The organism is Xanthobacter luteus (assembly GCF_040049235.1).
In the GTDB taxonomy this organism is placed as follows: Bacteria; Pseudomonadota; Alphaproteobacteria; order Rhizobiales; family Xanthobacteraceae; genus Xanthobacter.
On the sequence record NZ_JBDZDO010000001.1, the window covers coordinates 944,461 to 1,000,207 of the forward strand.

A 55,747-nucleotide genomic window follows, 5' to 3' on the forward strand; every position below is an offset into this window, starting at 1 on the left:
ACCACTTCACCGTGGCCGAACAATATGCCCGCCTGCCCTATGATGCGAAGAGCAAGGCCTGGCAAGCGGAGGTGGCGGCGGGCGCCATCTTCGGCCTCGCCTCCACCGAATCCGGCGACAAGCCGGCCGGCGGCTTCGCGCCCGACACCCGGCTCGATCCCGAGGGCGACGGCTTCCGCCTGAATGGTGTGAAATATTACAGCACGGGCACGCTGTTCGCCGAAACCATGCTGATCCGCGCGGCAACGGCGGACGGGCGGGTGGCGGCGGTCATCATCCCCACACGGCGCGAGGGCATCGAGATCCTGGACGACTGGGACGGCGCCGGCCAGCGCCTCACCGCCTCGGGCACCACGCGCTACCACAATGTGCGGGTGGAGGCGGACGAGGCGGTGTTCGACAGCCCCGATCGCGGCTACGGCCTCGCTTATTCCAACACGCAGGCGCAGCTCTTCCTCACCACAGTGGTGGCCGGCATCACGCGCGGCGCGCTGGAGGATGCCATCGCGCTGGTGAAGCGGCGCAAGCGCAGCTTCTATTATGCGCCGGTGCCCACCCCCGCCGACGACCCCTTCCTGCAGCAGGCCGTGGGCCAGCTCGCGGCCAATGCCTTTGCCGCCGAGGCGGTGATCCTCGCCGCCGCCGAAACCCTCGACCGCGCGAGCGACGCCCGCGATCGCGGCGAGGACGCGCAGGCGCTCGCCGCCGAGGCGGCGAAGGCAGCGGCGCAGGCCAAGCTGGTGGTGGATGATCTCGCGCTGAGGTCCGGCTCGCTGCTGTTCGAGACCGGCGGCGCCTCAGCCACCGAGCGGGCCGTCAACCTCGACCGCCACTGGCGCAACGCCCGCACCATCGCCTCGCACAACCCGTCGAGCTACAAGGCGAAGGCCATCGGCGAACTGCTGGTGAAGGGCACGCCGCTGCCGGCCAAAGGCTTCTTCTGATCGGCTCTTTTGCTGCCAGACGATGGCCCCGCCGCACCGGCGGGGCCATTGCTTTTAAGGGTCATGCCGCCGGGAAGGCGCCCTCGAACACGGTCTCGGCCAGCGGGCGGCGGCCGCTCGGCGTCTCGCCCTTGTGGAAGCTCTCCGGCAGCAGGGACGTGTCGCCGCGACGGCCCAGCGCGACGGCGATCTCCACCTCGTAATCGTCCGGCACCTTCAGCTCCGTGCGGGCCTTCTCCCCGTCGAAGCCGCCCATGCCGTGGGCATGCCAGCCGAGCTTCGTCGCCTGCAAGGCGAGGTTCGCCCAGGCGGCGCCCGCATCGAAGGAATGGCTGCGCGCCGGCACCGGCTCGCTCGTCCCCGGCCGCACGAAGCTGCGGGCCGACACGACGAAGACGAGCACCGCCGCATTCTGAGCCCACTGCTGGTTGAACGGCACGAGCAGGCTCAGGAAGGTATCGAACGCGGGCGTGCCCCGGCGGGCATAGAGGAAGCGCCAGGGCTGGGAATTGAAGCTGGAGGGCGCCCAGCGCGCCGCCTCGAAGATGGAATTGAGTTCGGCCTGCGGAATCTCCTCGCCAGTAAAGGCGCGGGGCGACCAGCGCTCCAGAAACAGCGGCTCCACGGGATGCTCGCTCTGGCGGGGGGCAACGGCAACGGTCATGGGGCAATCCTTAAGTGGACGGAACGGATGTCAGAGCCTCAGGCCGGCCTGCTTCAGCAACGGCAGGATATCCGTGGCGAAATGGTCGAGGTCGGCGGCGAAGTCATAGAAGTTGAGCTGAACGCCGTCGATGCCGGTGCGCTTCAGTGCCGCGAGCTGGTCCACCACTTCTTCCGGCGAGCCGATGATCTCGATGTTGCCGCCGAGATTGAGCCCCTGCTTGTGCGTCGCATCGCGCCGGCCGAGCCAGGCCACCGCATCGCTGTCATAGCCGCGATGGCCGAAGGAGGTGTGGGTCGGCGCCGGCACGCCGGCGGCGATGGCGCGGGCATAATCGTGCGCCTCGGCCGAGGTGGGGCGGCTGACGATGATGGGGTTGATGATGGCCTTCACCTCCCGCCCCTTCGCCCGCGCCCGCCCCTTGATGGCGGCGATGTGGGCGGGCAGCGTCTCCAGCGCGCTGTCGATGTGCGCGCCGCCCGGCGAGGTGATGAACAGCAGGTCCGAATGTCCCGCCGCGAAGTCGATGCCGGCCTCCGAGCCCGTCGCGGTGACGAGGATGGGCCGGCCATGGAGCGGCTTCGGCGTGATGTAGCCGTTGACGATCTTCCACGGGTTCAGCCGGCCTTCGACGGAATAGTTCTCGGTGTCGCTCCACAGGCGGTGGAGCACGTCGAACAGCTCGCCCGTCATGTCGTAGCGGCGGTCATGCTCGATGCGGTTCCAGCCGAACATCTCGTGCTCGATGGCGCGGTGGCCGGTGACGATGTTGATGCCCCAGCGCCCCTTGGAGATGTGGTCGAAGGTGGCGCCGATCTTGGCGATGTGCAGCGGGTGCCACGGGCCGTAGAGCACATGCAAAGTGGAGATGAGGAGGATGTTCTTCGTCGTCGCCGCCATGGCGCCCAAGGCCACGAAGCTGTCCAGCGAGGCCTCCCCGTCATAGCCGCCCTTGGGCAGCCACTGGGTGCGCGAGAAGGCGATGTCGAAGCCCAGCGCGTCGGCCTTCTCCACCAGGGCGGAATTGTAATCGTAGGTCCAGCTGTTGCTGGTGGGATGGTCGGAGAAATGGATGTCCTGAAGGTTCAGGAACAGCCCCAGCATCAGCGGCTGGCGGGCGGAGCGGGAGAGCGGGCTGTCGGGAAAGTCGAGCGGGCCGCGCAGGAGGGGAGCGGCGGCGGGGACAGCGGACACGAGAGCGGACATGGCATACCTCGCGGGAGGACGGAAATAGCCCCGGCCCCTTCCCCGAGCGACCGGGAAAGGGGCCGGATCCGTGTCGCCGCCTGGGGAGCGGCGGCACGAAGGGATGGGGAATGCTCAGGCGGTGGCGCGCGCCGCCTCGGCGAACTGGCTCTGCGGCCGCGGCAGGCCGTAATGCTCGCGCAGCGTCCGGCCGGTATAGTCCTCACGGAAGAGCCCGCGCTTGCGCAGGATCGGCACCACCTGCGAGGCGAACAGGTCGAAGCCGGCGGCATACCAGGGCGGCATCACGTTGAAGCCATCCGCCGCGCCGCTCTCGAACCAATGCTGGATCTCGTCGGCGATCTTCTCCGGCGTGCCCACCACCACGTAATGGCCGCGCGCGCCGGCGAGCCGGTCGATGAGCTGGCGCAGCGTCGGCTTTTCCCGCCGCACGATGTCCACCACCAGCTGGAAGCGGCTGGCCACGAGCTTGGCCGGCCCGGCATCCTTGAAGGCGTCCAGCTCCACCACCGCATTGAGGGGATGGCCGGAGAAGTCCACGCCGGTGATCTGCTTCAATTGCGAGATGGAATATTCCGGCTGGATGAGGTCGCTGAACGCCTCGTGCAGCTGGCGCGCCTCGGCTTCCGTCGAGCCGATATAGGGGCTGATGCCGGGCAGGATCTTCACATGGTCCGGATTGCGCCCGAGGCCCGCCGCCTGCCTCTTGATGTCGGCATAGAAAGCCTTGGCGCTCTCCACCGTCTGGTGGGCGGTGAAGATGGCTTCCGCATAGCGCGCCGCGAACGAGCGCCCGTCGTCGGAGGAGCCCGCCTGCACATAGACCGGACGGCCCTGCGGGATGCGCGGGGTGTTGAGCGCGCCCTTCACCCGATAGTGCCGGCCCACATGCTCGATGGGGTGGATCTTGGTGTCATCCGCGAACAGGCCGGAATCGGGATCGGCGACGAGGGCGTCGTCCTCCCAGCTGTCCCAGAGCTTGGTCACCACGTCCACGAACTCCGCCGCCCGGGCATAGCGCTCGGCATGGCTCGGGGTCTCGGCGAGGCCGAAATTGGCGGACGCCTGGGGCACGGCGGTGGTGACGATGTTCCAGCCCGCGCGCCCGCCGGAGAGATGATCCAGCGAGGCATAGAGCCGGGCGAGGTTGTAGGGCTCGTAATAGGTGGTGGAGGCCGTGCCGATGAGGCCGATATGGGTGGTGGCGGCGGCAATGGCCGAGAGCCAGGTGAGCGGCTCGAGGCGGAAGCGCGAGGCGTAGCGGATGTTGTCCACCTGCGCCGGCCCGTCGGCGAAGAACACCGCATCGAGCTTCGCCGCCTCGGCCGAGCGGGCAAGGTCCTGGTAGAAGGTGATGTCGAGCAGCCGCTCCGGCCGTGCGCCGGGATAGCGCCAGCCGGCCTCGTGATGTCCACCGGGATAGATGAACAGGTTGAGGACGAGCTGCCGCCGGGCCTGGGCGGCTTGGGTCGATGCAAGTGCCATGGGACCTCTCCTTTGATCGCTCAAGGCGTGAAGGGGCAGAACATTCAGTTGTTTCAGGCGACGCGGGCGGCCACACGCGCTTCCGCGCGCTCCTGGACGCGGGCGGCCGCATCGCCGCCGCCGGTGCGGGGCACGCGGCCTTCCACCGGGTGGCTGGGGTCGGTGTAGAATTTCGTGGAGACGTGCCCGTCCGGCACGAGGGAGGCCACCAGCGCCTCGTCGGCGGCCGTGAAGCCGTAGTCGAGGGCGGCGACGTAATCGTCCCACTGGGCCTCCGTGCGCGGCCCGGCGATGGCCGAGGTGACGAGGCGGTTGTTCAGCACCCAGGACAGCGCAAAGGTCGCCGCCGGAATGCCGGCCTCGGCCGCATGGCGGGCGATGGCCTCGGCGATGTCGATGGATTCCGCGCGCCACTCGGTTTCCAGAATGCGCCGGTCGCCGCGCCCGGCCCGGCTGTCCGCCGCTGGGGCCGCACCGGGCACGTATTTGCCGGTGAGCACGCCGCGCGCCAGCGGCGAATAGGAGACGATGCCGAGGCCGTAATGGTGGGCGGCGGGAAGCTGCTCCACCTCCGCCGTGCGGTCCACGATGTTGTAGAGCGGCTGGCTGGCGACGGGCCGGTCGATGCCGAACTCATCGGCGAGATGCGCCACCTCGGCGATGCGCCAGCCGCGGAAGTTGGAGACGCCGAAATAGCGCACCTTCCCCGCCTTCACGAGGTCCGCCACCGCCCGCACCGCCTCGCCGAGCGGCGCGTCGAAGATGGCGCGGTGGAAATAGAGGATGTCGATGTAATCGGTGCCGAGCCGCCTCAGGCTCGCCTCCGCCGCCTCGATGATCCACTTGCGGGAGATGCCCTGCCGGTTCGGTCCCGTTCCGCCGGGATTGGCGAATTTGGTGGCGAGCACATAGGCGTCGCGGTCGCCCTTCACCGCGCGGCCGACGATCTCCTCGGTGCGCCCGTTCTGGTAGGCGTCCGCCGTGTCGAGGAAGAAGAAGCCCTGCTCCTTCGCCTTGTGGATGATGCGGTGGGACGTGGCCTCGTCGGTGGGCCCGCCGAACATCATGGTGCCCAGCGCCAGCTTGGGTACCTTCAGGCCGCTCTTGCCGAGATAGCGATAGTCCGGCGGCGTCACGGGCTTCGCCGGGGGCTGCGGAATGGCGTGGGCGGTCATTGGCGAAATCCTCAGTGAAGCGCCTCTTCGGGCGCGTGATGGCAGGCGACGGCGCGGCCGGCCCCGAGGGGGCGCAGCGCGGGGTCGGATTGGGTGCAGAGGGGCGTCGCCAGCGGGCAGCGCGGATGGAAGCGGCAGCCGGTCGGCACGTTGCGCGCGCTCGGCAGGTCGCCGGAGAGCGGAGCGGCATGGCGCCGCCGCCCGGGCGTCGGCACGGCCTCGATCAGCGCGCGGGTGTAGGGGTGGAGCGGCCGGGCAAAGATGGACTGCCAGGAGCCCGTCTCCACGATGCGACCGAGATACATCACCAGCACCCGGTCGGCGAAATAGCGCACGACAGAAAGATCATGCGAGATGAAGAGATAGGAGAGCCCCAGCTCCGCCTTCAGCCGCGCCAGAAGGTTCAGAATCTGCGCCTGGATGGAGAGGTCGAGGGCCGACACCGGCTCGTCGCAGATGACGAGGCGCGGGGAAAGGATGAGCGCGCGGGCGATGCCGAGACGCTGGCGCTGGCCGCCGGAGAATTCATGCGGATAGCGCGTCAGCGCCTCGCGTGGCAGGCCCACCCGCTCCAGCGCATCCCCCGCCGCCTTGAGCCGCTCGCGGCGCGGCACGAGGCCGTGCACCGCCAAAGGCGCGGTGAGGATGTCGGCGATGGACTGGCGCGGGTTGAGCGAGGCGAACGGGTCCTGGAACACGATCTGCGCCTGCCGGCGATAGGCCTTCAGCGGCGTGCCTTGAAGGCCGCCCACATCCACCCCGTCGAACACCACCCTGCCCGATGCCGGGGAGACGAGGCGCATGATGACCTTGGCGAGGGAGGACTTGCCGCAGCCGCTTTCGCCCACGAGGCCCACCGTCTCCCCCGGCTCCACGGCGAAGGAGACGCCATCCACCGCGCGCAGCAGGCGCCCGCCGGACTCGTAGCCGGCATGCAGGTTCTCAACCGAAAGCAAGGACATGGCGCGCCTCCCTTTGCGCGGCCACCGTGGTGACGGGGCAGGCGACGAGATGGCCCGGCGCTACGGCATCGAGGGCCGGCACGGCGGCGCGGCACAACGCCCGCGCGTTCGGGCAGCGCGGGGCGAAGGCGCAGCCCTCCTCCCCCGCCGCCGAGGCGATGGAGCCCTGGATCTCCGCGAGCGCGCCGGCGGAATAATGCTGGCCGGCATCGAGCCGGGGCGAGGCGGCGAGCAGGCCGCGCGTGTAGGGGTGGAGCGGCGCGCCGAACAGGGTCTCGAAGGGCGCGTCCTCCACCTTGCGGCCGGCATACATCACCGCCACCCGGTCGGCCCATTCGGCGACCACGCCGAGATCGTGGGTGATGAGCAGGAGGCCCATGGAGAGGTCGCGCCGCAGGGCGTCGAGCAGGTCCAGGACCTGTGCCTGGATGGTCACGTCGAGGGCCGTGGTGGGCTCGTCGGCGATGAGCAGGCGCGGAGAACAGGCGACCGCGATGGCGATCATCACCCGCTGGCGCATGCCGCCGGAGAGTTCGTGCGGATAGTCCCCCACCCGCCGTCGGGGCTCGGGGATACGCACGAGGTCGAGCAGTTCCACCGCGCGGGCAAAGGCGGCGCGGCGGGAGAGGCCCTCATGCAGGCGCACCACCTCGGCCACCTGCTGGCCCACGGAGAGCACCGGGTTCAGCGAGGTCATGGGCTCCTGAAACACCATGGCGATGTCCCGCCCGCGGACCTGGCGCAGCGCGCGATCCTCCAGCCGGGCGAGGTCGCTCACCGCGCCGTTCCGGTCCCGGAACAGGATCTCCCCGGAGGCGATGCGGGCAGCGTCGGGCAGGAGGCGCATCAGGGCGAGGGCGGTGAGCGACTTGCCCGACCCGCTCTCCCCCACCAGCGCCACCGTCTCCCCCGCCTCCACCGTGAGGGAGAGGCCGCGCACCGGGGTGGCGCGCGGGAAGGCGATGGAGAGGTCGCGCACGTCGATGAGCGGCGCCATTCACCCCTCCCCGCCGAGGCGCGGATTGAGCGCCTCGTTGAGGCCGTCGCCGATGAGGTTCAGCGACAGCACGGTGAGCACGATGGCGACGCCCGGCACGGCGCTGAGATACCAGGCCGTGCGCAGGAGATCGCGGCCGGTACCGATCATGGAGCCCCAGCTCACCACGTTGGGATCGCCCAGCCCCATGAAGGAGAGCGCGCTTTCCATGAGGATGGCGGTGGCCACCGTGACCGATGCGAGCACGATCACTGGCGGCAGGGCATTGGGCAGGATCTCGCGGAAGATGATGCGCCCATGGCCGAAGCCCAGCGCCCGCGCGGCGGCGACGAAATCCTTCTCCTTGATGGCGCGGAACTGCGCCCGCACGAGGCGCGCCACCTGCGGCCACGACACCGCCGCGATGGCGAGCGCGATGGCCGGCACCGAGGGCTGGGCGATGGCCACCAGCACGATGAGCAGGATGAAGCCCGGCACCGTCTGGAAGATCTCGATGAGCTTGGAGAGCACATCGTCCACCACGCCGCCGAAATAGCCCGCCGTGGCGCCCACCAGAATGCCGGCGAGGAGCCCCGCCAATGTCGCCGAGGCGCCCACCAGCAGGCTCACCCGCGCACCGTGGACAAGCCCGGCCAGCACGTCCCGCCCCAGCGCGTCGGTGCCCAGCGGAAAGCGCGGGTTCTGGCCCGGCCACTGCAAGGGCCGACCGGCCATCTCCAGCGGATCGTCGGGGAAGAGAATGGGGGCAGCCAGCGCCGCCCCCACCACGACGGCGAGGATGAGGAGGCCCGCCACCGCCGTGGGATTGGACAGGAACACGAGCAGCGCATGGCGCCGGCCCACGGGCGCGAGCCGCGCCACGTCCGCCGTCACGGTGCGGGCGGCATCCGGCGCATGGACGTTGGGCCAGAAATCCGGCTCGCTCGGAGGAGCGGGCACGCGCTCGGCGCCCAGCGCCGCGGCCGTCGCGCGGTCCTCGGCGTCGGCTGCCAGGGATTTGGCCGCGAGGGCCCCGGTGGGGAAGGTGTCGGTGCCGTGCATCAGCGCACCTCGATGCGCGGGTCGAGCCACGCCTGGAGGATGTCGATGGCCGCGTTCACCGCCACCACCAGCAGCGACGACAAAAGCAGGATGCCGAGCAGCACATGGAAGTCCCGCCCCATCACCGCCTCATAGGCCAGCCGGCCGAGGCCGGGCCAGCTGAACACCGTCTCCACCACCACCGCCCCGCCCATCAGCCCGGCGAGGTGGATGCCGGCCATGGTGGTGACGGGGATGAGCGCGTTGCGCAGCACGTGATCGCGGGTGACGGCGAAGGGCGAGAGGCCCTTGGCGCGCGCGGTGCGCACATGATCCTGCGTGCGCACCTCGATCATGTCGTCGCGGGTAAGGCGGGCGTAGATGGCCACATAGAAGAGGGCGAGGGAGAGCGCCGGCAGGATCTGGTAGCGGGCCCGGTCCAGCACCGCGTCCCATCCGGTGAGGTTCGCGCCGATGGTCTCCGCCCCGCCGGTGGGCAGCCAGCCGAGCTTCACCGAGAACAGGACGATGAGCATCAGCCCGATCCAGAAGCTCGGGATGGAATAGAACAGCAGCGCGACGACGCTCAGCACCCGGTCCGCGGGCCGCCCGGCGAAGCTGGCCATCAGCGCGCCCAGCGTGATGCCGATGACGAGCGCGAAGACGAGGGCGAGGCCCATCAGGCTCAGCGTATTGGGCAGCCGCGCGGCGATCAGCTCCGCCACCGGCTGGTTGTAGCGCGGCGAGACGCCGAGGCTGAAATGGGCGAGGTTGGAGAGATAGCCGCCGAGCTGTTCCAGCACCGGCAGGTCCAGCCCGAACTTGGATTTCAGCGCGGCGAGCGTCTCCACCGTCGCCGCCCCCGCCTCGCCCGCCAGAGCGTCGGCGGCATCGCCCGGGGTCAGGCGCAGCAGGAAGAAGTTGAGGATGAGGATGCCGATGACGGTCGGCACCGCCTGCAGCGCGGTGCGCCGCAGGGCTTTCAGGATGCGGGGCAGACGGCGCGTGGTCATTTCTCGATCCACACGTCGGCGAAGGAGGCATCGACGCCGGTGACGCCGATGGTGTGGTTCTTCACCTTCTTGTTGAAGATGGTGACGCCGTCGGTGGCGATGAGGCCGAGGGCGGCGACGTCCGCATAGACCACCTTCTGGAAATCGAGCCACAGCTGGCGGCGCTTGGCCGGATCCGGCTCGACGGCCGCCGCCTCCAGCAGCCGGTCCACCTCCGGATTGGCGTAGTGGGAGGCGTTGGAGAAAGGCAGGCCCACGCGGAAATTCTTCGACCAGAGCGTGCGCTGCACGCCGAGGGTGGGGTCGAACAGGTTCTGCAGGGATTCCAGCGTCAGGTCGAAGTCACGGCCGGTATAGGTCTTCTGGATGTAGGTGGAGAAATCGAAGAACTGGAAGTCCACGGCGATGCCGACCTTCGCCAGCGCCTGCTTCACGAAATCGCCCGCCGCCTGGGTGTTGAAGGGGTTGGCGTAGAGCTTCAGCGCAAAGCGCGTGCCGTCCGCATTGCGCGGATAGCCGGCCTCGTCCAGCAGGCGGTTGGCGGCTTTGAGGTCGAAGCCGTAGGGCTCGAGCGCGGGGTCGTAGAAGGCCTTGAGTTTCGGGCTGATGACCGAGGGCGCGGCCTTGCCGTAGCCGTAATAGACCACGTCCAGCAGCTTCTGCTGGTCGATGGCGTGAGCGATGGCGAGCCGCACGCGCTTGTCCTGCAGGATGGGCCGCTCGAAGTTGAAATAGAGCTGGGTCATCCGCCCGGCATATTCATAGCCGCGCGTCTCGGCGCCGATCCCCGGCAGAGCGGAGACGCGGGCGAGGTCCGCATAGGGCACGGGCGGGCCGCCGGCGAGATCGAGCTCGCCCGCCTCGAACGCCGCCGAGCGCGCGCTCTGGTCGGCGATGAAGCGCACCACGATCCGGTCCAGATAGGGCTTGCCCTTGTCCCAGTAATCGGGATTGCGCTCCAGGATGATGTGGCTGCCCCGCACCCATTCCTTGAAGATGAACGGGCCGGTGCCGATGGGCGCCGCACCGTTCTTGTTGGTGAGCGGATCGGTGCCCTCATAGATGTGCTTCGCCACGATGGGGGATTCGTTGGCGTCGAGGGCGGTGAGGAGATAGGGCGCCGGCTTCGACAGGCGGATGATCGCGGTGTGGGGATCGGGCGTCTCCACCGCCGTCACCGAGGCGAAGGTGCCGCGGCCGCGCGGGTGGCCTTCCTTCAGGAGCTGGATGGAATAGGCGACGTCATCGGCGGTGAAATCCCGCCCGTCGTGCCACTTCACGCCCTCGCGCAGCTTGAAGGTGTAGGTCAGCCCGTCCGGGCTCACGCTCCACGCCGTCGCCAGCGCGGGCTTCGGGTTGAAGTCGAGATCGTAGGTGAGCAGGCCCTCCGTCACCTTGGGCGACACGCGCTGGGTCGGCCCCGCCGTGTGGGCGATGGTCACCAGCGTGGATGGCTCGTGCTCCACCAGGAAACGCAGCACGCCGCCGCGCACCGGCATGGGCGCGGGCTGAGGATCCGCCGCCCATGCCGGTGTTCCGCCCGCCGTTCCCAGCACGCATGCCACCGCCAGAAGCCCCTTCAGCACCGCCCGGCGCGGGCGCGAAGCTGGGGAAGGGAATGTGTCAGTGCTCGGCAGGGCCATGCCAGGTCTCCTTCGATGCGGGGGATCGCGAGGCCCAACGATATGGCCCGGCTCCGGAGCGTCAATTGTTTTTTTGATTAAATCTATAAAAAAAGTATTATATCTCGAAGAGAGAGCGCCGGAGGATCATCCAGAGCGCCCGACCGCGCCACGACCCGGCGCCACAACCGCCTGCCACGAAAGGAAAACCGATGTCGAGCGCCGCGCCCGTCCCCTCCAGCGAAAGCGGATTCGCCGACCTGGCGCCGCGCCATATCGCCGTGCATCCGCTCACCGGCCATATCGGCGCGGAGATCGAGGCGCCGGACCTGTCCCGTCCGCTGTCGCCGGTGGTGGTGGACGAGATCCGCGCCGCGCTTCTCAAGTGGAAGGTGGTGTTCTTCCGCGACCAGCCGCTGAGCCATGCGGAGCATGTGGCGCTGGCCTCGGCCTTCGGCGCGCCCACCATCGGCCATCCCGTGTTCGGCTTCGTCGAAGGCTACCCGCAGGTCTATTCCATCGGCCGCGACCGCTTCGCCACGCGCCACACCGGCGAGCCGCTGATCCGCCCCTGGACCGGCTGGCACACGGACGTGACCGCCGCGGTGAACCCGCCCGCCGCCTCCATCCTGCGCGGCGTCACCATCCCGCCTTATGGCGGCGACACGATCTGGACCGACCTCGCCGTCGCCTATGAGGCGCTGTCGCCCACTTTGCGCGGCTTCGTGGATACGCTGCGCGGCATCCACGCCTTCGCCCCGCCCGAGGGGCAGGCCGGCACCGCCGATTTCAAGGAGAAGAACCGCCGCCGCCCGCTGGTGAGCGAGCACCCGCTGGTGCGCGTCATCCCGGAGACGGGCGAGCGGGTGCTGTTCGTCAGCCCCTCCTTCCTGAAGAGCATCACCGGCCTCACTCCGCGCGAGAGCCAGCAGTTGCTGGACCTGCTGTTCGAGCACATCACGCGGCCGGAATTCACCGTGCGGTTCCGCTGGCGGCCGGGCTCCATCGCCTTCTGGGACAACCGCACCACCGCGCACCTCGCCCCGCGCGACATTTATGCGCTCGACTTCGACCGCCAGCTCTACCGCATCACGCTCAAGGGCGACGTGCCGGTGGGCGTGGACGGGCGCCCGTCCAGCATCATCGAGGGCGAGCCGCTGGAGGCCTTCAGCGCCGGCACCGCCTGACGGCGGCGGTCTTGGGGCAGGCGGCAGACGTCCCACCGGCGCCGACGCCCCTACCCGCACGCCCAAGCCTGCTGGTCTGGAGCGTTGGCGCCGCTCCTGGGCTCCGGCCCTGTTCTGCGGCTCACCATCTCACCCACAGAGGATCCGCGGCGTGGAAGGCCCCACAGCGCGAGCGATGTCGGTCATCGATGACGCTTGACTCAATTTCAATTATTTCTATAAAATTACTATACATTGGAAGTTGCGCGTCATCCGGCCCCGGCAGCGACCGATCGGGGCCATCAGAAGCGCCCCTCTTCCGTAGCGACCCAAACGCTGAGGACAGACCGATGACCCATCAGCTCATCGAAACGGCCCATCTCGATGGCGTGCCGCGATCGGACCGCGGGCACGCCCTGCGCAGGCCGCTCTGGCGTTCGGGCCTGACTTCCGGGCTCCTCTGGCTCAGTGCCGGCGCCTATGCCGGCCTCGTGCCCGATGTGGATGACTTCGCCTACACGCGGGAATTTGCCGTCGGCCTCGCCGCCATCGGCGGCCTCCTGGTCCTCGCCGCGCTCGCCGGCCCCGTGGCGGGGCTGCGGCTGAAGGCGCTCCGGCACTGGGGGCCGTGGCTTCTCGTCCTGCCCCTCGGCCTCATCGCCTGGGAGGCGGTGACGGCGAAGCTGGAACTGCTGCCGCGCCCCTTCTTCGTGCCGCCGCAGGCGCTGCTGGAGGTCTATCTCGACGACTGGCCGAAACTCGGCCTCAGCGTGGTCGCCTCGCTGAAGCTGCTCGCCTGGGGCTACGTTATCGGCGCCGCGGTGGGCGTGACGCTCGGCGTGTCCATCGGCTGGTGGCGCGTCGCCGGCTACTGGGCGCATCCGGTTCTGCGCTTCATCGGCCCGCTGCCCGCCACCGCATGGCTGCCGGTGGCCTTCTTCCTGTTTCCCTCCTCCTGGAGCGCCAGCGTGTTCCTCCTCGCGCTGGCCACCGGCTTCCCCGTCACCATCCTCACCTGGTCGGGCATCGCCTCGGTCAACAAGGACTATTACGACATCGCCCGCACGCTGGGCGCCAGCGAGCGGTTCCTGGTGCTGAAGGTGGCCATTCCCGCCGCTTTGCCCCATGTCTTCGTCGGCCTGTTCATGGGCCTCGGCACCTCCTTCGCGGTGCTGGTGGTGGCGGAGATGCTGGGCGTGAAGGCCGGCCTCGGCTGGTACCTGCAGTGGGCGCAGGGCTGGGCGGCTTATGCCAACATGTATGCGGCGCTGCTGGTGATGGCGCTGATGTGCTCCAGCCTCGTCACCCTGCTGTTCCGGCTGCGCGACCGGACCCTCGCCTGGCAGAAGGAGCTGGTGCGGTGGTGAGCGCGGCCCTCTCCCTCCGCCCCAGCGCCCCGGTTCCCGCCGCCGCAGCGGGCCTCAACCTCGACGTGGAACACGTGAGCCACGCCTTCCAGCTGGAGGGCGCGCCCCTCCCGGTGCTGGACGACGTGAGCTTCTCGGCCGAACCCGGCGCGTTCGTCGCGCTGCTCGGGCCGTCCGGCTGCGGCAAGTCCACCCTGCTGCGGCTCGTCGCCGGCCTTGATCCGCCCACCGCCGGGCGCCTCGCGGTGGACGGGGAGCCCATCGCCGCCCCCGATCCCTCGCGCATCCTCGTGTTCCAGGACCCGACGCTCTATCCGTGGCGGACGGTGGAGGCCAACGTCTCGCTGGGGCTGGAGGCGCGCGGCCTGCTGAAGGCCCAGCGGCGGAGGGTGGGCGATGCGCTCTCCCTCGTCGGCCTGTCGGGCTTCGCCAGCGCCTATCCGCGCCAGCTCTCCGGCGGCATGGCCCAGCGCGTGGCGCTGGCGCGCGCGCTGGTGAACGAGCCGCGCCTGCTGCTGCTCGACGAGCCCCTGGGCAAGCTCGACAGCCTGACCCGCATCACCATGCAGGGCGAGATCCTGAAGCTGTGGCAGGACGCCCGCTTCACCGCCCTCCTCGTCACTCACGATGTGGAGGAGGCGCTGTTCCTCGCCCAGCGGGTGATCGTCTTCTCCGAGCGGCCGGCCCGCATCAAGGCCGACGTGACGGTGGACGTGCCCTATCCACGCCATCGCGGCGACCCGCGCCTCGCCGAATTGCGCCACCACCTCCTCGGCCTCCTCGGCCTCGACGCCACCTGGTGAGCCTTTCGCCCGCCCTCGGGCACCCCTCGCATTCATCCAAGTGATTTCAGGAGCCCGCCATGACCCACGACCCGAACACGGACGCCGCAGACGCCCCCCGCTCCACCTCCCGCCGCAGCCTGCTGCGCTATGGCCTTGCCGCCGGCGCGGCGACCCTCGCCGGTGCCGCCGGCGGGCGCGTGCTCGCGGCCAATCTCATGCGCGCGCCGGCGAGCACGGTGCCGGATTTCCCGCTCTGCCTCGCAGCCGCGGAAGGGGCCGCCCCCACCGGCCCGCTGCGGCCGCTCAAGCTCGCCTGGAACGCCAGCGCCATCTGCACCGCCGCCGCGCCCGTGGCCAAGGAAACCGGCATCTTCGCCCGCCACGGCCTCAACGTGGACTTCGTCAATTTCGGCAGCTCCACCGAGCAGCTGCTGGAAGCCATCGCCACCGGCAAGGCCGACGCCGGCATCGGCATGGCGCTGCGCTGGCTGAAGCCGCTGGAGCAGGGCTTCGACGTGAAGATCACCGCCGGCGTGCACGGCGGCTGCATGCGCCTGCTCGGCGATACCAGCGCCGGCGTCACCAAGGTGGCGGACCTCAAGGGCAGGACCATCGCCATCTCCGACCAGGCGTCGCCAGCCAAGAACTTCTTCTCCATCTACCTCGCCGAGCACGGCATCGACCCGTTCAAGGACGTGGAATGGCGCCAGTATCCGCTGGAGGCGCTGCCGCTCGCCATCGACAAGGGCGAGGCGCAGGCGCTGGCCGACGCCGATCCGCGCACCTGGATCTGGATCAAGGAGTCCAAGGGCAAGCTCAGCGAGATCGCCACCAACCTCTCGGAGAAATATGCCGATCGCGCCTGCTGCATCATCGGCGTGCGCGGCAGCCTGATCCGCGACGAGCGGCCGGTGGCCACCGCCCTCACCCGCGCCATCCTCGAAGGCGCGCACAAGGTGGGCGCCGACCCGGAGCTGGCCGCCCGCACTTTCTCCGGCTACGGCGGCAAGGGCTCGATCGATGACCTCGTGGCCATGCTGAACAGCCAGGACCACCACCATGCGCCGGTCGGCGCCGACCTCAAGACCCAGCTCGCAGCCTATACGGACGAGCTGAAGCTGGTTCAGGTCATCAAGCCCTCCACAAACTCCCAGCGCTTCGCGGAGAAGATCTATGCGGACGTGCTCACCGCCTGAGGCAGGTTCCGCACCCACTATTCCGGCCCGACGCTGCGGGAGCATTTTGGACTCCGACACCCTGCCAGGCGCTTCGCCCCCGGCATGGCGGTGGCCGCGCCGCGGGCGGCCGCCGGCCTCTGAGCTGCCCGTTTCATTCTGAGGACCCATCTTTCATGAGCCAGATCGAAAACGCCTGGGGCGCCGGCCCCACCGACCGCTACGAGGAACTCGCCAGCCGGTTCCGCCCCATCTTCCGCGACATCCGCGACAGCGCGGTGGAGCGCGAGCAGACCCACCGCCTGCCCCGCGCCGAGATCGCCGCCCTGAAGGAGGCCGGCTTCACCACCCTGCGCCTGCCCAAGGACGAAGGCGGCTTCGGCGCCACCTTGCCCGAGCTGTTCAACCTGCTGATCGAGTTGTCGGAAGCGGACAGCAACGTCACCAACGCGCTGCGCGCCCATTTCGGCTTCACCGAGGAGGTGCTGAACTCGCCCTTCAAGGACTATCGCGACCGCTGGGTGAAGCGCATCGCGGCCAAGCAGACCTCGGGCAGCGGTTTCACCGAGGGGGCGGACAATGCGGTCGGCCACTTCAACACCCGCATCGTGCGCGACGGCGACCGGCTGCGCCTCGACGGCCAGAAATTCTACACCACCGGCTCCCTCTTCGCCGACTGGATCAATCTCGGCGCCGAGGACGAGGAGGGCAATTTCATCCTCGCCCAGGTGCCCACCGGCGCGCCCGGCGTGAGCATCGTCGACGACTGGGACGGCTTCGGCCAGCAGCTCACCGCCTCCGGCACGGCGAAGTTCGACAATGTCACCCTCTCCGACGACCTCATCAATCCGCAGCGCAAGCGCTTCCGCTATTCGGTCGCCTTCTACCAGTTGGTCCACCTCGCTACCCTCGCCGGCATCGGCCGCGCGGCGGCGGGCGACGTGGCGCGGCTCGTCTCGGTGCGCAAGCGCGTGTTCAGCCACGGCAATGCCGACCGCGCGGGCGCCGATCCCCAGATCCTCCAGATCGTCGGCAAGGTGCGCGCCAGCGCCTACGGGGCCGGCGCGGTGGTGCTCAAGGCGGCCGAGGCGCTGCAGCGCGCCTACGACACCCGCGAGCGGGAAACGTCGGAAGGACAGGACATTTCCGTCGCGGTGGCGGACCTCGAGGTGAACCAGGGCGTCACGGTGGTGACCTCCCTCATCCTCGATGCCACCTCCCACCTGTTCGACGCGCTGGGCGCCTCCTCGGCGCGGCGCGGGGTGGGCCTCGACCGCCACTGGCGCAACGCCCGTACCCTCTCCTCCCACAATCCGCGCGTCTACCGCGAGCGCATCGTCGGCGACTTCGCGGTGAACGGCACCTGGCCGCCCGGCCCCTACCGCGTCGGCGACGGCGTCGCCGCCAAGGCCGGCTGACCGCTCCTCCTCCGTCACGGGACAAGACCATGACCACGCCCGCCACCCCCGACATCAACGCCCTCGCCCGCCTGGCCGCGCAGGCCCAGGCCGATCTCGCCCGCATCGGCGAGACCGGCACGGACTGGGTGCCTCCGGCCGAGGGCATCGACCACAATGTGGTGGTGGTGGGCGCCGGCCAGAGCGGCCTTGCCGCCGCCTTCGGGCTCAAGCGCGCCGGCATCGGCCGCGTGAGCGTTGTCGATGCCGCGCCGGCGGGCCACGAGGGCATCTGGCGCGGCCCCGCGCGCATGACCATCCTGCGCACCCCCAAGGTGCCGCCGGGCCCGGAGCTGGGCCTGCCCAGCCTCTCCTTCCAGGCCTGGTACGAGGCGGCCTACGGGGTCGAGGCCTATGCCGCGCTGCCGACCGTGCCGCGCGAGATCTGGGCGGACTATGTGGCGTGGTTCCGCTCGGCGTCCGCCGTCGAGGTGCGCAATGGCGTCACCTTGGCGCGGGTGGAGCCGCAGGAGGGGCGCCTGCGGCTCCACTTTTCGTCCGGGGGGAAGACCTTCACCGAGACCACCCGCAAGCTGGTGCTCGCCACCGGCATCGCCGGCTCGGGCGGACCGTTCATTCCCGATGTGGTGGCGAACCTGCGCGGCCATCTCTACGCCCACACCCACGCCTTCGACCCCAAGGCCCTCACCGGCCGGCGCGTCGCCATCCTCGGCTCGGCCGCTTCCGCATTCGATGCGGCGGGCGCGCTGCTGGAAGCCGGCGCGGGGGCGGTGGACCTGTTTTCGCGCGGCGCAGACCTTGCCCGCGGCTCGGCCATGAAGCCGTTCGGCTTCTTCGGGGCGTGGGAGCATTTCCATGCGCTGCCCGATGCCGAACGCTGGGCGGTGATGGCCCATTTCCGTCGCCGCGCCTCCTTTCCGCCACCGGCGGCGGTGAAGCGGGCGGTGGCCCATGCCAACTTCCGCATCCACCTCGACGCGGGCTGGCGCGTTGCCGCGCCCCACGGGGACGGCGTGCGCGTCACGCTCAATTCGGGCGCGACCTTCGACGCCGATTTCATCCTGCTCGGCACCGGCTACCAGGCCGATGCACGGCTCTATCCGCCCTTTGCCGATTTTGCCCCCGCCATCGCCCGCTGGTCGGACAAGGTGGCGGTGGACGCGGCCGACGCCGCGCTCGCCAGCGCGCCCTATCTCGGCCCGGCCTTCGAGTTGATGGAGCGCGAGTCGGGCGCCGCGCCCTTCCTCGCCGACATCCACTTCCTCGCCTTCTCGGCCATGACCAGCACCGGGCGCCCGGTGGGCGACATTGCGAGCCTGCGCCACAACATCCCGCGCGCGGTGGCGGCCATCGGCCGCGACCTGTTCGTCGCCGACCGCGCCAAGCACCTCGCCCGCTTCCTCGCCCCGGTGGGCACCGACGACCTGCCGCGCGACCTCTATGCCGTCGCCCTCGCCGCCGGCGACGCTTTGGCCGCCGCCGAATGAGCCGCCACCTGCCCTCACCTTTTCGCTCCGGGCAACCGAGATGACCGTCCAGCCGCCCGCGCCCACCTTCCTCGCCTCCGGCGCCGGACAGCCGCCTCGGGGCGTCAAGCTAGGTCGTGAGGGCGTCAGCCCGCGCGCCGGGCAGACGATCTACGGCAGCCGAAACCTGAAGCCGAGAGCATGGACCATGCGGCGAACCAGCAGCTCGGGAGCTGTGTCCCGCTTGCGGATGAGCCGCATCTGGGCGCTTCGCTCGGCGGGAGTGAGACGGTCTGCCACGGAAATCACCTAGTTTAGGTCCGGCCCCACAGAGGGAAGCGCGTCAGATCCAGGCCGCCAAAGCCGCCAGGTCGGATCGATGGGATTTATAGCGATAGGTTATCCACCCCCTCAGTTCATCAGCGCCTACCTGGGGGTGGCGGCTCTGCAGTCCCTCCCGCCATGGCGTCGAATGCGTGAAGGAAGACACTCACCATCGCATCGAGCCGCCGTCGCTTGACCCCGTCGCGCGCCTGCACCGAAAGGCCATGAAGCAGCGTGGCGCAGCAATCGCCGATGGCCACTTCATCGAAGGTCGCTGGAAGCTCGCCCGCCTGCTTCGCCCGCCTCAACCGTTCAATGAGTGATTGCGTGCGGGCTCTTCGATGATCTGCAAGCCAGGCGCCCAAGGCCGCGTTCTCCTGCGCGCAGTTGGTCGCCGCTGAAACGACCATGCACCCTCTCTGCTTCACGGTGTAGAGCTTGATGGCCTCGCGGAACATCTCCTCCAAGGCGGAACGCAGATCCTTCGTACCCGCGAGGGTGCGATCGGCGAAGCCGCCTTCCTCGGCCTCGTAACGGGCGATGGCTTCGCGGAATAGCGCCTCTTTCGAGCCGAAAGCCGCATAGATCCGTGCGGACGCAATCCCGAGCGCCGCGACGAGATCGGACATGGAGGTTCCCTCGTAGCCCCGCGCCCAGAAAAGGTCGCGGGCGCGTTCAAGGGCGAGCCCCCTGTCGAACTCTCTCGGCCGTCCTGCCATGGGCCGGTCTCCATTTCAGATCGATCGACAAATAGTGCGCTTGACTCCGGCAGGCAAGGCCTCATTCTTTTATGATCGACAAAGAATGGTGAGCCGATGAGAACCATCAACGGTCCGAGCCTCCACCTCGCGCAGTTCAGCGGCGCACAGCCGCCGTTCGACCGGCTTGAGAACATCGCGGCGTGGGCCAGCCGCCTGGGCTTCAGGGCGGTCCAGATTCCGGCGTGGGACGAGCGCCTCTTCGACGTTCGCACGGCTGCGGAAAGCCAGGCCTATTGCGATGAGATTTCCGGCGTGCTCGCCGGGCGCGGTCTCGTCGTCAGCGAGTTGACGACGCACATCTTCGGCCAGCTCGTCGCCGTGCACCCGGCCTATGACGTGATGTGCGACGCCTTCACGCCCGAGCCGCTCAGAGGCAACGCCGCCGCGCGCAGCGAATGGGCGCTGGAGCGGATCAAGCTGGCGGCCAGGGCCTCGTGCCGGCTCGGCTTGACCAACATGGGAACCTTTTCCGGCTCGTTCCTGTGGCCGTACTTCTTTCCCTTCCCCCAGCGCCCGGAGGGGCTGGTGGAGGCGGCTTTCGATGAGATGGCGCGGCGTTGGCGTCCCGTCCTAGACGCCTGCGACGAGGCGGGGGTCGATCTTTGCTTCGAGCTCCACCCGAGCGAGGACCTGCACGATGGCGTTACCTTCGAGATGCTGCTCGATCGGGTCAGCGGGCATCCGCGCTGCCGCCTTCTCTATGATCCCAGCCACTTTGTCCTTCAGCAGCTCAAATATCTCGACTTCATCGACATTTATCACGACCGGATCGGCATGTTCCACGTCAAGGACGCGGAGTTCAACCCGACCGGCCGCCAGGGGATCTACGGCGGCTACCGGCCCTGGATCGACCGTGCCGGCCGCTTTCGCTCTCTCGGCGACGGGCAGGTCGATTTCCGCTCCATCTTCTCGAAGCTCGCCCAGTACGGGTTCGAGGGATGGGCGACGCTCGAATGGGAATGCTGCCTCAAGGACCAGGAGGACGGCGCCCGCGAGGGCGCGTCCTTCATCGCCGACCACATCATCCGGGTGACGGACAAGGTGTTCGACGACTTCGCAGGAACCCCGCTGAGCGCGACTGAGACAAGAATGATCCTCGGCATCGCCTGATGCCCCTTCTCAGGGAAGAAATCATGACACGCTTTAACGCCAATGACGCGCTGGCCGATGGCCTCGTTCATCGCTATCTTCGGGTGGACGGGCAGAAGATCCATTGCGCCATTCTCGGCAGTGGCCGGCCCATCCTCCTCGTCCCCGGCTGGCCGCAGACCTGGTACGCATGGCGCCACACCATGGCGGCGCTGGCGCAGAACGGCTTCCAGGCAATCGCCGTCGATCCAGTGGGCACCGGATATTCGGCCCGGCCCGAGACCGGATACGACACCGGCTCGGCCGCCCGCATCCTCCACCAGGTGATGCTGCAGCTCGGCCACGCGCGCTACGCCGTCGCCGGTCACGACGTCGGGATGTGGGTCGGCTACGCGCTGGCCATCGACTTTCCCGAGGCGGTGGAGCGCATCGCGCTGACCGAGGCGGTCATCCCCGGCCTTGCGCCCGCGCCGCAGATCTTTGTGCCGCCGGCCGACAACATCTTCCTCTGGCACTTCATGTTCAACCAGGTGCTGGACCTGCCGGAATTCCTCACGGCCGGCCGGGAGAAGGAATATCTTAGCTTCATGTTCGACAAATGGTCCCACCGGCGCGACCGGGTGGCGGCCGAGGTCTATGCCGACGCCTACGGGACGCCGGGCGGCATCCGCGCCGGCTTCGCCTACTACCGTGCCATCCCCGAGACCATCCGGCAGAATCTCAAGCGAGCGGAACGGCCGCTCACCATGCCGGTGCTGGCCATCGGCACCGAGTTCGCGACCGTCGATGCGCCGCTCGCGACGCTGCGTCCCCACGCCGCCGACCTGCGCGGCGAGATCATCCGCGACAGCGGTCACTTCGTCATGGAGGAGACCCCCGAGGACTTCAATGCGCAGGTCCTGCCCTTCTTCCTGGAGGGGGCAGGACGATGACGCTCGACGCCGACATCGCCGCCTTCCTGGCGCGCCCGCCCGCAGCCCAGCCGGCGTCGCTCGAGGCGATCCGGGCTGAGACCGACCGGGTGCTCCTCACGCTGCAGGGAGCGCCGGAAGCCGTCGACCGGATCGAGGACCTCTCGGCCGACAGCCCCGCGAGCGATGCCGCGGTGCCGGTCCGGGCCTATTGGCCTGCCGGATCGGCGCGCGGCCAGGCCCTGCCGGCCCTGGTCTTCGGCCATGCGGGCGGATGGTGTCTCGTGTCGCTCAAGACCTACGATACTCCTTGCCGCGCGCTCGCGAACGCTACCGGGTGCGTCGTCTTCTCGGTCGACTACCGGCTGGCTCCGGAGCATCCCTACCCGATCCCGCTGGAGGATTTCTATCGCGCCCTCCTGTGGGTTGCCGACCACGCCGAGACGCTGGGGATCGACGCCAGCCGCATCACGGTCGCCGGCGACAGCGCCGGCGCAAACCTCGCCGCTGGGGCCGCGTTGCTGGCGCGGGACCGTGGCGGGCCGCGCATCGCCCATCAGCTTCTCATCTATCCGCCGGTGGACACCGATCTCGGCACGGCCTCCTACGAGGCCTTCGCCGACGGATACTACCTCACGCGCGAGACGATGCGCTTCTGCTGGGAGGCGTATCTGGGGGAGCGGCTCGCTTCGCCTCCCATCTACGCGGCGCCCCTCAGGGCGGACCTGTCGAGCCTGCCGCCGGCGACTGTCATGGTCAGCGAATGCGATCCGTTGCGCAGCGAGGGCGAGGCCTATGCGCGCAAGCTCGAGGAGAGCGGCGTTCCGACGAACCTGATCCTCCTTGAAGGCATGGTGCATGGCTGCATCCACATGGCCGGCGTGGCGCCGGCCGCCGCCGGCCTCTTCGCCCGCGCGGGCGAGGCGGTCCGCGCGGGTCTCCGGTCGACGCCGTCCGTTATCGCGGCGTCGGAAAAACGCACGGCGACAGGTAATTGAAGGTTCAGGCCGGCGCGGCGCCGCTTGACCGCGCCGGCTCCGCGCGGCGTCACTGAGAGTGACGCTGGGATCGCGGCCAAAAAGGAAAGATCCGACACAAAGGTCGGCCGGGAGGAGATCATGAGAGAGCCCATCAAGGTGCTCCGCGGCACATTCGGACGGATATCGCTCATCAGTGTGAGACGCGATTTCGTGACCCACGCCCACCGCGAGGCGCACATCATCATCTGGCTCGGCGGGGCGCCGGGAGAGATGACGGTCGGCGGCCGCAGGGCCTGCGTCGGTCCGGACACGGCGATCGCCATCAACCCCCTGGAGCCCCACAGCCATGCCTTTCCGCCCGCGGGCGAGCCGGGCCTGTTCCTGGTCTTCTACCTGGACGACGACTGGCTGCGGGCGAGGAGGCCGGGCGGAGCGTTCGCATTTGACGGTCCGCATCTTCCGCTGGGCGCCGAGCAGCGGGCGACCGCCGTGCGGATCAGTCAGCTGCTCGAGGGCGGCGAGGATCCCGCCGACCTTTCCGCCTATGAGATCGAGCGGTTTGCGGACAGCCTGTGCCGGCCCAGCAAGGCGGCGCAGGGTGCCGCCACATGGGACGGGCGGGCACGCGACTTCCGCATCCGCAAGGCGATCGCGATGATGAAGGACGCGGTGGGCGCGCGCCCGTCCTTCGACGACGTGGCGCGGTCCGTGGGCATGTCGCGTCCGCATTTCTTCGCGGTCTTCAAATCCCAGACCAAGCTGACGCCCAACATCTATCTCAATACGCTGCGGATCGAGGAAAGCGTTCGCCTGCTGCAATCGGGCGAACCCCTCACCTTCATCGCGCATCACGTGGGCTTCACCCAGCAGAGCAACTTTTCCCGCTTTTTCCGCGACCACGTTGGCGTGACGCCGACGGCCTATCGCTCGGCCAGCCAGCACCGGCAATAGCGGCAGCGTCTCGTCGTCGCGTTTTGCTCCCGGCAGCGATTGTCTCCCATCTGCTCATTTAAGCATACGGGACGATAACGGGAATATGATGCTCAACGAGAATTTCGGAAATAATCGCAGTATAAATAAAAATGAACAGAACAGAGGAGAAACTGACGGCGAATACAATTGCGTCGTCGATCGCCAAAGCTTCAGCCATGGACGGCGCGTAAGCACGCATCCTGCGCCGCCGCGGGTCCGCCACGAAGGCGTGGCCGCTCGCAAAATCAAGCCGGATTGATGGAAGAGATGACGGCGCCGCCGAGCTCGCGGACGTTTAGCTGATCCATGTCCTTCGCCGAGGAGGCCCGCTTCGGCGCCACCATGCGGCGGATGCGAGATGTCCGCACGGCCGCTTTGTCTCGGCGCTCCTGAACGATCACGCAGCGAAACTCACCACTGCAGTGAGCATTGACCTGGCGCTTCGCGCCGCCGGGAACGCGACGGCGCGCCAACGTCGTCCGGCCCGCCGGGACCGATCCAGCGCATCAAGCGGGCAGCGCCTCCAAGCCAGTCCAGAACAAAACAACTCAATCGGGAGGGAAAGATGATTATTACAACAAAACCCAATGTGAAATCCGCCCGCCGGCGTAGAGCAACGAGCGCCTCATCTGCGCGACCGAATCTTTATTGCACCCTGCTGGCCAGCATGGCCCTGCTCCAAGCAACGCCATGCCATGCGGTAGACGTGAACTCGGCGGATTACCTACCGGCGGCACCGGGAACCAATCTGTTCGCCTATTATGCCCAATACGCGACGCGCAGCGAGTATGTGAGCACTTCGGGAGCCGCGACCGGCAACCAGACGAGCTTGGACTCCTACGTCAATCTTCTGCGCTACGTGCATTTCTTCGAGGTGGCCGGGTTCACCGGCGTGGTCCAGACCATCGTGCCGGTGGGCACGCTGTACAATGGCAAGATCGGCGGGGTGAACCTTGGCTCCACCGCCGGGTTCGGCGACCCCATCTTCTCCCCGGCACTTTGGCTCGTGAACAACAAGGCGACCGAGAGTTATTTCGCGGTGGCGGCATTCATCTTCGCGCCGCTTGGCCAGTATAGCGCGGATCAGGCGCTCAACATGGGCGAGAACCGCTGGAAGCTTGACCTCCAGGCCGGCTACTACCAAGGTCTCGGCAACGGGTTCGCGCTGGAACTCGCGGCGGACGTCATCTGGTATGGCGCCAATTCGCAGGCCGGCGACGGCGACCAGACGCTCACCCAGGACAATTCCTATCAGTTCCAGGCGTGGCTTTCCTACGCCTTCGCGCCGACGTGGTCGGCGGCGGTGGGCTGGTCGAAATACTGGGGCGGAACGGAATATCTCTCCGGCATTCCCACCGGAAACGCCACCGACAAGGATCAGCTCCGCTTCGAAATCTCCAAGTTCATCACCCCGACGTTTCAGGTGCTGGCGCATGTCCAGCGCGATTACAACACTTCGGGCGGATTTCCCGAGGACTTCCGGGGCACGCTCAGGCTGGTGCAGATCTTCTGACCGCATCCGCCGGAAGCCGGCCTACAGCCCCGAGGCGCTGTCGTCCCCGCGGGAGCGCCTCCCGGCTTCGCGCCGAGATCCGTTTATTCAGACCCTGAGACAGGGGTTCAAGACTGGCAGATAAGCGCGCCCGCCGATCCTGTGTCTCTTTACACCTGTGAACCGGGGAGGAGACGACGCGATATGGCCAGCGTGACGGTTTCAAGCATCATCGAAGCCCCGATCGGGGCGGTGTGGGAGGTCATCCGCGACTTCAACGGGCTGCCGGACTGGCATCCGCGCATGGTTGAAAGCGCGATCGAGGCAGGTCCTGTCGCCGATCGGGTCGGTTGCGTGCGGCGGCTCACGCTGGCGAGCGGCGCGGTGCTGCGCGAGCGGCTGCTGGCGCTGTCCGACCACGACCATTCCCTCCGCTATGCCATCGAGGAGACGCCGCAGCCGATCTCCAACCACGTGGCGACGCTCAGGCTCGCGCGGGTGACGGATGGCGATCGCACGTTCGCGGAGTGGTCGGCGACGTTCGACGCGCCGGCCGATGAGGCGGAGAAGATCGCCGCCGCCATGGGCGAGAACGTGTTCCAGGGCGGGTTCAACGCCCTGAAGCAGCGCTTCTCGCGCAGCGCGTGAGGGGGCCGCCGTGAGCGTGACACTTCAGACCTTCACCGACCTCGAAGACGCGGGAGCGGCCCTGACCGCTCCCGGCGCAGCCTATTTCGGTGGCGGCACCCTGCTGGTGCGCCGGGCCAACGAGGGCGACGTCGCGCTTACACGCTACGTTCGCCTCACCGCGCCTGCCTTGCGGGCCATCGAGGTCCGCGCCGGCATGGTGCGGATCGGCGCCGGCGTCACCATGGGCGAGATCGTGCGGCACCCGGAGCTCGGCTTTCTCGGCGCCGCGGCGCGGCTGGTCGGCGGACCAGCGATCCGCAACGCGGCGACCGTCGGCGGCAACCTCTTCGCCCGCGCGCCTTATGGCGATTTCGCCGTTGCGCTGCTGGCGCTCGATGCGGTCGTCCACCTGGGCGGCCACAAGCTGGGGCGTGACGTCCCCATCGGAACGTTCCTGGCGGAGCGCGAGACCGCCTTCGCCAAGTTGGTGGTGACGGCGGTCAGCTTCGCTGTGCCGGCCGCGAAGGCCTTCCGCTTCACAAAGGCGAGCCGTGTCCGGCCCAAGGGGCTCTCAGTGGTGACGGTCGCCGCCGTCCTGGAAACGCGGGATGGACTCATCTCGTTCGCCCGCGTCGCCTTGGGGTGCGCGGCGGATCGGCCGATGCGGGCGCTCGCGGTGGAGGCGGCCCTCATCGGCCGCGCCCGGACGCCCGAAGGCATCGCCCCCGCCCTCGCGGTGGCGCTCAACGGCACGGCACCCATCACCGATGCGGTGGCGAGCGGCTGGTACCGCGGCGCGGTCCTGCCGGTGCATCTGGGCCGGCTGCTGCTGGCGGACACCTGATTGTCCGAAACGCCGGCACCAAGAACAGCGACAGGGAGAACCAAGGTGGCAAAAGTCGCCATTCATTTCACGTTGAACGGCAGCGAGAAGGCGGAGTTCGTCGAGAGCGGCACCTCGCTCCTTGATGTCCTGCGCGAGAAGCTCGCCGATTTCTCGCCGAAGGGCGGGTGCCTGCAGGGCACGTGCGGGGCCTGCTCGGTGCTGATCGACGGCGAGATCCGCCTCGCCTGCCTGACACTGGCGGAGACCTGTGAAGGTTGCACCATCGAGACGGCAGGCGGCCTCGCGAAGGATGGCGTGCTGCACCCGCTGCAGATCGCGTTTGCCGACGGCTTCGCCACCCAGTGCGGGTTCTGCACCGGCGGAATGATCGTGGCCTCCAAGGCGCTGCTCGACCGAAACCCCGCCCCCAGCCGCGCGGACGTCATCGAGGCGATCTCCGGCAACGTCTGCCGCTGCACGGGCTATGAGCCGATCATCGGCGCGGTGCTTGCCGCCGCGCGGGCCAACTCCACCAACAAGGCCTGAGGAGGCGCGCCATGGAACTGCGAAAAGCCTATTTCGCCGACGAGCGGCGTGACGACCTCAAGGAGATCGGTCAATCCAGGCCGCGCTCGGACGCCTTCGGCCATGTGACGGGGCGCACCTCCTTCTTCGCCGACCGCACCTTCGCCGGCACGCTCCACCTCAAGATGGTGCGCAGCCCGCATCATCACGCCCGCATCCGCTCGATCGACACGTCCGAGGCCGAGCGGCATCCGGGCGTGGTGAAAATCCTGACGGCGAAGGACGTGCCGCACAACCTCTACACGATCCTGTCGCTCATCCAGGTGGGGCCGGAGGACGAGCACGTGCTCGCGGAGGAAAAGGTCCGCTGGAAGGGGGAGGCGGTGGTGGCCGTTCTCGCCGAGACGCCGCGGGCAGCCTTCGAGGGCGTCGCCAAGGTGCGCATCGACTACGCGCCCCTGCCGGCGGTGCTGGACATGGAAGCGGCGCTCGCGCCCGGCGCGCCCATCGTGAACGAGCGCCACGGCGGCAACTATTATCACTATGACAGCGGCGCCAGCCGGAAGGTCCGGCTGGGCGACGTCGCGGACGGCTTCGGCCGGGCCGACCACATCCTGGAGCAGACCTACGCGTCGGCGCCCATCGAGCATGCGCCGACGGAGACCACGGGGTGCATCGTCGTGCCCGAGGGCAACGAACGCTTCACCTGCTACACCAACACGCAGGCCATGTTCTTCACCCTCGACAACGCCTCCATCATCCTGCAGATGCCCGGCCACAAGCTGCACATGGTGGGCGGAACGGTGGGCGGCGGGTTCGGCGGCAAGGTCGACGTCATCGTCGAGCCCATTGCCATCCTCGGTGCCAAGCTCACGGGCCGCCCGGTGTCGTTCATCTACGGGCGGGAGGAGGAGATGCAGATCTCCTCGCCGCGGGCTGCCGAACGGATCGTGCTGAAGGACGGCGTGACGCGGGACGGGCGCATCGTCGCGCGCCAGGTCCATTGCTACGTGGACGCAGGCGCCTATTCCCGGCACTCGCCCTACGGCACGCAGAAGGGCGCCGCCCATTTCCCCGGCCCCTACACCATCCCCAACGTCTCCATCGATTCCTTCTGCGTCTACACCAACCGCACGCCGTCGTCCGCCATGCGGGGGTTCGGCGTCACCATCGGCGACTTCGCGCTGGAGGTGCAGATGGACAAGCTGGCGCGCCTCATCGGCATGGACCCCATCGAGTTCAGGCTCATCAACGCCTATCGCGACGGCGACCTCAAGGCCCACCGCCAGCCTACCGAGGGCGCGGCGCTCATCGAGTGCATGCAGGAGGCGTCGCGGGTCGCGAACTGGCTCATCGCCGACCGCTTCTTCGAGCTGTCGTCGCGCACGAGGAGGGACTGAACCATGGCGCTCCGGCACGGCCGCGGCGTGGCCGCGATCAACTATCCCACCGGCATGAACCTGGGCGGCGATCCGACCCAGGCGCTGGTGCATTCGACCCCTACCGGCAATTTCATGGTGAGCCTGTCCAGCGTCGACCTCGGGCAGGGGCTGAAGCATATCATGGCCCAGCTGTGCGCCGAGACCATCGGCGTGCCGACGGAACGGGTGATCGTCGATACGGCGGACACCGACACGGGTCCCCATTGCATGGGCACCTTCGCCTCGCGCGGCACCCACCGCGCCGGCAATGCGGTGATCGCCGCTTCCCGGGAGGCGCGGCAGGTGATGCTGGAGGTCGCGGCGACGGCGCTGGAGGTCAATGCCGATGACCTAGACACTGACGGCCAGGGCAACATCCACGTCAAGGGCGCGCCCTCCCGCGCCATCTCGATCATGGACACCGCGCTCATCGCCCATTTCAAGCAGGGGCGCTCCATCTCCGGACGCGGCATCTTCCTGGTGCCGCGCTCCTATCCCGACGCGGCCACCGGCGCCATGAAGCCCGCGACCTGCTACGCCCATGCCTGCACCGTCGCCGATGTGGAGGTGGACGACGAAACCGGCGAGGTGCGCGTGCTCGCGGTGAAGAATGTGTTCGAGGTGGGCCGCGCGCTCAATCCGAAGATCGTGGAGCAGCAACTGGTTGGCGGCTCATGGATGGGCATCAGCCACGCCCTCTACGAGACCACCGAGCCCTACTATCCCTCCCGCGACCATGGCCCCACCGACTTCAACGAATATCTCATGCCCGGTCCCGGCGATCTGGCGCATACGGAGACATACGTCCTGGAACGGCCCGCCGCCGATGGCCCCTATGGCGCGAAGGGGCCGGGCGAGATGTGCGCGAACCCGCAGATTCCCGCCATCGCCAATGCCATCTTCGATGCGGTCGGCGTGCGCATCGACGTCATGCCGATCACCCCCGAGCGGATCCTCAAGGCGCTGCTGGAAAAGGCGGCCGCGTCGCCGGGCGGCGCGTCATGAGGCAGGAGGCTGCGCCGGACGAGGGTGTTGCCGCGCGGGCCACCTCGCCCGAGTCGATCGCCGCGGAACTCGCCAGCGTCTCCTATCTCGCCGACCAGAGCCTCGCCACGGTGATCTTCCTGGCCCTGCGGCTCGGCAAGCCGGTGCTGCTGGAAGGCGCGCCGGGCGTCGGCAAGACCGAAGCGGCGAAGGCGATCGCGCGGATCCTCGGCCGCGACCTCGTTCGGCTGCAATGCTACGAGGGCATCGATGCGGCGCAGGCGCTCTACGAGTGGAACTACCAGCGCCAGCTCCTCGCCATCCGTCAGGCCGGCGAGAGGGACGTGGACATCTATGACGACCGCTTCCTGATCGCCCGCCCTCTGCTCAAGGTCCTGAACGCGCCGCAGGACAGCGTGCTGGTGGTGGACGAGATCGATCGCGCAGATCATGAATTCGAGGCCTTGCTGCTCGAATTCCTCTCCGATTTCCAGATCTCGATCCCGGAACGCGGAACGCTGTGCGCCGCGTCGCGCCCGGTCGTGGTCCTGACATCGAACCGGACGCGAGACCTCGCCGAGGCGCTGCGCCGGCGGTGCGTCTATCACTACATCGACTATCCCGACGCAGCCCGCGAGGCGGCGATCATCATGCTGCAGGCCGGGGACGTCGCCGAAGCGACGGCGCGGGCCGTCGCACGGGCGGTACGGGACATCCGCGCGCGGCCGCTCGCCAAGCCGCCCGGCATCGCCGAGGCGATCGAGTGGGCCAACGCGGCGACCGTCCTCGAGAAGGGCGGCAGCCCCTGGCCGGAGGCGTTCCGCCGCGCGATCGGCATGCTGGTCAAGGACGAGGAGGACCTTGCAGCCCTCCGCCCGGAGCTTGGGGACATCGTCGAAGCGGCCCTTTCATGATGGCGGCTCCTTGCCTTCCGCGCGCAGCGGCGCCGCTGGTGGCGTTCGCCCAGCTCCTGCGGCAAAGCGAATTTCCGATCTCGTCCGAGCAGGTCATTGACTTCCTGAAGGCGGTGGCGCTGCTCGGCCCGCGATCCATGGATCACCTTTTCGACGCCGCCCGCGCCACCTTCGGCCCCTCTCCCGACCGCGGCGAGGAGTTCGCCTTGCTATTTCGGCGTCATTTCTACGGCGAGGTCGATGGTCCCGACGACGGCGTCAAGGGCGCGAAGGCGCAGCGGGCAGAAGCGGACGACGCCGTCGGTCAACGCGCCCGCGACGTTCGTCGGGAGAAGGGTGGAACGCTCTCGTCGGCGGCCGAGGTGCTCTCCGCGCGGCAGTGGGACGGCGATTGTGATGACCGCGGCGCGCTCTCCCGCTTCCGCCGGCTTCTGGGCCGTTCACTGCCGGCTCGCGCCTCCTTCCGGATGGTGTCCGCCCGCGCGCAGGGTCAGCTCGACCTGCGCCGCTCGTTGCGCACGCTGGTTCGGACTGACGGCGACGTGCCCTGCCCCCGGCTGAGGCGACGCAAGCCGGTTCAGCGCAACCTGCTGGTGCTTATCGACATATCCGGCTCGATGAAGCTGCACACGGCCGACTATCTGAACGTTGCCCATGCCATCGTCCGAGGTGCCGACCGGGCGGAGGTGTTCACGCTCGGAACCCGCCTGACGCGGATCACCGCCGCGCTCCGCCCGGCGAACCCCGCGCGGGCCTTTGAGCGCGTCTCCGACTGCGTCGAGGACTGGGATGGGGGCACGCGGATCGGATCGAGCCTCGGCGCGCTTGTCGCCTTCCCGCGCTTCGCTGCGTTCGCCCGCGGCGCGGCGATCCTCATCCTGTCCGATGCGCTGGAGCGTGGCTCCCACGAGGAGATGGAACGCGCTATCCGCCAGCTTTCCCGGCGGGCCTTCCGGCTGTCCCTCGCGACCCCGCTTGCGGCCGATCCCCAATTTCAGCCCGAGACGGCCGCGTTGCGCGGCATCCTTCCCGTCCTCGACGATCTCATTGACGGATCGTCCATATCCAGCCTGACGCGCTTCATTCTCGCCCTCGGCACGCCAGGGGCGGTGGCTCGGGACAAAGGAAAGCGAGAGCAATGCGACCGGTAATCGATTCCCATTTCCACATCTGGCGTCAGGATGATCTGCCCTGGCTCCGTGGGCCCATGGTGCCGCGCATCTTCGGGCCCTACGAGGACATCCGGCGAGATTACCTCATCGGTGAGTATCAAGCCGACCTAGCCGGCGCCGGTGTGGGGCAGGCGGTTTATGTCCAGACCAACTGGCCGAAGGAGCGTTTCGAGGACGAAGTCACATGGGTTCAGCAGACCGCCAATGAAAGCGGGTGGCCCCACGCCATCGTCGCCTATGCGGACATGACCGCCGACGATGTGCGGCCCCAGCTCGACCGGTTGATGCGCTATCCCCTCGTCCGCGGCGTCCGCATGCAGCTGCATTGGCACGAGCGGCCGGAGTTCCGCTTTGCGGAAGCTCCCGATCGCATCCTGGATGAGAGGGTCCGCAGAAACCTCGTCTGGCTCAAGGACTACGGGCTCAGCTTCGACCTCCAGCTCTTCCCCTCTCAGATGGAAGCGGCAGCCGGTGTGATCGGGGACAATCCGGAAACGACGTTCGTTCTTGTCCATGCCGGCATGCTGGCCGACCGATCCGATCGCGATGCGGCGGCGTGGACCGCGGGTTTGACAAAGCTTGCCGCGTTGCCAAACGTCTACTCGAAATTGTCCGGACTTGGGACGTTCATTCATAGGAACGACGGCGATCTCATCGCCTATGTCGTGGCAACTCTGGTCGAGCTGTTCGGCAGCAGGCGCCTGATGTTCGGCTCCAATTTTCCGATCGAGAAGATTTGGACCAGCTATGCGGACCTGATCGGCGCCCATAGACGCGCCGTCGCGCAATTCGGCGGCGCAGCCGAAGACGAGGTATTTCACGGCGTGGCGGCGAGGGTCTATCGTCTATAGGCGAGGACGTGCTCCCCTGAGTTCCTGCCACGGAAAAGTTGGGTCCTTCGATCAGGAGAAGGACCATCAGGCGCAGCCGTTTCAGCGAGGAGCAGATCATCTCGGTGCTGAAGGAGCACGAGGCGGGGATGAAGTCCGCCGCCGAGTGCCGCAAGCACGGGATCTCGGACGCCACGCTCTACAAGTGGAAAGCAAAGTACGGGGGCATGACGGCCTCCGAGACGGCGCGGCTCCGCACGCTTGAGGAGAAGAACCGGCGGCTGAAGAAGCTGCGGGGCCGAGCAGATGCTCGACAATGCGGTGCTGAAGGATCTGCTCGGAAAAAACTGATCTCGCCTGCGGCGCGGTTCGCGACGGCGAAGCGTGTGATCGACGATCATGGCTCCTCGGAGCGCCGGGCCTGCAGGCCGATCGGGGTGGATCGATCGAGCGTCCAGCATCAGCGCGAGGCGGATGGCGACGCCACCGTCCGCACGCGCCTGCGGGAGCGTGCCAATGAGCGCCGCCGGTTCGGCGGCCTAGGCCCGTCGATGTTCGCAAGCTGGTCCCATGAGGACCAAAACCCAGCCGGGCCTAACTTATGACCGGCAGGAAAATGGGGCGCACGTCACGCGACGCGACGTTATATCCATATCGACGAGGCGTTGCGGCTCGCGGACGAGATGGCCGACATGCCGCGCTGTTTCCCTCAGGTCGCAGCGGCATGGCCAAGATCACCGTCGGCGCGTGGCGTACGGCTCAATCCGGGCCGATGCAGGTCGTTTCCGGGCCGATCGGGCGCGAGCATGTCCATTTCGAAGCGCCGGGGGCGGAACGCCTTCCGGCCGAGATGCAGGCCTTCCTCGCGTGGTTCAACGCACCCTGCAGCATCGACCCCGTCCTGGTCGCGGCCGTGGCCCATCTGTGGTTCGTCACCATCCACCCGTTCGAGGATGGCAACGGGCGCGTCGCCCGCGCCATCGCCGACATGGTGCTGGCCCGCTCGGAGGGCTCGCCGCAGCGGTTCTACAGCATGTCCGCGCAGATCCGGATCGAACGGAAGACCTATTACGAGACCCTGGAGCGGACCCAGAAGGGCGACCTCGACATCACGGCGTGGCTGTCCTGGTTTCTGGAATGCCTGGACCGCGCCTTCCACGGGGCAGAGGCGGCCCTGGCCACGGTTCTGCGCAAGGCGCGGTTCTGGGAGGCTCATGCCAGGAGCGCCCTCAACCCGAGGCAGCACCTCGTGGTCAACCGCCTGCTTGACGGCTTCGAAGGCAAGCTGACCTCGTCCAAATATGCCACGCTCGCCAAGTGCTCGCAGGACACCGCCGCGCGCGACATCGAAGACCTGTGCGGCAAGGGCATTCTGGCCCGGGATCCGGCCGGCGGGCGGAGCACCAGCTACAGCCTCATCGCCAGCGCCGCCGATGCCCTGGAGGCGGTGGCACGCTGGGTCCTGGCACACGCCGGCAAGGCGGCGCGGGATGGGCCGGGATCGCCCAGTCCGGAGGAGGACCGGACTCGGATGGAGCGCATTCAGGCTATCGGTGGTGAGCTTCAGACGCTCGCTCGCGAGTTCGAAGCGACGTCAAGCTATGCAGACTTTGAAACAAGGCTGCGCGCGCTGCACGATCTGGGGATTTTCCCGGACGAGCGCTTGGTTGGCGCGGTCGCGCAGGCCATCCAGCGCGGCATTTAGCTGAAATGAAAGTCCAGCAACGACGATAAAATAGCAGGCCGCCGCGCTCTCGCGCCAGCACGTGCGGGGCCGCGTGTGGTGTCACCGGATGTTCGGCGGTGCCCTTTTAGCCACACGGTCGATGGCATCCGCGACCGTGCCATGCAGCGTGGCCGGCAGGTGGTGTCCCATGCCGTCGATCAGCATGAACTCGGCGCCCGGGATCGAGGTTGCGGTATCCGCGCCGCAGGCCGGAGGGATCAGCGGATCGTCGGCGCCATGGATGACGAGCGTCGGCACGCCGATGGTGGCGAGGCGCGCGCGACGATCGCCGGCCACGGCCATGGCGGCGATCTGCCGTCCGGCGCCGCCCGGATCATAGGCGCGAGCGACCTCCTCCAGAACAAGGAGGCGATGCGCCGCCTCGTCGACCGGGTGGCCCAGGCCGGCGATGCGGCGCGTGAAGGCGAGGCCGTGCGCCAGAAATCCGGCCTCGTCCGAGACAGGATCGGGCGCGGGGCGCATCATCATGGCCATGACGTCCGGCTCGGCTTGCGGAAGGGCGGGATTGCCGGTGCCCGACATGATCGAGGTGAGGGACAGGACCCGTTCGGGATGCTCGCTCGCCATGATCTGCGCGATCATGCCGCCCATCGACAGGCCGACCACATGCGCCCGATCGATGGCGCGGGCATCGAGCAGGCCGATCGCGTCGGCAGCCATGTCATGAAGCGCATAGGGAACCTCCGGCCGCCGCCCGGCCATGAGCGCGGCAGCCAGCGCGCCAAAGTCCGGCGGGGCGTGCTGGCTGAAATGCGTCGAGCATCCGGCGTCGCGGTTATCGAAACGGATCACATGATAGCCGCGTGCCGCCAGTTCCTCGCAGAACGGGACGGCCCAGCGGATCATCTGAACCCCCAATCCTGCGATCAACAGGATCGTTGGATCGCCCTCGCGGCCGAAATGATCCCAAGTCAGATCTATGCCGTTGGCTTTCGCGATATTCATGGGCGTGCTCTTTCCGGGTCAGGTCGGAAACGGCAATTCGGCGAGGGGAAGCAGGCGCGAGTCCGCCAAGGCCGCCGTGCGGTGGCCGAGGCCCGCCAGATAGGCGCCGTGGCGCGCGAAGGCGAGGAAGGCGGCGACGCTCGTCTGGCGCACCAGCATGGCCCTGTCCCATCTCTCGCCCTCAGGCCCGATCAGGAACGGCCCGCCGGCGCCGAGAAGCACGACGTCGCCGCCGCTTTCGCGCAAGAAGGGCAGCGTGTGCCTGAAATACCGATCGAAGGCTTCCGCCCCGCTGATCGACGCGGCCGGCGCGAGGTCCGGATGGGCGGTGTAATCGGCGACCTCCCGAAACCGCAGCAGGTTCAGCATGATGACGGGACCATCAAAGCCGCGTTGCACGAAGAGCCGGCCGGCGCTCTGCGTCGGTTCGAGGTGGCCGATGTCGGCGGGCGCGGTCATGGCGTTTCCTTTCGGTCGCTCTCCGAGGTCGGGGCAGCCGGCGCGCCGAACGCCAGACGCAAAGCGTGCGCGCGGATGTCGTGCGGCCAGTCGGCGATGCGATGTTCCAGTCTCGATCGATCGTTGGCGAAGAGCGCGCGTGTCGCTTCTTCATAGCCGGGCAGGTCGCCCGCGATCGCCTGCATGAAGTGATAGGCGGCCTCCTGCGCCGCCCGCCGTGCCTGCCGCTCCCCGCCGTTGCGCCGGGCATCGTCCACCAGACGTCGCAAGACGGCGGAGGCGCCGCCCGGCTGGGTGGCAAGCCATTCCCATTGCTTCGGCAGCAGGGTCACCTCGCGGGAGACGACCCCCAATTTGGGCCGCCCCCGGCCTCGCACTTCGGTGCCCTCGACCTTCGCCGCATCGTCCTTCGCAGGCTCGGCCGGCTCGTTTGCAGGCGGTCGATGGCGCCCGACGAACGTTTGAGGCGGCCGAGACAGTCGTTCGATGATCTCGGCCGTGCCGCCGCGCAGGTCGAGATCGACGACGCGGCCGGTTGTGTCGTCGAAGACGAGGATCGCGTTCGGCGACCCGGCTTCGGCCGCAGTCTTGACGGCGAGAGCGACCTCGACCAGCGGGCCGGAGAGCAGCAATCGATGGCCTTCGAAGGCCGTACAGGGTTTTGACGGAAGGCCGGACATTGACTGCGCACCTGAGAAGCGATGGTGCGTTTAATATCCGGGTGAAAATTATCCGTCAATATTACCCGGATTAAATTACACCCAAGTCCGGCATCGCGCACGAGCCTCTGAAACCCGCTGCGCCCTGGCCTGACTTGTCAGACGGTCTCGAGGAGGCTCCACGTTTGGCTGTGCGGTCATCGGCGATGAGCCGAGCGGGCGGCCCTGAGCGCATCCGAGCGCGGCCTTGTCGGAGCCGGCCCGCAAGCTTCGCTATGTGGTTATGGCTGGCGAGTACTGCAGCTTCCCCTAAGGCGACGATGGCTCTTCGCGCCCAGGAATCGGCGGTGAGCCGTCGTATCCGTGACTTCCATGAACGGATTGCGTCGCATCTGCTTGCCTTGATGGATGGGCAGCTGCAAAAGCAGGATGCGTCGCGGCAAGAGCTTCTACCCTCAGAATGCGCGGATAAGCTTCCAGTGAAACATGAAAACGCCGCGCGGAAAAGACTTGGGGGATCAAGTACACATCGGCCAGAGAGGGCGTGAACCCAAAGCAGAAGTCATTATCCCCGATCAGCCTTTCGACGGCTTGAAAGCCCGCATGGATCCAGTTGCAGATCCAGGCCGAGGCGGCGGCCTCGCGCTGCCCGAGTTGCTGCCGCAGATAGTTGAGTGGGGATGAATTGTTAAGGGGATGGATGTCGCAGCCGATGAGGGCCGCGACTCCGCGCACTCGCGCGCGCTCCACCGCGGATCTGGGCAACAGGGGTGGATCTGGAAAGACATCCTCAAGATATTCGAGGATGGCAGGTGACTGAATGAGCACTGTACCATCATCGAGCGCAAGGCTAGGTACACGCCCCTGCGGATTGATGGCTCGGTAGGCTGGCGAGTGCTGGTCTCCGCCATGCCGTGCCAGGTTCACGGGCACCTGCTCGCAGACGACGCCCTTGAGTGCAAGGGCGATCCGAACGCGGTAGGCCGCCGACGACCGATAGTAAGTATAGAGTCGCACAATAGATGCCTCTTGGTCCGTTCGAAAGCCTCGACATGGGAAAGCCCGCGCCTTGAGCGGGCTTTCATGGGCGCGACCGCAATTGGTCATGCATTCCGCAAGGTAGGATCGAACCGTTTCTCCAGGCTGGCCCAGCAGGCGATGTAATCCGCCTGGAGCTGCGGCACGCCCGCCGCATAGCCGGTCACCCGTTGAGCCAGCCGCGTCTCGAACATGAAGGCAAGGGTGTTCTCAAGCTTCACGGGCTTGAGCTCGGCATGGACGGCCTGTTCGAAAGCCTGCGCGTCAGGGCCGTGGGGCAGCATCAAGTTGTGCAGGCTGAAGCCGCCAGGGACGAAGCCTTCGGGCTTGGCGTCATAGACGCCATAGATCAATGCCATGAATTCGGACATGATGTTGCGGTGATACCAAGGGGGACGGAACGTATTTTCCGCGACCATCCAGCGCTCCGGAAAGATCACGAAGTCCACATTGGCCGTGCCCGGCGTACCCGAAGGCGAGGTGAGCACGGTAAAGATGGACGGGTCCGGATGGTCGAAGAGGATGGGCCCCACCGGCGAAAAATGTCGTAGGTCATACTTGTAGGGCGCGTAATTTCCGTGCCAGGCGACCACGTCGAGAGGCGATCCGCCGATCTCCGTTACGTGCAGGTCTCCGCCCCACTTTACATAGAGGAGAGAAGCCTCCTCCTTATCCTCGTAGGCAGCGACAGGGGTCAGGAAATCGCGCGGGTTGGCGAGGCAGTTGGCACCGATGGGGCCGCGGTCCGGCAGGGTGAAGGTGGCGCCGTAATTCTCGCAGACGAAGGCGCGCGCGGGCGTTCCTGGAAGTTCCACCTTGAAGACCACGCCACGCGGGATGACGCAGATTTCCCCCGGCGCGATGTCGATGCAGCCGAACTCGGTTCGGAAGCGCAGCCGACCCTCCTGCGCCACCACCAGAAACTCGCCATCCGCACTGAAAAAATACTCGTTCTCCATGGATTTGGTGACGAAGACGAGATGAGCCGCCATGCCGGCTTGGCTGTCCGCATCTCCCGCCGTGGTGAGCGTGCGTAGCCCAGTGACGAATGTGAGCTCTTCCGCAGGGATGGGCAGCGCCGTCCAGCGGTACTGGCCCAACGGCAGATCGCTCTCCTCCCGCGCCATCGGCGCAGTACGGATGAAGCGCCTATCCACCTTCCGGTAGCGGCCAGAGTGCTTCACCGTGGGGCGGATGCGGTAAAGCCACGAGCGCTCATTGACGGCTTGGGGGGCGGTGAAGGGGGAACCTGAAAGCTGTTCGGCATAGAGGCCGTAATTGATCTTCTGTGGGGAGTTCCGGCCGATGGGGAGCGCGCCTTCGAGCGCCTCCGTTTCGAAGGAATTGCCGAACCCGGACATGTAGCCGGCCAGGAGGGTGCTTTTGCGCGCGTCGGCGCCGGAAGGGGGGAACTGGGACAGAACATTCATCGTGGCCTCCTAATTATAGTTGCAAATGTGATGGTCGCAAATGTAACTAACAAGCATGAAGCAGCTCGATCTCGAACATTTCCTGCCATATCGTCTCAATCGCGCAGCTGCCGCAGTGTCAGAGCAACTGCGGGCGGTGTACGGCCGCAAGTACGGCCTCACCATTCCCGAATGGCGCGTACTGGCAACGCTCGCCCAGTTCCCATGCAGCACGGCGCAGTTTGTGGGGCGGCACGCCAGCCTGCATAAGACCAAGGTGAGCCGGGCGGTCCAGGCCCTGGACGAGCGGCGCTGGCTTTATCGCAAAGAAAATCCCCAAGACAGACGCGAAGAATTTCTGGAATTGACGAAACTCGGTTGCCAGCAATACGTCCTCATCGTTCCCGAAATGGCCCGCTTTGAAGAGCGGCTGCTCGCGGCGTTCGAACCGGAAGACGCGCGCTGCCTGTTCCAGGCCTTCGCGCGGCTCGAGGAGGTCCTCGGGCTTTCGCCGGACCCTGCGCTCATTCAAGACGCTCGGCGCAAAAAAGGCGTGTGATTAGAGGGACAAGGCGATCGCCTTCCTCGGATATGCGCCTCAGCCTCGGGCGCAACGCGAACTCATCCTTCAAGAGCTCGCCACATTTCAAGGTCGCGTTCGGCGGTCCATATCCGCGGTTTGTCGATACCCCTCGCCTCGTCATAGGCCCGCGAGATGTCGAAGGGCATGCAGTGGTCGAAGATGACCCAATGCCCGTATTTCGGACGCATCTGACGAATGGCCTCGGCATAGACGGTCCTGAGGTCGTGCCCGGCCTTCACACCCGCCTCGGCGATGGCGAAGGCATCGCGCAGGAAAGCGCGGGTACCCTCGAGACCGGCCCGGACCGCATCCGGGGAAACAAGTGCTTCGCCTCGTCCGGGCACCAACTTTTTCGCTTGGAATCCGGCCAGCCGATCCAGGGTCTTAGGCCAGTCGCGGAAGTGGGCATCCCCGCAATAGGGTGTCGCGCCGCATTCCACGAGGTCACCCGCGAAGAGGACCCGCTCTTTCGGTAGCCAAGCGATTGTGTCGCCGCGTGTGTGGCCCCGCCCCGCATGGATGATGCGCACTTCCCGGGAACCGAGCCAAAGGGACATTTCCTCCTTGAACGTCACTGTCGGCCATGTGAGGCCCGGGATGGAGTCCCGCGCCCGGAACAGCCGCGGGAAGCGCTGGATTTCCGAGGCCATGTCCTCGGCGCCGCGCTCGGCGATCATGTCACGGGTCGCATCGCTGGCGATGATGTTGACGCGCTCGGGGAAGCCGGCCACGCCCAGCACCCGCACCGCGTGGTAGTGCGTCAGCAGGATGTGGCGGATCGGCTTGTCGGTGATGGCGCGGATGCGCGCGACAAGCTCCTGAGCCATGATGGGTGTCGCGCGTGCATCGATCACGAGCACGCTGTCGTCGCCGATGACGACGCCGGAGTTGGGATCGCCTTCCGCCGTCAAGGCGAAGACGCCATCCGCAAGTTCAGCCAGGGTCTCCTTCCGCTCTGAAAGATCCCCTTGGCTCGCGAATGTCGTGGGCGTGGTTTTCGAAGCGATGCTCACACTGTCCTCCTTCCATTCGGGCGCGCGGCGCATGATGTCCACCTCGCGGTCCGCCAGCTCATGACGCGCGGCTAAATCACCGAGCGGGGCGATGGCGCGGAGACTTTCTGATCGATGCTCCCGAAGAGGTTTGTGCCTGCGTCGTCGAGCATTTCTATTCTCACGCGGTCCCCCGGCTGCAGGTACGGCGTGGCAGGCTGGCCTTGCTCGATGGTTTCGTAGGTGCGCAGTTCGACCAGGCAGCAATAGCCCACCCCGCCATTGGCGATGGAGGACCCCCAAAGTCCCCCCTGCTTGTTGGAAACGGTCCCAGTTCCCACGATCGACCCCGCGCCGATGGCGCGTGTGCGCGCTACGTGGGCGGCGAGCTGCGCAAAGTCGAATGTGGCATCCACGCCCGCATTCGGACGGCCGAAGGGCTCGTCATTGAGGAAGACCCGGAGCGGCAGATGCACCCTGGTGTCTCGCCAGGCCGTGCCAAGCTCGTCCGGCGTCAGCGCCACCGGACTGAAGGCCGAAGCAGGCTTGCTCTGCACGAAGCCGAAGCCCTTTGCCAATTCCGCCGGGATGAGGTTCCTCAACGACACGTCGTTGACCACCATCAGCAGGCGGATCTCAGCCGCTGCCTCCGCGACGGTCGCGCCCATGGGGATGTCACCGACGATGGCGGCGATCTCGGCTTCGAGGTCGATGCCCCAGTCCGGTTCGCCGACAATGTCGTCGCAGGGGCCGAGGAAGCCGTCCGATCCGCCCTGGTACATCAAAGGATCGGTTTGGAAGGAGGCGGGGAGCTCCGCTCCCCGCGCACGGCGGACCAATTCCACGTGGTTGAGATAGGCCGAGCCGTCGATCCATTGGAACGCCCGTGGCAGGGGCGCGTGGCACCGGCCGGGATCGAACGCCAGAGTGCCTTCGACTTCGCCCGAATTGAGCTTCTGCGAGACGTCCTCCAACTGGGGGGCGCGGCGCGCCCAGTCGTCAAGTGCCTCCTGGAGGGTGGCGGCGATCTCCGGCACCGCGCGGCAGCGCGCGAGGTCGCGGCTGACGACCACCAGCGTGCCGTCGCGCCCGCCCGCTTTCAGCGTGGCGAGCTTCATGCCTTGGCTCCTTCGCTTGCGAGGCTGCCGTCGTGCATCCAGCGGGCGTGCTGGGGCGCGCGCTTGGTTCGCGCCCATTCCTCGAGCATGGGCCATTTCACCTCGTCGAGCCGGCTCAGAAGATTGGAGGCGCCGGAGTTCACGGCGAGTTCGATGCGATGGCCGCTCGGGTCGAAGAAATAGATCGAGGTGAAGAGGGTATGATTTGTGGGACCGACCACGTCGATCCCGTCCGCCTCCAAGCGGGCCTTGATGTCGAGCATCTCGTCCATGGACTCCAGTTCCAGGGCGAGGTGCTGGGTCCAGCTCGGCGTGGTCTCGTCGACGACGCGCGCCATGGGGGGGCGCGTCGGCAGCTCGAAGAAGGCGAGCACATTGCCGCCGCCCGCATCAAGGAAGATGTGCATGTAGGGGTCCGGCTCCTTGGTGGAGGGAACCTCATCCTCGGCGATGGCCAGCAGGAAGTTCATCTTGAGATATTTGCCGTACCATTCGACGGTCTGCTTCGCGTCGGCGCAGCGATACGCGACATGGTGGACTTTCTTGATCATGGCTTCCTTCCTCCGATTTGGCCGTGGCGCGGGCGAACCCCGTGGCGGCGCGTGACGAACTGATCTGTAGGCGCCGGGACGGCATCGCCTGGTGCACGATCCCTTTCCGGGGCTGGGCTCCTTCTCCTCCCGGGAGCGGACAATGGCGTATGCACCCCGCCTCTCCGACCAGGCGGGTCAGTGGACGCCGAGATATGCGGCGCGGATCCGCGGATCGCTCAGCAGATCCCGCCCGCGTCCGGTGATCGTGATGCGTCCGGTTTCAAGCACATAGGCGCGATCGGCGGCGGCCAGGGCCTCGCTGGCCATCTGCTCCACCAGCACGATCGTCAGGCCAAGGTCGCGAAGCGTCCGGATGATGCGGAAGATGTCCTGAACCACCATCGGCGCGAGGCCCAGCGAGGGTTCGTCGAGGAGCAGAAGGCTCGGCTCGCTCATGAGCGCCCGCGCGATGGCCAGCATCTGCTGCTCCCCGCCCGAAAGCGTGCCGGCGGCCTGCTGCCGCCGCTCCTTGAGGCGCGGGAAGAGTTCGAACAGGTGCGCGAGACGGGCTTCGACCTGGCGGCTGCCCTCCCGCTTGCTGTATGCCCCCAGAACAAGGTTGTCGCGCACGCTTTGATCTGGAAAGACGCGGCGCCCTTCCGGCGACAGAGCGAGGCCGAGGCCGACACGCCTGTGCGCCGGAACGGGGCCGAGGTCCCGTCCTCCGAGCAGGATCCGCCCCGAGGCCAGCGGTCTCAGGCCCGCTATGGCGTTGAGGAGCGTGCTCTTGCCCGCGCCGTTGGCGCCGATGATCGTCACCACCTCCCCGGGCGCGACCGCCATGGACACGTCGCGAACGGCATGGACCGGGCCGTAGGAGACATGGACCGCGTCGAGCGTTAGCAGATCGTGTTGCGACATCCTCGGTGCCTCCTAAGCGGCCTGTGACCCGGCGCCGAGATAGGCGGCGATCACGCAGGGGTTGCACTGCACGTCGGCGGGCCGGCCTTCCGCGATCTTCACGCCGTGGTCGAGGACGATGACGTGGTCCGAGATGCCCATGACCATCTCCATGTGATGCTCCACCATGAGGATGGTGATGCCGTGCCCCGCGATGCGCACCAGCAGGTTGCCCAGCTCGCGCGTTTCCTGGGGGTTGAGGCCCGCCGCCGGCTCGTCGAGCAGGAGGAGCATGGGCGCGGTGGCGAGGCTGCGCGCCAGCTCGACCCTGCGCTGAAGCCCGTAGGCCAGCTGACCCGCGGGCACGTCCGCCACCGCGGACAGCCCGGTGAAGTCGAGAAGCTCGCGCACCCATTGGCGGGCGTCCGCTTCCGCGTGCCGCGCCGCCGGGAGGGCGAGGAGCTGCGCCCAGATCCCGCGCGGCAGGCGCGGGTGACGGCCGAGCATGACATTGTCCACCACCGACAGTCCGCCGAACAGGCGCAGGTTCTGGAAGGTCCGGGCGACGCCCAAGCGGCAGATCGCGTGCGGCGCGGCGCCGGCGATGGGAGTGCCGGCGAAGGCGATGTCACCGGAATCGGGGTCAATGACGCCCGTCAGCATGTTGATCATCGTGCTCTTGCCGGCGCCGTTCGGGCCGATGAGGGCATGGATGTGCCCGGGCTGGAGGCAGAACGATATGTCCTGGGCAGAGCGCACGCCGCCAAAGGCCTTGCTGACCTGCTGCACGGCAAGCACGTTTCCGGGGGCGCGCGCCCCGTCGAGGCCGGGGCAGGCGGGGAGGTTCCCTCGGATGTGCTGTCCGTGCCGTGCCTGCGTCGGAGGTTGCGCGGGTCGGGCGCTAAGGCCCCGGCGCCACGCGCCCGTGAGAACGCCCGCCACGCCGTTCGGCATGACATAAAGAGTAAGCAGCAGGAGCGCGCCATAGGCGAAGTGCTGCAAGGCTGGCCACTGCGCGAGCTGCGCGTCGATCAGAACCAGGGCGGAAGCCCCGAATAGCGGCGCGTAGAGCGATCCCGCCCCGCCGAACAGGACCAGCAGCAGGATGAAGATCGACAGATTGAGCGAGATGAAGTCGGAATTGATGTACTGGTTCTGCTGGGCGACCAGCGCGCCGGCGAGGCCGCAGGTCATGGCGGCGATCACGAAGGCGAGCACCTTGTAGCGGTGGACATCGACCCCCACCGAGGCCGCGGCGATCTCGTCCGCCTGAAGCGACAGGAGGGCGCGGCCGAAATCGCCGCGGACCAGATTGCCCAGGAGGATCTGCACGATCACGCACAGGGCGATGGCGAACCACACCCAATGCAGGTTGGAAAAGGCCGTGCCGTCGAAGGACAGCGGTGCGATGCCGTAGAGTCCCTGGGGACCCCCGAACACATCCGACCACTCCGTCACGAGCTTCTCGACCACGAGCCCGAATGCCAGCGTCACCATCGCGAGATAGGGGCCCTTGGCGCGAAGCGAAGGCAGTGCAATGAGGGCGCCGAATGCGCCCGCGACCAGGGGAGCCAATGCCAAAGCGAGCCATGGGCTCAGACCGAAGCGGGAACTCAGCACGGCCGCGCAATAGGCCCCGGCTGCGAAGAATCCGGCCTGCCCGAGCGATTTCTGCCCGGCGTATCCAACAAGGATATTGGTGCCCGCGGCGCACAGATAGTAGACGCAGATCGTGAAGGCGATGGTCAGCTGGTAGTCATTTCCAAGCTGTGCGGCCAGGACTGCCATGAGAAGGCCGAACGCAACGGTGGCGACCGCCGGGCGAGAGATCCATGTCATACTTTTTCCACCACCTTCGCGCCCCAGAGGCCGCTCGGCTTCAGACCGAGCACGATAATCACGCCGAGGAACACGACGATCTCCCGCCACTGCGCCTGCCAGAGGTTGATCCAGGATTCCGTGAGCCCGAGAAGGAGGCCACCGAGTACGCAGCCGCGCGGATTGGTCAGGCCGCCGACGATGGCGCTCGAGAAGCCCTTGAGCGCGATGCCAAGGCCCATGTAGAGCGAGGCGCCGGTAATCGGGGCGATCAGGATGCCGCTGAGGCCGGCTAAGGCGGAGCTCGCGACGAACGCGCCGGCCATGTAGGCCTCCACGGGAATACCCATGAGGCGCGCCGTTGCGGGGTCGTGGGCGACCGCCCGCATGGCCTTGCCAGCCACGGTCCAGCGCATCACGATTTCGAACACCGTCGCCGCGACGAGCGCGGTCAAGAGAACCAGCAGTTCCTGGAGCCGCACCCCGGCGCCGAACATGCGGATGATGCCGTCGCCGAACGGCGCAGGCACCATCACGGTCCCGGGTCCCCAGGCGGCAAGTCCCGCGCTCTGCAGGATGATGCCGAAGCCTATGGAGCTCATGACCCATGACATGCCTGGCTTTCCGGCGAACGGGCGGATCGCCAGGCGGTAGAGCGCCGCGCCGATCAATCCCATGCCGGCCGCCGCCGCGAAGATGGCGAGAAGTGGGACCCAGCCGGCGATCGCAGCGCCGGAGATGCCGCCGGCGAGGGGGGAGCTGGACAGCAGCACGGCGCTGAGGCCGAGGAAGGCGCCCACTGAAACGAAATCGCCTTGGGCGAAGTTCAGGGTCCTTGTCGTGGTGAAGGTCAGGCTGAAGCCCAATGCGATCAGTGCATAGGATCCGCCCACCGCCAGGCCGCTGATCGAGGCCTGCAACAGGGCCGTCATCGTCGTTCCTCCCGGTCTGCCGCCTTGCCCCGGCGGCGATCTTGTTGATGGCTGTCCGCCCGAGGTTGCCGGTGGTGGCCGGCCTGCCGCGTCGGCGGGTTCCTATTTCTTGAAATCCGCCGCGCCGAGCTGCCGCGTCACGTCATCCGCATAAGTCTGGACTTTCCCCTCCCGCCATTTCACCCATCGGAAGTCATTCGAAGACAATGCTTCGTGCTCGCTAATGGTGAATGGCGGCGCATAGGTCTTCACGTAACCTTTGACAGGGCGCGTGAGATTTTCCAGTGCCGCGCGGACCTTTGGGCCATCGGTGGATTGCGCCTGCTCCAGGGCGGCGGCGAGGACCAGCACCGCATCGTAGCCTTGCGCCGCGAACAGGAAGAGGCTGGCATTGGGGATCTTGCCGGCTAGGCGGCGGTAGAGCTCTTCATTACGTGGCGAACTCTCGTCCGTCACGGTGGTCATGAAGAGCGGCCTTACCATCAGCTCCGTTCCGGCGACCTGCACGAAGGCATCGTTGCCGGACGACCACGTGGTCAGGGTCAAAGGGAAATAATCGACCTTCTCCATGCTGCGCAACAGATGGGCGATGGGCGCGCTCTGCGCCCAGACCAGGATCGCATCCACACCCGCGGCCTTGGCCTTGTTGAGTTGCGAGGTCATGTCGGTGTCCTGCACGTCGAACTTCTCGATCACGACCGGCTTGATTCCCTGCAGCGCAGCGATCTCCTCAAGATCTTTCAGTCCCGCCTGGCCATAGCCGGTCGTCTCGGCGAAGAAGCCGATCTTCTTCACGGCAGGGTTCTTCTTGACATAGGCGATGAGGGCGGCCGCCTGATCCCGGTCGACCATCGAGATGCGGAACATGTAGTTCTCGGGTCCCATCGGCCGGGTGACATCGGTGGCAGTTGCGATGGGAACGATGACGGGGATCTTCTTCCGATTTGGAATATGCCGCCATGCCAAAGCGTTGCCAGATGAGGTGGGGCCCAGTACGGCAACCACCTTCTCGTTGTCGATGAGCTCGTTGATGTTCTGGATCGACTTCGGGGGCCGCGCGACATCGTCGCGCACGACGATCTCGAGCTTGCGGCCCAATACGCCTCCGGCCTTGTTCAGGTCATCCACGGCGACCTGCGCACCGAGCAGCGCCACCTGCCCGGACTGGGCCGTGGGCGACGCCGATAGATCTCCGTTGAAGCCGATTTTGATGACTTGGGCCTCCGCCTGAAATGCACCAGCCGCCATCAGCAGAGCAGCCGCCGCGGTGCGGCGGACAAGATTCAAGATCATATTTTCCTCCCAACATGCTTTTCTTATCTTTTGGCAGTTGTTCTGCTGTTCGATATGTTCCGTGCCGCCGCGCGCACAGGTCTGGCGTCACACGACGCGATAGGCACGGACCTCCCACGTGGCGACCACTTCCGCGACCGCCGCGCGGCTTTGGACAAGGATCTGCGAAAAGTCGCCCGTGCGCAGGGCCTCGAGGTTCGATGGATCGGCGCAGGAAAGATCCTCGATGCCGTGGACAGTCGGCGCACCCCAGGGGACGGGACCGAGCCCATGGTCGATGACGAGGCGTCGGGTCCAACCCGTGCCCCGAGGCGCGGAAGCCGCGAGGTCTTCGCCGCCCATCCACCACCGATCATGGAACGTCGCGGCGTCCACGCCCTCGCGCCGCTGCAGCAGGGTGATAAGGCGATGCTGCCCCGGATTGCCTTCGGGGAGGAGCCTGCGCGGAACCGTTGTGAGAAGATCGAGCCCGCCCACGAAGGCCTTCTCATCGTCCACCAAGGCGGCGATGACCGCCGGCGTAAACGCCGCCTTGATGGCGGGCAGGTCGTCGAAAGACAGAAAGGCGATGCCGTCGACGGTGAGGCTGCCCAGCCTGTTTCCAGTTGCCTGGAGATCCGGGGCGAGGTCGCATTGAACATAGCTGCGGAGCCCCGGTATTTCCGCGGCAATGGGACCGTGAACGTCGCGCCAGTGGCGTTGGAAGGCGGTGACGGAGAGTCCACTCTTCCTTTCGAGGAAGACAAGTCTATCAATCATTACTATGCGCTCTACTGACCATGATGTCCTGGGACATCCTGGAGATAGGAAGAAGGGCCTCGATCTGAGGGGGACCTGACAGCCCCGGCTGGACCGCCTGCCCGGCACCCATGATATTGATGCATTGAGATCCCGCGGGCGGAATTTTCTCCATTGACAGGAGAATTGATGTCACCATTCTCCGCGCATGATCTCCGCTGGCGTGCTCAATGGCATTCGCACCTTCGTTGCTGCGGCGGAGGCGGGGAGCTTTGTGATCGCGTCCGAGAGGCTCGGCCTGTCCCGCTCGGCGGTGAGCAAGAGCATCGCGCGGCTCGAAGCGCGCCTTGGCGCGCAGCTGTTCAACCGGACGACGCGCAGTCTCGGCCTCACCGAGGAAGGGCAGGCCTTCTACGACAGGTGCGTCCGCGCGTTCGCCGACCTCCAGGCGGCGGAACTCAGCCTGGCGTCCGGCCGCCAGGTGCCCACCGGGCGGCTGCGCGTCGATCTGCCCGTGGTGTTCGGGCGGCAATGCGTGATGTCGGTGCTGCTGGAGACCGCCCGGCTCTACCCAGAGCTCGGGGTCGACGTCACTTTCAACAACCGGCGCGTCGATCTGGTGGAGGAGGGCTTCGATCTCGCCGTCCGCATCGGCAATCTCGACGACAGCACGAGTGTCGTCGCCCGGCGTCTCGGCGTGCAGCAGATGGTGGTCTGCGCGGCGCCGTCCTATCTCCGGGAACACGGGGCTCCTCGTACGCCGGACGACCTCGCAGGCCACGACTGCCTAACCTACTTCTATAGCGGGCGCACCAGCCCATGGCTCTTTCCCAGTCCTGGCGGCCAGCCTCTGCCGCGGCAGGTCCAAGGCCGGTTGCGGCTCGGCAGCGGCGATGTGATCGCCGATGCGGTGCTGGCGGGCCAGGGGTTGGCACAGCTTCCCACGTGGCTGATCGCTCCGCACCTGATCTCGGGCACGCTGGTGGCGGTGCTGCCGGCACACGTCTGCGCCGGGCTGCCGATCCACGCGATCTGGCCCCAGGGCCGGCAGTCGACGCCGAAGGTTCGGGTGGTCATTGACGAACTGGTGGCCCGCTTCCTGCCCGTGCCTCCCTGGGATCTGGCACTGCCGCACCTCGTAGCCTGATCGGCGGCATCTCTCCTGATTAGGGAAATTCAGTCAACAGAGTTCGGCAATTAAGCCGGCTGGACTGATTTCCTGTCACTCATATCTTGGCCCCGACGGTCGCCCGGCACGTGAAACTCCCCATCGGGCGGCGCATCGAGATCCAATCGCTCCGCCGGCTTCGGTGCGGCCGACCAGCCGAAGGCACGCGTGCGCTTGGCCAGATCACAATGGAGACCGCACATGAAACACGTTGTCCTCAGTCGCGATTTCGGCGTCGAGAATCTATCGCTTGAATCCGGCACCAAGCCGACGCCGAAGAGGGACGAGGTTCTGGTGCGCATGAAGGCCGCCGCCCTCAACTTCGTCGATCTGGCGATGATCAAGGGCCTGCTCGATCCGCATGCGAAGCTTCCGTTCGTGCCGGTGGCCGACGGCAGCGGACAGGTCGAGGCGGTCGGGGAGGGCGTCAGCGGCTTCAAGCCGGGAGATCGTGTGGCCACCCTCTATATCCCGAGCTGGCCGGGTGGCCGTTACAAGCAGAAGCACATCGATCTTGCGATACGGCCGGGCGCGGCGCTAGTGCCAGGGCAGCTCTGCGAATACAAAGCCTTCCATTCCGACGAGTTGATCCTCATCCCCGATGCGCTCGACTATGCGGAGGCTGCCACCTTGCCCATCGCGGGGCTGACGGCGTGGAACGCGCTCGTTTACGGGGGCATCAAGGCGGGGAACTCGGTTCTGCTTCATGGCACGGGCGGCGTCTCCATCTTCGCGCTCCAGTTCGCCAAAGCATTCGGCGCCAGGGTGATCATCACCTCCGGCGACAATGCGAAACTCGAGCGCGCCAAAAGCCTCGGGGCGGATGGCGTCATCAATTACAGGACTGCGGACGTCGGCGACGCGGTCAGCCGCCTGACGGATGGACAGGGAGTCGACCTGGTCGTGGAAACGCTTGGCGGGGCGAATGTCCAGCGCAGCCTTGAGGCGGTGAGGCCCGAAGGCAGCATCTCGGTCGTCGGCTTCCTCAATGGCATCGAGGCGAACATCAATTTGATCACCCTCAACCTGAGGCGCGTCACCGTCCGTGGCGTCAGTGTCGGCAGCACCGAAGACTTTCAGGACATGCTGGCCGCCATTGCCGCCGATGGGATCCGGCCCGTGATCGACGCGCAGTTCGACCTCTCGCAGGTTGCCGAAGCCTTCCGGTATCTTGAGGCCGGAAAGCATTTCGGAAAGGTTGTCATAAATATCTGATCTCAAAATAAATTCGAATTCGTCGTCGAAATGAAGCGTAACGCGGGAGGGGATGGCCCCTCCCTATTTGCGGATACGCAACTCCCTCCGCCAGCGCAGTGTTAATGGCGTTAATTTACACGAGACGACATTCCAGATGATGAAGAGCACGATGCTAAGCCGTCGCGGTAGAGAGACGGCCGCCCCCCGTAACCCATCCGGCAGGCGGCAGCCATGAACATTGCCCAATGGCTTCACGCGAGCGCCCGCCTTGGGACAGCAGCTCTCGCCCAGGTTCGCTAACTGGCTCCGCCAGATCGTCGTGGAGCTTGCGATAGCCATAGACCTTGCCGCTCTCGCGCCATGCGGCGCGGATCAGCGCGGTCTGTCGGTGGTCTTCCCGCGCCCGCTTGCTCAGCGGGGCCTTCAGCCAGGCGTAGAAGCCGCTGGGCTGGACACGCAGGCACCGACACGTGGCGAGGATCGAAAACAGCAGGCGATGCTCGGCGATGACCGCGTACTTCACTTTGCATCCTTGGCGAAGGTCGCGGACGCATTTTTAGGATGTCGCGCTCCTCCGTCACCCGCTGCAGCTCGCGCTTCAGCCGGCGGACCTCAGCGGCCTGATCGTCATCGCGGGCCACGGCGGCAGGCTTGCCGTACCGTTTCCTCCACTCGTAGAGCGAGTACTTGCCGATCCCCAGCCGCGCCGCGGCCTCCGCAACCGGATAGCCCCGCCCGGTGATCTGAACGACCGCGTCGCGCTTGAAGTCCTCGGTGAAGTCCGCTTTGCCCATCGGGGCCTTCTTGCCTCAAAATTTAGGGAAGAAGGCGTCCAGGAATCCAGGGGCGGTTCATGTCCGTGCGACCGGCGAACGCTGGACACGGGCGTCGGGCAAGGGCCTCGTTCCATCGGACTGGCCCGTTCGCGCCGACACCTGAGGGTGCTAATCACGCTGGGGTGCGGACGCAGGATGTCCGGAGTTCGCCGGCACGCCCATGTCCGCTCCTGGCGCGTCGCGGTACATCGCGAATAGCTTTATTGGGCCAGGATGCTCTCCACATAATCGGCAAACGCGCGCGCCTTGGCACTTGCCAGGCGCCCGGTGGGGAACACGGCCCACAGATCGACCGGCGGAAGCTCCCAGTCTTCCAGCACGCGCCGCACTGCGCCGGTCTCAAGCTCGGGGGCGAACATCCAGTCGGAATTGACCGTCAGCCCCATGTCGGCGAGCACGGCGGCGCGGATGCCCTCCGCCGCGCTCAGGCGCACGCGTCCCCGCACCGCGACCGAGGCCTCCGTGCCGTTCCGGCGAAAGGTCCAGCTGGCACCGAGCTGGCTGTAGACGATCGCCTCGTGGATCGCGAGGTCAGCCGGAGCCAGCGGCGTGCCCGCACGGGCGAGATAAGCGGGCGTGGCGAGCACCGAGCGCCGCCCGCGAGCGATGCGCCGGGCGATGGCGGCGGAATCGGTGAGCTCGCCCATCCGCAGGGCCAGATCGATGCCCTCGGAGACGAGATCAATGACCCGGTCATCGAGCAGCACGTCGATTTCGATGTCGGGATGACGGGCGAGGAATTGCGGCAAGCGCGGAACGATGAGCAGGCGCGCGAAGGTGGTGGCCGCCGAGACGCGCAGGCGTCCCGACAGGCCCGCGCCGGCGCCCCGAGCCTCCAGTTCGGCTTCCTCCGCCTCGCGGATCGCCGAGCGCGCCCGTTCATAGAAGCGCACGCCCGCATCGGTCGGCGCGAGGCTGTGCGTCGAGCGCACGAGCAGGCGCACCTGAAGGCGCTCCTCGAGCTGGGCAATGGTCTTGGAGATGGCAGGCTGGCCAACGCCGATCCGCCGCGCGGCAGCGGAGAACGAGCCCGCCTCCACCACCGTCACGAAGGCCTGCATGGCCTGAAAGCGATCCACCATCATTCCTCCTGGGAATGAGCATTATCGCTTCGACCGGCCTGCCGCAACAGTTCGGGAATGATCATAACAGGCTCACGAACACGCCGAGACGGGGTGCGCGGAGCTCAACATGATCGAAGTCTATGCATTTGCCACGCCCAACAGCGTCAAGGTCCCGATCGCGCTGGAGGAGATGGACCTTGCCTATGAGCTGAAGCCGGTGAACGTCCGCAACGGCGAGCAGAGGGACGCCGCCTTCCTGACCCTGAACCCCAACGGCAAGGTGCCGGTGCTGGTCGAGCGCGAGGGCGACGCCGCATTCGTGCTGACCGAGAGCGCGGCGATCCTGGTCCATCTCGCGCAAAGGAGCGGTCTGCTGCTGCCGGCCGACGCAGAGGGACGGGCGCGCGTCTTCGAGCAATTGTTCTTCCACGCGTCCGGCCTGAGCCCGGCCTTCGGCAATGCTGGATTCTTCAAGCGGTCGTCGCCCGAGCCTCAGCCCATCGCCGAAGCCCGCTTCTCCGCCGAGGCAGAACGCCTGCTCGCGCTTCTCGACGAAAGGCTGGCAATCCAGCCATTCGTCGCCGGCGACGCTTTCACCATCGCCGACATCGCCCATTTCGGCTGGCTCTGGCGGCGCGCCTTTCCCGGCGTGACGCTGGACGCGCGCCCCAACCTCTCCCGCTGGTACGACCAGATCGCCGCCCGGCCCGCCGTGCAACGTGCCATCGCCCGCGTCGAGGCGCTCGTCCCCGCCGCCTGATCTTCCCCCCGATCCATTCAACCGTGCGAACGCATGCAGGAGCCATCCCATGTCCCGCTTCGACACCTATAAGAACGCCTTCCCTAACGCCCAGCTCACCCGCTCGCAGAGCGGCGTGCTCGAAGTCCGCCTCCATTCCGATGGCGGAAAGCTGGTCTTCAACGGCCATACCCATGAGCAGTTCGTCGAGCTGTTCCATCAGATCGGCGCGGACCCCGACAACCGGGTCGTCATCCTGACTGGATCGGGCGACGCCTTCATGGATGCGATCAGCCCCGAGGGCTTCGATTTCTTCTCGCCGCGCGGCTACGACAAGATCTATCGCGAGGGCAAGAAGGTGCTCATGAACATCCTCGACATCGAGGTGCCGATGATCACCGCGCTCAACGGCCCCGTATTGCTGCACAGCGAATATGCGCTGCTGACCGACATCATCCTCGCCACGCCGCAGACCGTGTTCCAGGACAAGCCGCATTTCGACTTCGGCATCGTGCCGGGCGATGGCGTCAACCTGCTCTGGCCGGAAGTGATCGGCAGCGTGCGCGGCCGCTATTTCATCCTCACCCGCCAGGTGCTCGACGCCGCGACGGCGAAGGACTGGGGCGTGGTCAATGAGATCGTCCCCGCCGACAGGCTGCTCGCCCGCGCCCATGAGATCGCCGAGGGGATCGCTGCCCTCCCTCCGCTCACCAGCAGCTACACCCGCATCGCGCTGACGCAGAAGCTGCGCCGGATCATCGACGAGGGCGCCGGCTATGGCCTCGCGCTCGAAGGCATCAGCGCCGCCGAGGTCGCCCGCGCGATGGCGGCCGGCTAACCGCTGGTTCTGCTCTTCACCACACGCCGTTCGACCCGACAAGGAGCAACCCCATGTCCCTCCAGGCGAAGCTTGACGCCTTCAAGGCCGATTTCGAAGCGGGCAAATCGCCCTACAACGTGCCGCCCGCGGTGATCGAGACCATGCGCCGCGCCACCACCGAACTCATCGCCTCCGGCGCGGCACGGCAGGCGCTCAAGGCCGGCGAGACGATTCCCGCCTTCGCCCTTGCGGACCCCGAGGGCCATGCTGTGTCCGCGGCCGATCTTCTCGCCAAGGGGCCGCTGGTCATCAGCTTTTATCGCGGCGTCTGGTGCCCCTATTGCAACATGGAATTGCAGGCGCTCCAGGAGGCGCTTCCGCAGCTCCAGGCGCTCGGTGCAAGCCTCGTCGCGATCTCGCCGCAAAACCCGGTCAACAGCCGCAAGTCGATCCGCCAGAACAACCTGTCGTTCCCAATCCTGTCGGACCCCCGTAACGAGGTCGCCGCGGCGTTCGGCCTGCGGTTCGCGCTGCCGGACTATCTGATCGATCTCTACAAATCCCTGAAGAACGACTTGCCGTCCTTCAACGGCGATCCGAGCTGGACCCTGCCGATGCCGGCCCGCTTCGTGGTCGGTCGGGACGGCACCATCCTCTATGCCGAGGTCAATCCGGACTATACCCGCCGGCCCGAACCGGCGGACATGCTGCCCGCCCTTCGCCGGGCCGTGGGTTCCACCGCCGCCTGATCCACTCGGACATGCCCCGCCCCATGCGGGCGGGGGGAGAACACCCCATGCAACGGACCTTCCTCATCACCGGCGCCAGCAAGGGCATCGGCCTCGCCCTCTCCCTGCGCCTCGCGGCGCAGGGCCATCGCCTCATCGGCATCGCGCGACACCGGAGCGAAGGCTTTCCCGGAGAGCTCCACACGCTCGATCTCAGCACCGAGGATGCGGGCCGGCGGTTGGCGCAGATCGTCCATGCCGACCCGGTCGACGGCATCGTCAACAATGTCGGGCTGGTGCGCGCCGAGCCGCTCGGGGCGATCGAGACCGCGACCCTCGACGAGGTGCTGCGGACCAATCTCCATCCCGCGCTCGCCGCCGTCCAGGCAGCTTTGCCAGGCATGAAGACGCGCGGCTGGGGCCGCGTCGTCAACATCGCCAGCCTTACCATCCTCGGCGCCGTGGAGCGCACGTCCTACGCCGCAGCCAAGGCCGCGCTGGTGAGCTTCACCCGCAGCTGGGCCCTGGAGCTTGCGACCTCGGGCATCACGGTCAACGCCGTCGCGCCCGGGCCGACCGAGACCGAATTGTTCCGCGCCAACAATGCGCCGGGCAGCGCGGGCGAGGCGCGCTACCTGTCCGGCGTGCCCATGGGGCGGTTCGGAACCCCGCAGGAAATCGCCGCCGCCATCGCCTTCCTGTTGTCCGACGATGCGGCTTTCGTCACCGGACAGACAGTGCATGTGGACGGAGGCGCCTCGATCGGAAAGGCGTCGTTCTGATTTCAGGTCAATGTCGGGATTGGGAGGCGCAGCCGGTGTCAGCTCCCTGGCGCAAGGCGGCTGAGGCGTCCGTGCGGACTTTGACCCTTCTCGGACGTTCGTTTTCATCGTAGCGAACTTCTGCATCTGGCGCGCCGCTGATCAAAATGGCGCGCTCGGTCCGCGCACGCATTGTAGTCCGGCATTGAATTCTTGCGCATGTAATCAGCTTACCACCGGAAGATCCGGCGCGATCCTGGGACGATCACGATACGCCGACGCATTCTCATGGACTCCGGCCATGGCTGAGCCAAAAATTTGGACACTCGCAGCCTATGGCAAGAGGCCGTGGCAGCCAGAAGATACTTGTTGTCCCTCTCCAGGCCGAATAGCCTGCGCCTCATAGCTTGGCGGGGATGGTCACGTGCGAGCCCTAGAGACGTCCAATCGCGAGCTGACTGCGTTCATGGCGGAAGCGACAAAGCTCGTCGCCGAGTATTGGACTTCGCTGGAGGAACGACCGTCCTATCCATCGACCGGAGGCGCGGAGACAGCACGTCTGTTCGATCGCCCGTGGCGAGATGAAGGTCAAGGACGGGATGTTCTCAACGATTTCAAGGCAATTGCCGAGCACGCTCGGCCGTGCACGGGCCGCTTCTTCGGCTACGTCGCGGGCTCGGGCGAGCCGATTGGCGCCATCGGCGACTTTCTGGCATCGGCACTCAACCAGAACACGACATCTTGGCGTTCGGCTCCCGCGGCGGTCACCATCGAGCGCACGGTCATCGGCTGGCTCGCCGAAGCGGTGAGGTGCGAGGGCTTCACGGGAAGCCTTTGCGGTGGTGGTTCGATGGCCAATCTCATGGCGCTGGCGATCGCCCGCGAGAAGATGCTGCCCGCCAACGACGAGGGCGCGCGGCCCGGGGTGGTCTACGCGTCCGAACAGGTGCACATGTCGATCCCCAAAGCCATGG

The 55,747-nt window shown here is 67.1% G+C and carries 56 protein-coding genes and 2 pseudogenes (2 of these 58 running past the window's edge); 31 read left to right on the forward strand and 27 right to left on the reverse strand.

Annotated elements, in window-relative coordinates; genetic code table 11:
• On the forward strand, positions 1-944 hold the 3' portion of the coding sequence (locus ABLE88_RS04540; RefSeq protein WP_348830264.1) for an acyl-CoA dehydrogenase family protein. The gene continues 295 nt to the left of window position 1, outside the view; 944 of the gene's 1,239 nt are visible here — the last part of the coding sequence; the start codon falls outside the window, past its left edge; its stop codon occupies positions 942-944.
• Positions 945-1,005: 61 nt separating this feature from the next.
• Here ABLE88_RS04540 and ABLE88_RS04545 read toward each other — a convergent pair whose 3' ends face one another.
• The 9 genes from ABLE88_RS04545 to ABLE88_RS04585 form a co-directional block, all read right to left on the reverse strand.
• Positions 1,006-1,608: a nitroreductase family protein gene (locus ABLE88_RS04545; protein ID WP_348830265.1), complete on the reverse strand. Its 603-nt coding sequence runs from the start codon at positions 1,606-1,608 to the stop codon at positions 1,006-1,008.
• A gap of 30 nt (positions 1,609-1,638) precedes the next feature.
• Positions 1,639-2,814 carry an LLM class flavin-dependent oxidoreductase gene (locus ABLE88_RS04550; RefSeq protein WP_348830266.1) on the reverse strand — a complete coding sequence of 392 codons (1,176 nt, stop codon included), beginning with the start codon at positions 2,812-2,814 and terminating at the stop codon, positions 1,639-1,641.
• Between the two features lie 114 nt (positions 2,815-2,928).
• Entirely contained in the window at positions 2,929-4,299 is a 1,371-nt protein-coding gene (locus tag ABLE88_RS04555) for an LLM class flavin-dependent oxidoreductase (RefSeq protein WP_348830267.1), read from the reverse strand.
• Between the two features lie 53 nt (positions 4,300-4,352).
• A complete protein-coding gene (locus ABLE88_RS04560) occupies positions 4,353-5,474 on the reverse strand; it encodes an aldo/keto reductase (protein WP_348830268.1) in 1,122 nt (373 codons plus the stop codon).
• An 11-nt stretch (positions 5,475-5,485) separates the two neighbouring features.
• On the reverse strand, positions 5,486-6,436 hold the full coding sequence (locus ABLE88_RS04565; RefSeq protein WP_348830269.1) for an ABC transporter ATP-binding protein: 951 nt from the start codon (positions 6,434-6,436) through the stop codon (positions 5,486-5,488).
• Positions 6,417-7,433, reverse strand: coding sequence for an ABC transporter ATP-binding protein (locus tag ABLE88_RS04570; RefSeq protein WP_348830270.1), 1,017 nt, complete (start codon positions 7,431-7,433; stop codon positions 6,417-6,419). The genes ABLE88_RS04565 and ABLE88_RS04570 overlap by 20 nt, the downstream gene beginning before the upstream one ends.
• On the reverse strand, positions 7,434-8,474 hold the full coding sequence (locus ABLE88_RS04575) for an ABC transporter permease (protein WP_348830271.1): 1,041 nt from the start codon (positions 8,472-8,474) through the stop codon (positions 7,434-7,436).
• Positions 8,474-9,466 (reverse strand): ABC transporter permease, encoded by a 993-nt coding sequence (locus ABLE88_RS04580; protein ID WP_348830272.1) that lies wholly within the window; start codon positions 9,464-9,466, stop codon positions 8,474-8,476. The genes ABLE88_RS04575 and ABLE88_RS04580 overlap by 1 nt, the downstream gene beginning before the upstream one ends.
• A complete protein-coding gene (locus ABLE88_RS04585) occupies positions 9,463-11,109 on the reverse strand; it encodes an ABC transporter substrate-binding protein (protein ID WP_348830273.1) in 1,647 nt (548 codons plus the stop codon). The genes ABLE88_RS04580 and ABLE88_RS04585 overlap by 4 nt, the downstream gene beginning before the upstream one ends.
• A 191-nt stretch (positions 11,110-11,300) precedes the next feature.
• Between ABLE88_RS04585 and ABLE88_RS04590 the strand changes: the two genes are divergently transcribed.
• The 6 genes from ABLE88_RS04590 (at position 11,301) to ABLE88_RS04615 (ending at position 18,486) form a co-directional block, all read left to right on the forward strand.
• Positions 11,301-12,275: a TauD/TfdA dioxygenase family protein gene (locus ABLE88_RS04590; protein ID WP_348830274.1), complete on the forward strand. Its 975-nt coding sequence runs from the start codon at positions 11,301-11,303 to the stop codon at positions 12,273-12,275.
• 329 nt (positions 12,276-12,604) lie between these two features.
• Positions 12,605-13,621 carry an ABC transporter permease gene (locus tag ABLE88_RS04595; protein WP_348830275.1) on the forward strand — a complete coding sequence of 339 codons (1,017 nt, stop codon included), beginning with the start codon at positions 12,605-12,607 and terminating at the stop codon, positions 13,619-13,621.
• On the forward strand, positions 13,615-14,424 hold the full coding sequence (locus tag ABLE88_RS04600; RefSeq protein ID WP_348830276.1) for an ABC transporter ATP-binding protein: 810 nt from the start codon (positions 13,615-13,617) through the stop codon (positions 14,422-14,424). Before ABLE88_RS04595 ends, ABLE88_RS04600 begins: the two co-directional genes overlap by 7 nt.
• Positions 14,425-14,483: 59 nt before the next feature.
• Complete coding sequence (locus ABLE88_RS04605) at positions 14,484-15,602, forward strand: ABC transporter substrate-binding protein (RefSeq protein WP_348830277.1); 1,119 nt, start codon at positions 14,484-14,486, stop codon at positions 15,600-15,602.
• A 155-nt stretch (positions 15,603-15,757) separates the two neighbouring features.
• Positions 15,758-16,999, forward strand: coding sequence for an acyl-CoA dehydrogenase family protein (locus tag ABLE88_RS04610; RefSeq protein WP_348830278.1), 1,242 nt, complete (start codon positions 15,758-15,760; stop codon positions 16,997-16,999).
• 29 nt (positions 17,000-17,028) lie between these two features.
• A complete protein-coding gene (locus tag ABLE88_RS04615; RefSeq protein WP_348830279.1) occupies positions 17,029-18,486 on the forward strand; it encodes an FAD-dependent oxidoreductase in 1,458 nt (485 codons plus the stop codon).
• Between the two features lie 150 nt (positions 18,487-18,636).
• Here ABLE88_RS04615 and ABLE88_RS04620 read toward each other — a convergent pair whose 3' ends face one another.
• Together ABLE88_RS04620 and ABLE88_RS04625 are read right to left on the reverse strand one after the other, a co-directional pair.
• Positions 18,637-18,774, reverse strand: coding sequence for a PDDEXK family nuclease (locus tag ABLE88_RS04620; protein WP_348830280.1), 138 nt, complete (start codon positions 18,772-18,774; stop codon positions 18,637-18,639).
• 110 nt (positions 18,775-18,884) lie between these two features.
• Positions 18,885-19,508 (reverse strand): TetR/AcrR family transcriptional regulator, encoded by a 624-nt coding sequence (locus tag ABLE88_RS04625; protein WP_348830281.1) that lies wholly within the window; start codon positions 19,506-19,508, stop codon positions 18,885-18,887.
• A gap of 96 nt (positions 19,509-19,604) precedes the next feature.
• Between ABLE88_RS04625 and ABLE88_RS04630 the strand changes: the two genes are divergently transcribed.
• From ABLE88_RS04630 to ABLE88_RS04650, 5 genes are all read left to right on the forward strand, one after another.
• Positions 19,605-20,660 (forward strand): sugar phosphate isomerase/epimerase family protein, encoded by a 1,056-nt coding sequence (locus tag ABLE88_RS04630; protein ID WP_348830282.1) that lies wholly within the window; start codon positions 19,605-19,607, stop codon positions 20,658-20,660.
• 23 nt (positions 20,661-20,683) lie between these two features.
• Positions 20,684-21,571: an alpha/beta fold hydrolase gene (locus tag ABLE88_RS04635; protein WP_348830283.1), complete on the forward strand. Its 888-nt coding sequence runs from the start codon at positions 20,684-20,686 to the stop codon at positions 21,569-21,571.
• Positions 21,568-22,548: an alpha/beta hydrolase gene (locus ABLE88_RS04640; RefSeq protein WP_348830284.1), complete on the forward strand. Its 981-nt coding sequence runs from the start codon at positions 21,568-21,570 to the stop codon at positions 22,546-22,548. The genes ABLE88_RS04635 and ABLE88_RS04640 overlap by 4 nt, the downstream gene beginning before the upstream one ends.
• 120 nt (positions 22,549-22,668) lie before the next feature.
• Positions 22,669-23,481 (forward strand): helix-turn-helix transcriptional regulator, encoded by an 813-nt coding sequence (locus tag ABLE88_RS04645; RefSeq protein WP_348830285.1) that lies wholly within the window; start codon positions 22,669-22,671, stop codon positions 23,479-23,481.
• A gap of 85 nt (positions 23,482-23,566) precedes the next feature.
• Positions 23,567-23,761 (forward strand): hypothetical protein, encoded by a 195-nt coding sequence (locus ABLE88_RS04650; protein WP_348830286.1) that lies wholly within the window; start codon positions 23,567-23,569, stop codon positions 23,759-23,761.
• Here the strand turns inward: ABLE88_RS04650 and ABLE88_RS04655 are convergent.
• Positions 23,748-23,903, reverse strand: a complete 156-nt coding sequence (locus tag ABLE88_RS04655; RefSeq protein WP_348830287.1) for a hypothetical protein — start codon at positions 23,901-23,903, stop codon at positions 23,748-23,750. The two genes, ABLE88_RS04650 and ABLE88_RS04655, sit on opposite strands and share 14 nt — an antisense overlap.
• Before the next feature lie 305 nt (positions 23,904-24,208).
• Between ABLE88_RS04655 and ABLE88_RS04660 the strand changes: the two genes are divergently transcribed.
• The 11 genes from ABLE88_RS04660 to ABLE88_RS04710 all read left to right on the forward strand — a co-directional run bounded on the left by ABLE88_RS04660 (position 24,209) and on the right by ABLE88_RS04710 (position 34,001).
• The gene (locus ABLE88_RS04660) at positions 24,209-25,015 is read left to right on the forward strand and encodes a transporter (RefSeq protein WP_348830288.1); all 807 of its coding nucleotides are present in this window, start codon (positions 24,209-24,211) and stop codon (positions 25,013-25,015) included.
• Positions 25,016-25,198: 183 nt separating this feature from the next.
• Positions 25,199-25,642, forward strand: coding sequence for an SRPBCC family protein (locus tag ABLE88_RS04665; RefSeq protein WP_348830289.1), 444 nt, complete (start codon positions 25,199-25,201; stop codon positions 25,640-25,642).
• A 10-nt stretch (positions 25,643-25,652) separates the two neighbouring features.
• Positions 25,653-26,468, forward strand: a complete 816-nt coding sequence (locus ABLE88_RS04670) for an FAD binding domain-containing protein (protein ID WP_348830290.1) — start codon at positions 25,653-25,655, stop codon at positions 26,466-26,468.
• Positions 26,469-26,513: 45 nt separating this feature from the next.
• Complete coding sequence (locus ABLE88_RS04675; RefSeq protein WP_348830291.1) at positions 26,514-26,996, forward strand: (2Fe-2S)-binding protein; 483 nt, start codon at positions 26,514-26,516, stop codon at positions 26,994-26,996.
• Between the two features lie 11 nt (positions 26,997-27,007).
• Positions 27,008-28,375: a xanthine dehydrogenase family protein molybdopterin-binding subunit gene (locus ABLE88_RS04680; protein ID WP_348830292.1), complete on the forward strand. Its 1,368-nt coding sequence runs from the start codon at positions 27,008-27,010 to the stop codon at positions 28,373-28,375.
• Positions 28,376-28,378: 3 nt separating this feature from the next.
• Entirely contained in the window at positions 28,379-29,401 is a 1,023-nt protein-coding gene (locus tag ABLE88_RS04685) for a xanthine dehydrogenase family protein molybdopterin-binding subunit (RefSeq protein WP_348830293.1), read from the forward strand.
• Positions 29,398-30,294 (forward strand): AAA family ATPase, encoded by an 897-nt coding sequence (locus ABLE88_RS04690; protein WP_348830294.1) that lies wholly within the window; start codon positions 29,398-29,400, stop codon positions 30,292-30,294. The genes ABLE88_RS04685 and ABLE88_RS04690 overlap by 4 nt, the downstream gene beginning before the upstream one ends.
• A gap of 38 nt (positions 30,295-30,332) precedes the next feature.
• Positions 30,333-31,445: a VWA domain-containing protein gene (locus ABLE88_RS04695; protein ID WP_348830295.1), complete on the forward strand. Its 1,113-nt coding sequence runs from the start codon at positions 30,333-30,335 to the stop codon at positions 31,443-31,445.
• Entirely contained in the window at positions 31,433-32,317 is an 885-nt protein-coding gene (locus tag ABLE88_RS04700; protein ID WP_348830296.1) for an amidohydrolase family protein, read from the forward strand. The genes ABLE88_RS04695 and ABLE88_RS04700 overlap by 13 nt, the downstream gene beginning before the upstream one ends.
• Positions 32,318-32,355: 38 nt before the next feature.
• Positions 32,356-32,901: a transposase gene (locus ABLE88_RS04705; RefSeq protein ID WP_348830297.1), complete on the forward strand. Its 546-nt coding sequence runs from the start codon at positions 32,356-32,358 to the stop codon at positions 32,899-32,901.
• Positions 32,902-33,020: 119 nt separating this feature from the next.
• Entirely contained in the window at positions 33,021-34,001 is a 981-nt protein-coding gene (locus tag ABLE88_RS04710) for a Fic family protein (protein WP_348830298.1), read from the forward strand.
• 81 nt (positions 34,002-34,082) lie between these two features.
• On the opposite strand, the gene ABLE88_RS04715 is transcribed toward ABLE88_RS04710, so the two are convergent.
• From ABLE88_RS04715 to hmgA, 5 genes are all read right to left on the reverse strand, one after another.
• The gene (locus tag ABLE88_RS04715) at positions 34,083-34,988 is read right to left on the reverse strand and encodes an alpha/beta fold hydrolase (protein ID WP_348830299.1); all 906 of its coding nucleotides are present in this window, start codon (positions 34,986-34,988) and stop codon (positions 34,083-34,085) included.
• 18 nt (positions 34,989-35,006) lie between these two features.
• Positions 35,007-35,447, reverse strand: coding sequence for a DUF1330 domain-containing protein (locus ABLE88_RS04720; protein WP_348830300.1), 441 nt, complete (start codon positions 35,445-35,447; stop codon positions 35,007-35,009).
• Positions 35,444-36,127, reverse strand: coding sequence for a DUF2239 family protein (locus ABLE88_RS04725; protein WP_348830301.1), 684 nt, complete (start codon positions 36,125-36,127; stop codon positions 35,444-35,446). Before ABLE88_RS04725 ends, ABLE88_RS04720 begins: the two co-directional genes overlap by 4 nt.
• Before the next feature lie 288 nt (positions 36,128-36,415).
• Entirely contained in the window at positions 36,416-37,123 is a 708-nt protein-coding gene (gene maiA, locus ABLE88_RS04730) for a maleylacetoacetate isomerase (protein WP_348830302.1), read from the reverse strand.
• Positions 37,124-37,209: 86 nt separating this feature from the next.
• On the reverse strand, positions 37,210-38,505 hold the full coding sequence (gene hmgA / locus ABLE88_RS04735; RefSeq protein ID WP_348831084.1) for a homogentisate 1,2-dioxygenase: 1,296 nt from the start codon (positions 38,503-38,505) through the stop codon (positions 37,210-37,212).
• Between the two features lie 280 nt (positions 38,506-38,785).
• Between hmgA and ABLE88_RS04740 the strand changes: the two are divergent.
• Positions 38,786-39,112 (forward strand): annotated as a pseudogene (locus ABLE88_RS04740) (MarR family winged helix-turn-helix transcriptional regulator); the annotation flags it as partial.
• Positions 39,113-39,174: 62 nt separating this feature from the next.
• Here ABLE88_RS04740 and ABLE88_RS04745 read toward each other — a convergent pair.
• The 8 genes from ABLE88_RS04745 to ABLE88_RS04780 form a co-directional block, all read right to left on the reverse strand.
• Positions 39,175-40,191, reverse strand: coding sequence for an MBL fold metallo-hydrolase (locus ABLE88_RS04745; RefSeq protein WP_348830304.1), 1,017 nt, complete (start codon positions 40,189-40,191; stop codon positions 39,175-39,177).
• Positions 40,192-40,220: 29 nt separating this feature from the next.
• Positions 40,221-41,246: a fumarylacetoacetate hydrolase family protein gene (locus tag ABLE88_RS04750; protein ID WP_348830305.1), complete on the reverse strand. Its 1,026-nt coding sequence runs from the start codon at positions 41,244-41,246 to the stop codon at positions 40,221-40,223.
• Complete coding sequence (locus tag ABLE88_RS04755; RefSeq protein WP_348830306.1) at positions 41,243-41,797, reverse strand: VOC family protein; 555 nt, start codon at positions 41,795-41,797, stop codon at positions 41,243-41,245. Before ABLE88_RS04755 ends, ABLE88_RS04750 begins: the two co-directional genes overlap by 4 nt.
• Positions 41,798-41,974: 177 nt before the next feature.
• Positions 41,975-42,700: an ABC transporter ATP-binding protein gene (locus ABLE88_RS04760; protein ID WP_348830307.1), complete on the reverse strand. Its 726-nt coding sequence runs from the start codon at positions 42,698-42,700 to the stop codon at positions 41,975-41,977.
• 12 nt (positions 42,701-42,712) lie between these two features.
• Complete coding sequence (locus ABLE88_RS04765; protein ID WP_348830308.1) at positions 42,713-44,467, reverse strand: branched-chain amino acid ABC transporter ATP-binding protein/permease; 1,755 nt, start codon at positions 44,465-44,467, stop codon at positions 42,713-42,715.
• A 47-nt stretch (positions 44,468-44,514) separates the two neighbouring features.
• Entirely contained in the window at positions 44,515-45,429 is a 915-nt protein-coding gene (locus tag ABLE88_RS04770; RefSeq protein WP_348830309.1) for a branched-chain amino acid ABC transporter permease, read from the reverse strand.
• Between the two features lie 102 nt (positions 45,430-45,531).
• On the reverse strand, positions 45,532-46,722 hold the full coding sequence (locus ABLE88_RS04775) for an ABC transporter substrate-binding protein (protein WP_348830310.1): 1,191 nt from the start codon (positions 46,720-46,722) through the stop codon (positions 45,532-45,534).
• A gap of 87 nt (positions 46,723-46,809) precedes the next feature.
• Positions 46,810-47,481: an EthD family reductase gene (locus tag ABLE88_RS04780; RefSeq protein WP_348830311.1), complete on the reverse strand. Its 672-nt coding sequence runs from the start codon at positions 47,479-47,481 to the stop codon at positions 46,810-46,812.
• A gap of 187 nt (positions 47,482-47,668) precedes the next feature.
• Here ABLE88_RS04780 and ABLE88_RS04785 point away from each other — a divergent pair, with 187 nt between their 5' ends.
• Both ABLE88_RS04785 and ABLE88_RS04790 read left to right on the forward strand, forming a co-directional pair.
• Positions 47,669-48,607 carry a LysR family transcriptional regulator gene (locus ABLE88_RS04785; protein ID WP_348830312.1) on the forward strand — a complete coding sequence of 313 codons (939 nt, stop codon included), beginning with the start codon at positions 47,669-47,671 and terminating at the stop codon, positions 48,605-48,607.
• Between the two features lie 222 nt (positions 48,608-48,829).
• Entirely contained in the window at positions 48,830-49,843 is a 1,014-nt protein-coding gene (locus ABLE88_RS04790) for a zinc-dependent alcohol dehydrogenase family protein (protein ID WP_348830313.1), read from the forward strand.
• Positions 49,844-50,004: 161 nt separating this feature from the next.
• Here ABLE88_RS04790 and ABLE88_RS04795 read toward each other — a convergent pair.
• A pseudogene (locus tag ABLE88_RS04795) lies at positions 50,005-50,619 on the reverse strand (transposase); the annotation flags it as partial.
• 242 nt (positions 50,620-50,861) lie between these two features.
• Complete coding sequence (locus ABLE88_RS04800) at positions 50,862-51,740, reverse strand: LysR family transcriptional regulator (protein ID WP_348830314.1); 879 nt, start codon at positions 51,738-51,740, stop codon at positions 50,862-50,864.
• 112 nt (positions 51,741-51,852) lie between these two features.
• On the opposite strand from ABLE88_RS04800, the gene ABLE88_RS04805 reads away from it, so the two are divergent.
• The 5 genes from ABLE88_RS04805 to ABLE88_RS04825 form a co-directional block, all read left to right on the forward strand.
• Positions 51,853-52,485, forward strand: coding sequence for a glutathione S-transferase family protein (locus ABLE88_RS04805; protein WP_348830315.1), 633 nt, complete (start codon positions 51,853-51,855; stop codon positions 52,483-52,485).
• A gap of 49 nt (positions 52,486-52,534) precedes the next feature.
• A complete protein-coding gene (locus ABLE88_RS04810; RefSeq protein ID WP_348830316.1) occupies positions 52,535-53,302 on the forward strand; it encodes an enoyl-CoA hydratase/isomerase family protein in 768 nt (255 codons plus the stop codon).
• A gap of 53 nt (positions 53,303-53,355) precedes the next feature.
• Positions 53,356-54,033 carry a peroxiredoxin-like family protein gene (locus ABLE88_RS04815; protein WP_348830317.1) on the forward strand — a complete coding sequence of 226 codons (678 nt, stop codon included), beginning with the start codon at positions 53,356-53,358 and terminating at the stop codon, positions 54,031-54,033.
• Between the two features lie 47 nt (positions 54,034-54,080).
• Positions 54,081-54,794, forward strand: coding sequence for an SDR family oxidoreductase (locus ABLE88_RS04820; protein WP_348830318.1), 714 nt, complete (start codon positions 54,081-54,083; stop codon positions 54,792-54,794).
• A gap of 403 nt (positions 54,795-55,197) precedes the next feature.
• Positions 55,198-55,747 carry the start of a pyridoxal phosphate-dependent decarboxylase family protein gene (locus tag ABLE88_RS04825; protein ID WP_348830319.1) on the forward strand. 830 nt of this gene lie beyond the right edge of the window, so the window shows 550 of its 1,380 coding nt (coding positions 1-550); it begins with the start codon at positions 55,198-55,200; its stop codon lies beyond the right edge, outside the window.

Bases quoted from the DNA above. Each gene is read 5' to 3' on its own strand.
- ABLE88_RS04680 (WP_348830292.1), top strand. From the start codon at position 27,008: ATGGAACTGCGAAAAGCCTATTTCGCCGACGAGCGGCGTGACGACCTC.
- ABLE88_RS04635 (WP_348830283.1), top strand. From the start codon at position 20,684: ATGACACGCTTTAACGCCAATGACGCGCTGGCCGATGGCCTCGTTCAT.
- ABLE88_RS04805 (WP_348830315.1), top strand. From the start codon at position 51,853: ATGATCGAAGTCTATGCATTTGCCACGCCCAACAGCGTCAAGGTCCCG.
- ABLE88_RS04580 (WP_348830272.1), bottom strand. From the start codon at position 9,466: ATGACCACGCGCCGTCTGCCCCGCATCCTGAAAGCCCTGCGGCGCACC.
- ABLE88_RS04750 (WP_348830305.1), bottom strand. From the start codon at position 41,246: ATGAAGCTCGCCACGCTGAAAGCGGGCGGGCGCGACGGCACGCTGGTG.
- ABLE88_RS04810 (WP_348830316.1), top strand. From the start codon at position 52,535: ATGTCCCGCTTCGACACCTATAAGAACGCCTTCCCTAACGCCCAGCTC.
- ABLE88_RS04645 (WP_348830285.1), top strand. From the start codon at position 22,669: ATGAGAGAGCCCATCAAGGTGCTCCGCGGCACATTCGGACGGATATCG.
- ABLE88_RS04770 (WP_348830309.1), bottom strand. From the start codon at position 45,429: ATGACGGCCCTGTTGCAGGCCTCGATCAGCGGCCTGGCGGTGGGCGGA.
- ABLE88_RS04720 (WP_348830300.1), bottom strand. From the start codon at position 35,447: ATGACCGCGCCCGCCGACATCGGCCACCTCGAACCGACGCAGAGCGCC.
- ABLE88_RS04640 (WP_348830284.1), top strand. From the start codon at position 21,568: ATGACGCTCGACGCCGACATCGCCGCCTTCCTGGCGCGCCCGCCCGCA.
- ABLE88_RS04575 (WP_348830271.1), bottom strand. From the start codon at position 8,474: ATGCACGGCACCGACACCTTCCCCACCGGGGCCCTCGCGGCCAAATCC.
- ABLE88_RS04815 (WP_348830317.1), top strand. From the start codon at position 53,356: ATGTCCCTCCAGGCGAAGCTTGACGCCTTCAAGGCCGATTTCGAAGCG.
- ABLE88_RS04780 (WP_348830311.1), bottom strand. From the start codon at position 47,481: ATGATTGATAGACTTGTCTTCCTCGAAAGGAAGAGTGGACTCTCCGTC.
- ABLE88_RS04755 (WP_348830306.1), bottom strand. From the start codon at position 41,797: ATGATCAAGAAAGTCCACCATGTCGCGTATCGCTGCGCCGACGCGAAG.
- hmgA (WP_348831084.1), bottom strand. From the start codon at position 38,505: ATGTCCGGGTTCGGCAATTCCTTCGAAACGGAGGCGCTCGAAGGCGCG.
- ABLE88_RS04625 (WP_348830281.1), bottom strand. From the start codon at position 19,508: ATGGCAGGACGGCCGAGAGAGTTCGACAGGGGGCTCGCCCTTGAACGC.
- ABLE88_RS04570 (WP_348830270.1), bottom strand. From the start codon at position 7,433: ATGGCGCCGCTCATCGACGTGCGCGACCTCTCCATCGCCTTCCCGCGC.
- ABLE88_RS04785 (WP_348830312.1), top strand. From the start codon at position 47,669: ATGATCTCCGCTGGCGTGCTCAATGGCATTCGCACCTTCGTTGCTGCG.
- ABLE88_RS04700 (WP_348830296.1), top strand. From the start codon at position 31,433: ATGCGACCGGTAATCGATTCCCATTTCCACATCTGGCGTCAGGATGAT.
- ABLE88_RS04715 (WP_348830299.1), bottom strand. From the start codon at position 34,988: ATGAATATCGCGAAAGCCAACGGCATAGATCTGACTTGGGATCATTTC.
- ABLE88_RS04665 (WP_348830289.1), top strand. From the start codon at position 25,199: ATGGCCAGCGTGACGGTTTCAAGCATCATCGAAGCCCCGATCGGGGCG.
- ABLE88_RS04610 (WP_348830278.1), top strand. From the start codon at position 15,758: ATGAGCCAGATCGAAAACGCCTGGGGCGCCGGCCCCACCGACCGCTAC.
- ABLE88_RS04590 (WP_348830274.1), top strand. From the start codon at position 11,301: ATGTCGAGCGCCGCGCCCGTCCCCTCCAGCGAAAGCGGATTCGCCGAC.
- ABLE88_RS04820 (WP_348830318.1), top strand. From the start codon at position 54,081: ATGCAACGGACCTTCCTCATCACCGGCGCCAGCAAGGGCATCGGCCTC.
- ABLE88_RS04545 (WP_348830265.1), bottom strand. From the start codon at position 1,608: ATGACCGTTGCCGTTGCCCCCCGCCAGAGCGAGCATCCCGTGGAGCCG.
- ABLE88_RS04710 (WP_348830298.1), top strand. From the start codon at position 33,021: ATGGCCAAGATCACCGTCGGCGCGTGGCGTACGGCTCAATCCGGGCCG.
- ABLE88_RS04765 (WP_348830308.1), bottom strand. From the start codon at position 44,467: ATGGCAGTCCTGGCCGCACAGCTTGGAAATGACTACCAGCTGACCATC.
- ABLE88_RS04595 (WP_348830275.1), top strand. From the start codon at position 12,605: ATGACCCATCAGCTCATCGAAACGGCCCATCTCGATGGCGTGCCGCGA.
- ABLE88_RS04605 (WP_348830277.1), top strand. From the start codon at position 14,484: ATGACCCACGACCCGAACACGGACGCCGCAGACGCCCCCCGCTCCACC.
- ABLE88_RS04775 (WP_348830310.1), bottom strand. From the start codon at position 46,722: ATGATCTTGAATCTTGTCCGCCGCACCGCGGCGGCTGCTCTGCTGATG.
- ABLE88_RS04690 (WP_348830294.1), top strand. From the start codon at position 29,398: ATGAGGCAGGAGGCTGCGCCGGACGAGGGTGTTGCCGCGCGGGCCACC.
- ABLE88_RS04565 (WP_348830269.1), bottom strand. From the start codon at position 6,436: ATGTCCTTGCTTTCGGTTGAGAACCTGCATGCCGGCTACGAGTCCGGC.
- ABLE88_RS04560 (WP_348830268.1), bottom strand. From the start codon at position 5,474: ATGACCGCCCACGCCATTCCGCAGCCCCCGGCGAAGCCCGTGACGCCG.
- ABLE88_RS04725 (WP_348830301.1), bottom strand. From the start codon at position 36,127: ATGTCCGGCCTTCCGTCAAAACCCTGTACGGCCTTCGAAGGCCATCGA.
- ABLE88_RS04630 (WP_348830282.1), top strand. From the start codon at position 19,605: ATGAGAACCATCAACGGTCCGAGCCTCCACCTCGCGCAGTTCAGCGGC.
- ABLE88_RS04550 (WP_348830266.1), bottom strand. From the start codon at position 2,814: ATGTCCGCTCTCGTGTCCGCTGTCCCCGCCGCCGCTCCCCTCCTGCGC.
- ABLE88_RS04760 (WP_348830307.1), bottom strand. From the start codon at position 42,700: ATGTCGCAACACGATCTGCTAACGCTCGACGCGGTCCATGTCTCCTAC.
- ABLE88_RS04615 (WP_348830279.1), top strand. From the start codon at position 17,029: ATGACCACGCCCGCCACCCCCGACATCAACGCCCTCGCCCGCCTGGCC.
- ABLE88_RS04685 (WP_348830293.1), top strand. From the start codon at position 28,379: ATGGCGCTCCGGCACGGCCGCGGCGTGGCCGCGATCAACTATCCCACC.
- ABLE88_RS04555 (WP_348830267.1), bottom strand. From the start codon at position 4,299: ATGGCACTTGCATCGACCCAAGCCGCCCAGGCCCGGCGGCAGCTCGTC.
- ABLE88_RS04790 (WP_348830313.1), top strand. From the start codon at position 48,830: ATGAAACACGTTGTCCTCAGTCGCGATTTCGGCGTCGAGAATCTATCG.
- ABLE88_RS04650 (WP_348830286.1), top strand. From the start codon at position 23,567: ATGATGCTCAACGAGAATTTCGGAAATAATCGCAGTATAAATAAAAAT.
- ABLE88_RS04585 (WP_348830273.1), bottom strand. From the start codon at position 11,109: ATGGCCCTGCCGAGCACTGACACATTCCCTTCCCCAGCTTCGCGCCCG.